Annotated in this window: 54 protein-coding genes (2 of these 54 cut by a window edge); 40 read left to right on the forward strand and 14 right to left on the reverse strand. The window is 61.4% G+C overall.

Annotated features, from left to right (window positions below):
* The 11 genes from bluB to BM70_RS0109685 form a co-directional block, all read left to right on the forward strand.
* Positions 1–112, forward strand: partial view of a 5,6-dimethylbenzimidazole synthase gene (bluB, locus tag BM70_RS0109630; protein ID WP_025855823.1) — the 3' end only. The gene continues 539 nt to the left of window position 1, outside the view; the window shows 112 of its 651 coding nt (coding positions 540–651); the start codon falls outside the window, past its left edge; the stop codon is at positions 110–112.
* The gene (gene cbiB, locus BM70_RS0109635) at positions 109–1,017 is read left to right on the forward strand and encodes an adenosylcobinamide-phosphate synthase CbiB (RefSeq protein WP_025855824.1); all 909 of its coding nucleotides are present in this window, start codon (positions 109–111) and stop codon (positions 1,015–1,017) included. The genes bluB and cbiB overlap by 4 nt, the downstream gene beginning before the upstream one ends.
* Positions 1,010–1,999: a threonine-phosphate decarboxylase CobD gene (gene cobD, locus BM70_RS0109640; protein WP_025855825.1), complete on the forward strand. Its 990-nt coding sequence runs from the start codon at positions 1,010–1,012 to the stop codon at positions 1,997–1,999. The genes cbiB and cobD overlap by 8 nt, the downstream gene beginning before the upstream one ends.
* Positions 1,996–3,447, forward strand: coding sequence for a cobyric acid synthase (locus tag BM70_RS0109645; RefSeq protein WP_025855826.1), 1,452 nt, complete (start codon positions 1,996–1,998; stop codon positions 3,445–3,447). Before cobD ends, BM70_RS0109645 begins: the two co-directional genes overlap by 4 nt.
* 481 nt (positions 3,448–3,928) lie before the next feature.
* Positions 3,929–4,450, forward strand: a complete 522-nt coding sequence (gene cobU / locus BM70_RS0109650) for a bifunctional adenosylcobinamide kinase/adenosylcobinamide-phosphate guanylyltransferase (protein WP_025855827.1) — start codon at positions 3,929–3,931, stop codon at positions 4,448–4,450.
* A complete protein-coding gene (gene cobT / locus BM70_RS0109655) occupies positions 4,447–5,502 on the forward strand; it encodes a nicotinate-nucleotide--dimethylbenzimidazole phosphoribosyltransferase (protein WP_025855828.1) in 1,056 nt (351 codons plus the stop codon). Before cobU ends, cobT begins: the two co-directional genes overlap by 4 nt.
* Complete coding sequence (gene cobC / locus BM70_RS0109660; RefSeq protein WP_025855829.1) at positions 5,499–6,074, forward strand: alpha-ribazole phosphatase family protein; 576 nt, start codon at positions 5,499–5,501, stop codon at positions 6,072–6,074. Before cobT ends, cobC begins: the two co-directional genes overlap by 4 nt.
* Positions 6,075–6,076: 2 nt before the next feature.
* Entirely contained in the window at positions 6,077–6,805 is a 729-nt protein-coding gene (locus BM70_RS0109665; protein WP_025855830.1) for an adenosylcobinamide-GDP ribazoletransferase, read from the forward strand.
* A 42-nt stretch (positions 6,806–6,847) separates the two neighbouring features.
* Positions 6,848–7,252, forward strand: coding sequence for a MarR family winged helix-turn-helix transcriptional regulator (locus BM70_RS0109670; RefSeq protein ID WP_025855831.1), 405 nt, complete (start codon positions 6,848–6,850; stop codon positions 7,250–7,252).
* Between the two features lie 63 nt (positions 7,253–7,315).
* Positions 7,316–8,515 carry an MFS transporter gene (locus BM70_RS0109675; protein WP_177326545.1) on the forward strand — a complete coding sequence of 400 codons (1,200 nt, stop codon included), beginning with the start codon at positions 7,316–7,318 and terminating at the stop codon, positions 8,513–8,515.
* Between the two features lie 150 nt (positions 8,516–8,665).
* Positions 8,666–9,217 (forward strand): glutathione peroxidase, encoded by a 552-nt coding sequence (locus BM70_RS0109685; protein ID WP_025855833.1) that lies wholly within the window; start codon positions 8,666–8,668, stop codon positions 9,215–9,217.
* Positions 9,218–9,280: 63 nt separating this feature from the next.
* Here the strand turns inward: BM70_RS0109685 and BM70_RS0109690 are convergent, their stop codons facing one another.
* From BM70_RS0109690 to BM70_RS0109705, 4 genes are all read right to left on the reverse strand, one after another.
* Complete coding sequence (locus tag BM70_RS0109690; RefSeq protein WP_025855834.1) at positions 9,281–10,567, reverse strand: OmpP1/FadL family transporter; 1,287 nt, start codon at positions 10,565–10,567, stop codon at positions 9,281–9,283.
* Between the two features lie 146 nt (positions 10,568–10,713).
* Positions 10,714–11,196, reverse strand: coding sequence for a hypothetical protein (locus tag BM70_RS0109695; protein WP_025855835.1), 483 nt, complete (start codon positions 11,194–11,196; stop codon positions 10,714–10,716).
* Positions 11,197–11,475: 279 nt separating this feature from the next.
* Positions 11,476–11,700 carry a hypothetical protein gene (locus BM70_RS0109700; RefSeq protein ID WP_005790139.1) on the reverse strand — a complete coding sequence of 75 codons (225 nt, stop codon included), beginning with the start codon at positions 11,698–11,700 and terminating at the stop codon, positions 11,476–11,478.
* Positions 11,701–12,145: 445 nt separating this feature from the next.
* Positions 12,146–12,451, reverse strand: a complete 306-nt coding sequence (locus BM70_RS0109705) for a hypothetical protein (protein WP_025855836.1) — start codon at positions 12,449–12,451, stop codon at positions 12,146–12,148.
* A 457-nt stretch (positions 12,452–12,908) separates the two neighbouring features.
* On the opposite strand from BM70_RS0109705, the gene BM70_RS0109710 reads away from it, so the two are divergent.
* Together BM70_RS0109710 and rmuC are read left to right on the forward strand one after the other, a co-directional pair.
* Entirely contained in the window at positions 12,909–13,232 is a 324-nt protein-coding gene (locus tag BM70_RS0109710; RefSeq protein ID WP_025855837.1) for a hypothetical protein, read from the forward strand.
* A 176-nt stretch (positions 13,233–13,408) separates the two neighbouring features.
* Positions 13,409–14,773: a DNA recombination protein RmuC gene (gene rmuC, locus BM70_RS0109715; RefSeq protein ID WP_177326546.1), complete on the forward strand. Its 1,365-nt coding sequence runs from the start codon at positions 13,409–13,411 to the stop codon at positions 14,771–14,773.
* A gap of 101 nt (positions 14,774–14,874) precedes the next feature.
* Here rmuC and BM70_RS0109720 read toward each other — a convergent pair whose 3' ends face one another.
* The 3 genes from BM70_RS0109720 to BM70_RS0109730 form a co-directional block, all read right to left on the reverse strand.
* Positions 14,875–18,345: a PAS domain-containing hybrid sensor histidine kinase/response regulator gene (locus tag BM70_RS0109720; protein ID WP_025855839.1), complete on the reverse strand. Its 3,471-nt coding sequence runs from the start codon at positions 18,343–18,345 to the stop codon at positions 14,875–14,877.
* A 114-nt stretch (positions 18,346–18,459) separates the two neighbouring features.
* Positions 18,460–18,843: a YbaN family protein gene (locus BM70_RS0109725; RefSeq protein ID WP_025855840.1), complete on the reverse strand. Its 384-nt coding sequence runs from the start codon at positions 18,841–18,843 to the stop codon at positions 18,460–18,462.
* A gap of 20 nt (positions 18,844–18,863) precedes the next feature.
* Entirely contained in the window at positions 18,864–19,451 is a 588-nt protein-coding gene (locus BM70_RS0109730) for a YecA family protein (protein WP_015885221.1), read from the reverse strand.
* A 276-nt stretch (positions 19,452–19,727) separates the two neighbouring features.
* On the opposite strand from BM70_RS0109730, the gene recQ reads away from it, so the two are divergent.
* On the forward strand, positions 19,728–21,854 hold the full coding sequence (gene recQ, locus BM70_RS0109735) for a DNA helicase RecQ (RefSeq protein ID WP_025855841.1): 2,127 nt from the start codon (positions 19,728–19,730) through the stop codon (positions 21,852–21,854).
* Positions 21,855–21,975: 121 nt separating this feature from the next.
* On the forward strand, positions 21,976–22,410 hold the full coding sequence (locus BM70_RS0109740; protein WP_025855842.1) for a MarR family transcriptional regulator: 435 nt from the start codon (positions 21,976–21,978) through the stop codon (positions 22,408–22,410).
* A 133-nt stretch (positions 22,411–22,543) separates the two neighbouring features.
* Here the strand turns inward: BM70_RS0109740 and BM70_RS0109745 are convergent, their stop codons facing one another.
* Entirely contained in the window at positions 22,544–24,733 is a 2,190-nt protein-coding gene (locus BM70_RS0109745; protein ID WP_025855843.1) for a patatin-like phospholipase family protein, read from the reverse strand.
* Between the two features lie 84 nt (positions 24,734–24,817).
* Here BM70_RS0109745 and BM70_RS0109750 point away from each other — a divergent pair, with 84 nt between their 5' ends.
* Positions 24,818–25,105 (forward strand): SelT/SelW/SelH family protein, encoded by a 288-nt coding sequence (locus BM70_RS0109750; protein ID WP_025855844.1) that lies wholly within the window; start codon positions 24,818–24,820, stop codon positions 25,103–25,105.
* Positions 25,106–25,146: 41 nt separating this feature from the next.
* On the opposite strand, the gene BM70_RS0109755 is transcribed toward BM70_RS0109750, so the two are convergent.
* The 3 genes from BM70_RS0109755 to BM70_RS0109765 form a co-directional block, all read right to left on the reverse strand.
* Positions 25,147–25,428: a hypothetical protein gene (locus BM70_RS0109755; protein ID WP_025855845.1), complete on the reverse strand. Its 282-nt coding sequence runs from the start codon at positions 25,426–25,428 to the stop codon at positions 25,147–25,149.
* A 131-nt stretch (positions 25,429–25,559) separates the two neighbouring features.
* On the reverse strand, positions 25,560–26,444 hold the full coding sequence (locus BM70_RS0109760) for a DMT family transporter (RefSeq protein ID WP_025855846.1): 885 nt from the start codon (positions 26,442–26,444) through the stop codon (positions 25,560–25,562).
* A 96-nt stretch (positions 26,445–26,540) separates the two neighbouring features.
* The gene (locus tag BM70_RS0109765) at positions 26,541–27,293 is read right to left on the reverse strand and encodes a helix-turn-helix domain-containing protein (protein ID WP_025855847.1); all 753 of its coding nucleotides are present in this window, start codon (positions 27,291–27,293) and stop codon (positions 26,541–26,543) included.
* A 136-nt stretch (positions 27,294–27,429) separates the two neighbouring features.
* Here BM70_RS0109765 and BM70_RS0109770 point away from each other — a divergent pair, with 136 nt between their 5' ends.
* On the forward strand, positions 27,430–28,239 hold the full coding sequence (locus BM70_RS0109770; protein ID WP_025855848.1) for a UDP-2,3-diacylglucosamine diphosphatase: 810 nt from the start codon (positions 27,430–27,432) through the stop codon (positions 28,237–28,239).
* Positions 28,240–28,330: 91 nt separating this feature from the next.
* Here BM70_RS0109770 and BM70_RS0109775 read toward each other — a convergent pair whose 3' ends face one another.
* The 3 genes from BM70_RS0109775 to phhA all read right to left on the reverse strand — a co-directional run bounded on the left by BM70_RS0109775 (position 28,331) and on the right by phhA (position 30,772).
* Positions 28,331–29,527 carry an amino acid aminotransferase gene (locus BM70_RS0109775; protein WP_025855849.1) on the reverse strand — a complete coding sequence of 399 codons (1,197 nt, stop codon included), beginning with the start codon at positions 29,525–29,527 and terminating at the stop codon, positions 28,331–28,333.
* Positions 29,527–29,883 (reverse strand): 4a-hydroxytetrahydrobiopterin dehydratase, encoded by a 357-nt coding sequence (locus tag BM70_RS0109780; protein ID WP_016976549.1) that lies wholly within the window; start codon positions 29,881–29,883, stop codon positions 29,527–29,529. The genes BM70_RS0109775 and BM70_RS0109780 overlap by 1 nt, the downstream gene beginning before the upstream one ends.
* Before the next feature lie 97 nt (positions 29,884–29,980).
* A complete protein-coding gene (gene phhA, locus BM70_RS0109785) occupies positions 29,981–30,772 on the reverse strand; it encodes a phenylalanine 4-monooxygenase (protein ID WP_025855850.1) in 792 nt (263 codons plus the stop codon).
* A 257-nt stretch (positions 30,773–31,029) separates the two neighbouring features.
* Between phhA and BM70_RS0109790 the strand changes: the two genes are divergently transcribed.
* From BM70_RS0109790 to fliJ, 23 genes are all read left to right on the forward strand, one after another.
* Positions 31,030–32,592 carry a sigma-54-dependent phenylalanine hydroxylase transcriptional regulator PhhR gene (locus BM70_RS0109790; protein WP_025855851.1) on the forward strand — a complete coding sequence of 521 codons (1,563 nt, stop codon included), beginning with the start codon at positions 31,030–31,032 and terminating at the stop codon, positions 32,590–32,592.
* Between the two features lie 359 nt (positions 32,593–32,951).
* On the forward strand, positions 32,952–33,692 hold the full coding sequence (locus BM70_RS0109795) for a flagellar basal body rod protein FlgF (protein WP_025855852.1): 741 nt from the start codon (positions 32,952–32,954) through the stop codon (positions 33,690–33,692).
* A gap of 71 nt (positions 33,693–33,763) precedes the next feature.
* Complete coding sequence (flgG, locus tag BM70_RS0109800; protein ID WP_025855853.1) at positions 33,764–34,549, forward strand: flagellar basal-body rod protein FlgG; 786 nt, start codon at positions 33,764–33,766, stop codon at positions 34,547–34,549.
* A gap of 53 nt (positions 34,550–34,602) precedes the next feature.
* Positions 34,603–35,298, forward strand: coding sequence for a flagellar basal body L-ring protein FlgH (flgH, locus tag BM70_RS0109805; protein WP_025855854.1), 696 nt, complete (start codon positions 34,603–34,605; stop codon positions 35,296–35,298).
* Between the two features lie 27 nt (positions 35,299–35,325).
* Positions 35,326–36,414 carry a flagellar basal body P-ring protein FlgI gene (locus tag BM70_RS0109810; RefSeq protein WP_033901075.1) on the forward strand — a complete coding sequence of 363 codons (1,089 nt, stop codon included), beginning with the start codon at positions 35,326–35,328 and terminating at the stop codon, positions 36,412–36,414.
* A 4-nt stretch (positions 36,415–36,418) separates the two neighbouring features.
* Positions 36,419–37,690 (forward strand): flagellar assembly peptidoglycan hydrolase FlgJ, encoded by a 1,272-nt coding sequence (gene flgJ, locus BM70_RS0109815; RefSeq protein WP_025855855.1) that lies wholly within the window; start codon positions 36,419–36,421, stop codon positions 37,688–37,690.
* 10 nt (positions 37,691–37,700) lie between these two features.
* On the forward strand, positions 37,701–39,746 hold the full coding sequence (gene flgK / locus BM70_RS0109820; RefSeq protein ID WP_025855856.1) for a flagellar hook-associated protein FlgK: 2,046 nt from the start codon (positions 37,701–37,703) through the stop codon (positions 39,744–39,746).
* 14 nt (positions 39,747–39,760) lie between these two features.
* On the forward strand, positions 39,761–41,365 hold the full coding sequence (locus BM70_RS0109825) for a flagellar hook-associated protein 3 (RefSeq protein ID WP_025855857.1): 1,605 nt from the start codon (positions 39,761–39,763) through the stop codon (positions 41,363–41,365).
* A 275-nt stretch (positions 41,366–41,640) separates the two neighbouring features.
* Entirely contained in the window at positions 41,641–42,570 is a 930-nt protein-coding gene (locus BM70_RS0109830) for a ketoacyl-ACP synthase III (RefSeq protein ID WP_010208730.1), read from the forward strand.
* Between the two features lie 275 nt (positions 42,571–42,845).
* Complete coding sequence (locus tag BM70_RS0109835; RefSeq protein WP_025855858.1) at positions 42,846–44,270, forward strand: flagellin; 1,425 nt, start codon at positions 42,846–42,848, stop codon at positions 44,268–44,270.
* 75 nt (positions 44,271–44,345) lie between these two features.
* The gene (locus BM70_RS0109840) at positions 44,346–44,696 is read left to right on the forward strand and encodes a flagellar protein FlaG (protein WP_025855859.1); all 351 of its coding nucleotides are present in this window, start codon (positions 44,346–44,348) and stop codon (positions 44,694–44,696) included.
* An 81-nt stretch (positions 44,697–44,777) separates the two neighbouring features.
* Positions 44,778–46,172, forward strand: coding sequence for a flagellar filament capping protein FliD (fliD, locus tag BM70_RS0109845; protein ID WP_025855860.1), 1,395 nt, complete (start codon positions 44,778–44,780; stop codon positions 46,170–46,172).
* A gap of 140 nt (positions 46,173–46,312) precedes the next feature.
* On the forward strand, positions 46,313–46,717 hold the full coding sequence (fliS, locus tag BM70_RS0109850) for a flagellar export chaperone FliS (RefSeq protein WP_025855861.1): 405 nt from the start codon (positions 46,313–46,315) through the stop codon (positions 46,715–46,717).
* A 25-nt stretch (positions 46,718–46,742) separates the two neighbouring features.
* Entirely contained in the window at positions 46,743–47,039 is a 297-nt protein-coding gene (locus tag BM70_RS0109855) for a hypothetical protein (RefSeq protein ID WP_025855862.1), read from the forward strand.
* Positions 47,040–47,209: 170 nt separating this feature from the next.
* The gene (locus tag BM70_RS0109860; RefSeq protein ID WP_015885197.1) at positions 47,210–48,685 is read left to right on the forward strand and encodes a sigma-54 dependent transcriptional regulator; all 1,476 of its coding nucleotides are present in this window, start codon (positions 47,210–47,212) and stop codon (positions 48,683–48,685) included.
* A 110-nt stretch (positions 48,686–48,795) separates the two neighbouring features.
* Entirely contained in the window at positions 48,796–50,007 is a 1,212-nt protein-coding gene (locus BM70_RS0109865; protein ID WP_025855863.1) for an ATP-binding protein, read from the forward strand.
* 7 nt (positions 50,008–50,014) lie between these two features.
* A complete protein-coding gene (locus BM70_RS0109870) occupies positions 50,015–51,391 on the forward strand; it encodes a sigma-54 dependent transcriptional regulator (RefSeq protein WP_025855864.1) in 1,377 nt (458 codons plus the stop codon).
* A 147-nt stretch (positions 51,392–51,538) separates the two neighbouring features.
* Positions 51,539–51,868 carry a flagellar hook-basal body complex protein FliE gene (fliE, locus tag BM70_RS0109875; RefSeq protein ID WP_015885194.1) on the forward strand — a complete coding sequence of 110 codons (330 nt, stop codon included), beginning with the start codon at positions 51,539–51,541 and terminating at the stop codon, positions 51,866–51,868.
* Between the two features lie 16 nt (positions 51,869–51,884).
* Positions 51,885–53,666: a flagellar basal-body MS-ring/collar protein FliF gene (gene fliF / locus BM70_RS0109880; protein WP_025855866.1), complete on the forward strand. Its 1,782-nt coding sequence runs from the start codon at positions 51,885–51,887 to the stop codon at positions 53,664–53,666.
* Entirely contained in the window at positions 53,659–54,678 is a 1,020-nt protein-coding gene (gene fliG, locus BM70_RS0109885; protein WP_010208743.1) for a flagellar motor switch protein FliG, read from the forward strand. Before fliF ends, fliG begins: the two co-directional genes overlap by 8 nt.
* A 10-nt stretch (positions 54,679–54,688) precedes the next feature.
* Positions 54,689–55,453, forward strand: a complete 765-nt coding sequence (fliH, locus tag BM70_RS0109890) for a flagellar assembly protein FliH (RefSeq protein ID WP_025855867.1) — start codon at positions 54,689–54,691, stop codon at positions 55,451–55,453.
* On the forward strand, positions 55,443–56,801 hold the full coding sequence (gene fliI, locus BM70_RS0109895) for a flagellar protein export ATPase FliI (RefSeq protein WP_025855868.1): 1,359 nt from the start codon (positions 55,443–55,445) through the stop codon (positions 56,799–56,801). The genes fliH and fliI overlap by 11 nt, the downstream gene beginning before the upstream one ends.
* 3 nt (positions 56,802–56,804) lie before the next feature.
* A protein-coding gene (fliJ, locus tag BM70_RS0109900; protein WP_025855869.1) for a flagellar export protein FliJ crosses the window boundary here: on the forward strand, positions 56,805–56,903 show its 5' end (the start). It continues 351 nt past the right edge of the window; only the first 99 of its 450 coding nucleotides appear in the window; its start codon is at positions 56,805–56,807; its stop codon lies beyond the right edge, outside the window.

A 56,903-nucleotide genomic window follows, 5' to 3' on the forward strand; every position in this document is an offset into this window, starting at 1 on the left:
GGGGCCGGTGACCGAGTTCTACCCGGCACCGATGTTGCAACTCGAAGGCTGGACCGAACCTCGGCCGTTGAGTGACATGGTGTATGAGAATGTGTGGGGAGTGAGTCAATGAGTGTGGCCTTGCTGTGTGTCGCTGCCGTGGCGCTGGATGCGCTGCTGGGCGAACCGAGGCGCTGGCATCCGCTGGTGGCGTTCGGCAATTTCGCCGGGCGCATCGAGCAACGTTTCAACTCCGGTGGTCGTGGCTGGCGCAGCCATGGCGTGACGGCGTGGTTCATCGCCGTGGTGCCGCTGACCCTGCTGGCCACGGCGTTGTCGTGGGCACCGTATATCGGTTGGGTCCTGGAAATCCTCGCGTTGTACTGCGCCCTCGGCATGCGCAGCCTCGGCGAGCATGTGATGCCGGTGGCCCAGGCCCTGCGCAGCGATGACCTGGAGCAAGCGCGCACGCGCGTGAGCTACCTGGTCAGCCGTCAGACCAGTGAACTGGACCGCACCGAAGTCGCCCGTGCTGCCACCGAGTCGGTGCTGGAAAACGGCAGCGACGCGGTGTTCGCCGCGATTTTCTGGTTTGTGGTCGCCGGCGTGCCGGGCGTGGTGCTTTACCGACTGAGCAACACCCTCGACGCCATGTGGGGCTACCGCAACGAACGCTTCGAACGTTTCGGCTGGGCCTCGGCAAAAATCGACGATGTGCTGAACTACATTCCTGCACGTCTTGTTGCATTGACCTACGCGATCCTGGGCAAGACGCGCCTAGCGCTAAAATGCTGGCGCACCCAGGGCCCGACCTGGGACAGCCCCAACGCCGGCCCGGTAATGGCCGCCGGTGCGGGCGCCCTGGGCGTGGAGTTGGGCGGTGCGGCGATCTATCACGGTGAGGTGCACCAGCGCCCGCCGTTGGGCGAAGGCCCGGCAGCGGATGCCGACTCCATCGATCGGGGCTGGCAACTGGTGCAGCGCGGCGTATGGTTGTGGCTGCTGATCCTATGTGCAGGGGCGCAATTCTATGCTTGAACACGGTGGCCGGCTGCGCAAGGCAGCGATTCAGTACGGGATAGCCGAAGCCGACTGGCTTGACCTCTCCAGTGGTCTTGCGCCCTGGCCCTGGCCGATCCCCGAGATACCCCTGCGCGCCTGGGCACGCCTGCCGGAAACCGACGACGGCCTGGAGCAGGCCGCCAGCGAGTATTACGGCGCTGCGCACCTGTTGCCGGTGCCGGGCTCCCAGGCGGCCATCCAGTTACTGCCGCGCCTGCGCCGCGCCGGTAAGGTCGGCGTGCTGTCGCCGTGCTACGCCGAACACGCCGAAGCCTGGCGCCGTGCCGGTTACGTGGTGCGCGAAGTGCAGGAGCAGGAAGTCGACTTCTTTCTCGATGGCCTCGACGTGCTGGTGGTGGTCAACCCCAATAATCCCACCGGCCTGAGCCTCACCCCGCAACGCTTGCTGGACTGGCACTCACGGCTGGCCCAGCGCGGCGGCTGGCTGGTGGTCGACGAAGCGTTCATGGACGTGACGCCCCAACTGAGCCTGGCGGGGCAGGCGCATCAGGTTGGCCTGATTGTGTTGCGCTCCTTCGGTAAATTCTTCGGCCTGGCCGGCGTGCGACTGGGCTTCGTGTTGGCCGAACGCAAGCTGCTCAAGTTGCTCGCCGAGCAGGTCGGGCCCTGGGCCGTCAGCGGGCCGACGCGGGTACTGGGTCAAGTGTGCCTGCGCGACACCGCTGGCCAGGCACAGCAACGCGTGCGTTGCGTCGAGGCGGGCCAGCGCCTGTTCGCCTTGCTGGAGCGCCACGGCTTTCAACCCCAGGGCGGCTGTGCCTTGTTCCAATGGCTGATCACGCCCCACGCCGAACGCATGCACGAATTCATGGCCCAGCGCGGCATCCTGCTGCGCCTGTTTGTCCACGACAGCAGCCTGCGTTTTGGCCTGCCCGATACCGAGGCCGACTGGCTGCGTCTCGACGAAGCCCTGGCCGCATACAAGGAAGCGACATGAGTACGCTGATGGTGCAAGGCACCACCTCCGACGCCGGCAAGAGTACGTTGGTGACGGCGCTGTGCCGCTGGCTGGTGCGTCAGGGCGTAGCGGTGGCGCCATTCAAGCCGCAGAACATGGCGCTCAACAGCGCCGTGACCGCCGAAGGTGGCGAGATAGGTCGCGCCCAGGCGGTGCAGGCCCAGGCCGCCAAGCTGGCGCCGCACACCGATATGAACCCGGTGCTGCTCAAGCCCAACAGTGACACCGGTTCCCAAGTGATCATCCATGGCCGCGCCGTGACCAGCATGAACGCGGTGGCCTATCACGACTACAAAGCCATCGCGATGCAGGCGGTGCTGGCCTCCCACGCACGGCTGAGTCAGGCCTACCCGGTGGTGATGGTGGAAGGCGCAGGCTCCCCGGCGGAGATCAACCTGCGCGCCAATGATATTGCCAACATGGGCTTCGCCGAGGCGGTGGATTGCCCGGTGTTATTGATTGCCGACATCAATCGCGGCGGCGTATTTGCCCACTTGGTCGGCACCCTGGAGTTGCTGTCGCCCACGGAGCAGGCGCGGGTCAAAGGCTTCATCATTAACCGTTTTCGCGGTGACATCGCGCTGTTGCAGCCGGGCCTGGACTGGCTGGAAGCGCGCACCGGCAAACCGGTGGTGGGCGTTTTGCCCTATGTGATGGACCTGCACCTGGAGGCTGAGGACGGTATCGACCGGCGCCAGATCGACAAAGCGGTGCAGGTGCTCAAGGTGGTGGTGCCGGTGTTGCCGCGCATCAGCAACCACACGGATTTCGATCCATTGCGCCTGCATCCCCAAGTGGATCTGCAGTTTATCGGCCCAGGCCAGACGGTCCCGGTCGCCGACCTGATCATCCTCCCCGGCTCGAAAAGCGTGCGCAGCGACCTCGCGTATCTGCGCGCCAACGGCTGGGAAACCGCCGTGGCGCGCCACTTGCGTTATGGCGGCAAGGTGCTCGGTATTTGTGGCGGCTTGCAGATGCTCGGCGAGCAGGTGCATGACCCGCTGGGCCTGGAAGGGCCTGCCGGCTCCAGCGACGGCCTGGGGTTGCTGGCGTTCGGCACCACGCTGGAAGAAGAGAAGCAACTGCGCAATGTGCGCGGGCGCCTGTTGCTGGAGGATGCCGACGTCAGCGGTTATGAGATCCATGCAGGCGTGACGACGGGCGATGCCTTGTCGAACGCCGCTGTGCTGCTGGATGACGGTCGCAGCGACGGTGCCCGGAGTGCAGATGGGCAGATCCTCGGCACCTACCTGCACGGCTTGTTCGAAACGCCGGCGGCATGCAGCGCCTTGCTGCGCTGGGCCGGGTTGCAGGATGTGCAGGAGGTTGACTACCACGCCTTGCGCGAGCGCGATATCGAGCGCTTGGCTGACCTGGTGGAGAATCATTTGGATACTGAGTTGTTGCGCAAACTATGTGGGATTTAAGGGTGCGCACGCGTCCCTCCTGTGAGGACTGGCTTGCCTGCGATTTAACTGACGCACCACGTTCAAAATGTGGGAGCGGGCTCGCCCGCGATGGCGTCGCGTCGGTGTGCACATCCATTGCTGCGGTAACGGCCGCTAATGGTTCCGCTCTTACAGCGGGTCACTTTTGGAAAGACCCAAAAGTAACCAAAAAGTCTTCGCCCCACCACTCGGTGCCTCGCCTAGGCTCGGCATGCCCTCACTCCGGCTTGAGTCCGTGGGCCGCCGCAATGGGCCATCCCTGGCCCAGTGCGGCTAACCCGGCGTCCTGCCGGGTTGCCCACGGATTCAAGCCTGCGTTCGGCCAGCGTGGTTTTACGGGGCGCCTGAGATCAAAATCAACAGCCAGATCAAACGCTGATCTGCTTTTCTGTGGGAGCGGGCTTGCCCGCGAAGGCGGCCTGACGGTCAACCCATTTCAGCCCACCCGAGGTGCCATCCCATGCTTCAGCTGATCCTCGGCGGCGCCCGCTCCGGCAAAAGCCGCCTCGCCGAAAAGCTCGCCAGCGACAGTGCCTTGCCCGTCACTTACATCGCCACCAGCCAACCGCAGGATGGCGAGATGAACGAGCGTGTCGCCCTGCATCGCCAGCGTCGCCCCGACCACTGGGGCCTGATCGAAGAACCGATTGAGCTGGCGCGTGTGCTGCGGGAAAACGCGGCCGCCGGGCAATGCCTGCTGGTGGACTGCCTGACCCTGTGGCTGACTAATCTGCTGATGCTCGAGGAGACCGGGCGCCTGGCGTTCGAGCGTGATCAACTGCTGGAAACCCTGGCCTCGCTGCCGGGTGAAATCATTTTTGTCAGCAACGAGACCGGTCTGGGTGTCGTGCCGCTGGGCGAATTGACTCGCCGCTATGTGGATGAAGCCGGTTGGCTGCATCAAGCCTTGGCCGAGCGTTGTCAGCGTGTTGTCCTGACCGTTGCCGGCCTGCCCCTGACTTTGAAAGGTACTGCGTTATGACTGACATCTGGTGGCTCAACCCTTGTAAGGCGATCGACGCTCAAGCGTACGAACAAGCCCTGGCGCGCCAGCAGCAATTGACCAAGCCGGCCGGCTCACTCGGCCAGCTGGAAGCGCTGGCGGTGCAATTGGCTGGCTTGCAGGGGGAGGTCAAACCCGCGGTGGATTCGCTGTGGATCGCCATCTTCGCCGGTGACCATGGCGTGGTCGCGGAAGGCGTGTCGGCGTTTCCCCAGGAAGTCACCGGGCAAATGCTGCATAACTTTGTCAGCGGTGGCGCGGCGATCAGCGTATTGGCTCGACAGTTGGATGCGCGGTTGGAAGTGGTTGACCTGGGAACGGTGACACCATCCCTGGACTTGCCCGGTGTGCGTCACCTGAACATCGGCGCGGGCACCGCCAACTTTGTCAACGGCCCGGCGATGACCGAGTCCCAGGGGCAACTCGCGCTGCAAGCCGGTCGCGACAGTGCCCGGCGTGCGTTGGCAAACGGTGCGCAACTGTTTATCGGCGGCGAGATGGGCATCGGCAACACCACCGCCGCCAGTGCACTGGCGTGTGCCTTGCTCGATTGTCAGGTCAGCGACCTCACTGGGCCGGGCACCGGGTTGAATGCCCAGGGTGTCAGCCACAAGGTGGCCGTGATCGAGCGCGCACTGGCGTTGCATGCCGGCCAGCGCGGTGATGCGTTGCAGACCTTGTTCAATCTTGGCGGCTTTGAGATTGCCGCCTTGGTGGGGGCATATCTGGCCTGTGCCCAGGAAGGCATCGTGGTGCTGGTGGATGGGTTCATCTGCACTGTCGCGGCGCTGGTTGCCACGCGCTTGAACCCGGCGTGCCGCGAGTGGCTGGTGTTCGGCCATCGCGGCGCCGAACCCGGCCATCGCCATGTGCTGCAGAGTCTCGACGCGCAGCCGTTGCTGGAGCTGGGCTTGCGCCTGGGGGAAGGCAGCGGTGCTGCGCTGGCGGTGCCGTTGTTGCGCCTGGCCTGTGCGTTGCACGGGCAGATGGCGACCTTCGCCGAAGCCGCCGTGGCAGACCGTCCGGCATGACCTTGCACCTGGACCTGCTGCGCCACGGCGAAACCGAACTGGGCGGCGGCTTGCGCGGCAGCCTGGACGACGCCCTCACCGCCAAGGGGTGGGCGCAGATGCGTGCGGCGGTGATAGCGCAGGGGCCGTGGGACCGCTTGGTCAGTTCGCCACTGCAACGTTGTGCGCGGTTTGCCGATGACTTGGGCGCTCAGCTCAACCTGCCAGTGACGCTGGAGAAGGACCTGCAAGAGCTGCACTTCGGCGCCTGGGAAGGGCAGAGTGCAGTGGCCTTGATGGAGACGGACGCCGAAGGCCTGGGGCTGTTCTGGGCAGATCCCTACAGCTTTACGCCACCGGAGGGTGAACCCGTCAGCGCCTTTTCCGACCGGGTTTTAGGTGCAGTCTCACGCTTACAGCAGGCCTATTCCGGTGAGCGTGTGTTGCTGATCAGTCATGGCGGCGTGATGCGTCTGCTGCTGGCGCAGGCGCGTGGCCTGCCCAGGGAGCGGCTTTTAAATGTCGAAGTCGGTCACGGTGAGTTATTCAACCTGCACGTGGGCGCTGACGGCGTGCTGAAGGAAGTGAGTTAGACATGCTGCCGTTCTGGATCGCCCTGCAATTTCTCAGCAGCCTGCCGATTCGCCTGCCTGGCATGCCGCAGCCTCAGGAACTGGGGCGCTCGTTGCTGTTTTATCCGCTCGTGGGCGTGTTGTTCGGCTTGCTGTTATGGGCCCTGAACACGCTCTTGATGGGGGCGCCGCTGTTGCTGCATGCGGCGCTGTTGCTGACAGCCTGGGTGTTGCTCAGTGGTGGCCTGCATCTGGATGGCCTGGCGGACAGCGCCGATGCCTGGCTGGGGGGCTTCGGCGACCGCGAGCGTACGCTCACGATCATGAAGGACCCGCGCAGCGGGCCGATCGCCGTGGTCACCCTTGGGTTGGTGTTGCTGCTCAAATTCACCGCGTTGGTGGCCTTGATCGAGCAACATAACGGCGCGGCATTGATCCTGGCACCGCTGATCGGCCGCGCATCGATGCTGGCGCTGTTTCTCACCACGCGCTATGTGCGTGCCGGTGGACTGGGCCAGGCGTTGTCAGATCATTTACCGAGAATTGTCGGCCAACAGGTGCTGATCCTCAGCGGTCTTGCGTGCATCCTGATCGGCGGCTTCAGCGGCGGGATTGCGGTGTTGCTCGCAGCTGTCTGCTTTGTGGGGCTGCGCCAACTGATGGTCAATCGCCTGGGCGGCACCACGGGCGACACGGCGGGGGCCCTGTTGGAGCTACTGGAAGTCGCGGTATTGGTCGGCCTGGCGCTGTAACACTTTCTTGCATTTCCTTAATCGCGGGTATATACACGTTCCATGCTTGCCTCCCAATGTTTGTGTACCAACCTGCGACGTGCCGCCCGTGGCGTCAGCAGGCATTACGACGGCGCCCTTGACGGCTTCGGGATCAACGTCGCCCAGTATTCTTTGCTGTGCAATCTGCAGCGACTCGACCAGCCGAGCATTTCCAGCCTGGCGGAAGCCATGGGCCTGGATCGCAGCACCTTGGGGCGTAACCTGCGGGTGCTGGAAGGCGAGGGCCTGGTGCAATTGGTTGAAGGTGACGACCTGCGTAACCGCCTGGTGAAGTTGACCGAGGTCGGTGAAGCCCGACTCGCCGCCGCATTACCCGCCTGGGAGGCCGCGCAACAGAAATTGATCGATCAACTCGGCGCACAAAAACGCGAAACCTTGTTGGCCTTGCTGGACGAACTCGCCTGAGCGCGGGTTTGTTCGACTATAAGCGGGTATATACCCGCGAGCGGAGAATAAGAAATGACCTCGATGTGGCGCACCAGTGGCTGGATTCTTGTGGGGAGTGCGCTGATCCTGGCGCTGTCGTTGGGTGTGCGGCACGGTTTCGGCCTGTTCCTGGCGCCGATGAGCAGCGAGTTCGGCTGGGGCCGTGAGACCTTCGCCTTTGCCATCGCCTTGCAGAACCTGATCTGGGGCCTGGCGCAGCCGTTTACCGGCGCCCTGGCCGATCGCTTCGGTGCTACCAAAGCCGTGTTTGTCGGCGGCGTGCTGTACGCCGCAGGCCTGGTGTTGATGGGCATGTCCGATTCGGCGTGGTCGTTGTCCCTCAGTGCTGGCTTGCTGATTGGTATCGGTCTGTCTGGCACGTCATTCTCGGTGATTCTCGGTGTGGTCGGCCGCGCCGTGGCGCCGGAAAAACGCAGCATGGCGATGGGCATTGCGAGCGCGGCCGGTTCGTTCGGCCAGTTTGCGATGGTGCCGGGCACCCTGGGGCTGATCAGTTGGTTGGGTTGGTCTGCAGCACTGCTGGCGCTGGGCCTGATGGTGGCGTTGATTCTGCCGCTGGTTGCGATGCTCAAGGATAAGCCGCTGCCGGTGCTGGCCGGTCAGCAAACCTTGCGTGAGGCGTTGAAGGAAGCCTGCTCCCATTCCGGCTTCTGGCTATTGGCGTTCGGTTTTTTTGTCTGCGGTTTCCAGGTGGTGTTCATCGGTGTGCACCTGCCGGCCTACCTGGTGGACCAGCACCTGCCGGCCACCGTCGGCACCACGGTGTTGGCGCTGATTGGGCTGTTCAATATCTTCGGCACCTACACGGCCGGCTGGCTTGGCGGGCGCATGTCCAAGCCGCGCTTGCTGACAGGCCTGTACCTGCTGCGTGCGGTGGTGATCGTGTTGTTTCTGTGGGTGCCGGTCACCGAAGTCACGGCCTACCTGTTTGGCATGGCGATGGGCTTCCTGTGGCTGTCCACCGTACCGCTGACCAACGGTACCGTCGCGACGCTGTTTGGTGTGCGAAACCTCTCCATGCTCGGTGGGATCGTGTTCCTGTTCCATCAACTCGGCTCGTTCCTGGGCGGCTGGTTGGGCGGGGTGGTCTATGATCGAACCGGCAACTACGATTTGATCTGGCAGGTGGCAATTCTGTTGAGCCTGCTTGCCGCGGCGCTGAACTGGCCGGTGCGCGAGCGGCCGGTGGCGCGATTGCAGGCGCAGATGGAGGCGGCATGAGCATAGCGGTACGCGGTGTGATACTCGCTGTAGGAGGGGGCCTGATGCTGCTGGCCTGGTGGGGCTGGCAACACGGCGGGCTGGCGTTGATGCAACTGGGTATGTCGATCTGTTAAGTTCGTTGTCTGAATATCTTCAAGGACACACGACATGCACATGCGCTGGCTCGCTGTACCCGTCCTGATGGCAATCGGCAGTGCCGCCCTGGCCGCCAGTTGCCCGCCGCTGCTGGAAGGCCAATTGCCCAAGTTGCGCGCCAAGGAATCCATCGACCTGTGCCAGCGCTTTGCCGGTAAACCGCTGGTGATCGTCAATACCGCAAGCTTCTGCGGGTTCGCCCCGCAATTCAAAGGCCTCGAAGCCCTGTATCAGCGCTACAAGGGCGACGGGCTGGAAGTGATTGGCGTGCCGTCCGATGACTTCAAGCAGGAAGCCAAGACTGGTGAAGAGACCGCCAAGGTCTGCTACGTGAATTATGGCGTGACGTTCACCATGACCGAGCCGCAGAAGGTCAAGGGGCCGGATGCGGTGCATTTGTTCAAGGTGTTGGCGCAGCAGACCGAGGCGCCGCCGAAGTGGAATTTCTACAAGTATGTGGTGGACCGCCAGGGAAAGGTGATCGCCAATTTTTCCAGTTTGACCAAGCCGGATAATCCGGACCTGATCAAGGCGGTGGAGGAGGCGATAGCGTCCAAGCCGTGAGGGTCAGCCATTAAAAAGCCCCGCTTCCTTTGCAGGAGAGCGGGGCTTTTTTATTGCGTCGGATCAGAACTTGTACGTTACACCCAGGCCGAAGCCGTTGGCGCTGTTTTCGTATTTGGAGCTGTAGGAGCCCAGCTGGTTGGATTTGTTGACTTTGACGGGTTCTTCCTTGAGGTAGGAGTAAGCCAGGTCGACGGTCATGTTATCCATCACGGCGTAACCCAGGCCAACACTGAAGATGGTCCGGTCACCGGTAGGAATACGCGGCGAGCGATCGGTGTTGTTGGTCGGCGACTGGTCGAAGGTCAGGCCGGTACGCAGTACCACTTGCTTGGTGACCTGGTAAGAGGTACCCAGGGCGTAGGCCCAAGTGTCATGCCAGTTCTGCGGCTCGGTGATCGTGCCAACGAGGGTAGGTGCAAGTGCGCCACCGCCGGTAGCTGTCACACCTTCGTTGTTGATGGTGATGTCTTTCAAGCGACTCCAGCGAGTCCAGGTCGCACCGGCATACAGTTTCCAGGCGTCACTGAGGTCTTGAGTCACCGACAGGTCCCAGGATTCTGGGGTATCAACTTTCAACGAGGCATCGTAGCGGTTGTTGGCCAACACGGCCGATGGAACCGTCGCCGCCTTGGTGACTTCGGTGTGGCCTTCGAGCTTGTACTTCACTTTCGAGTGGTAGGTCAGGCCGACGCGAGTGGTATCGGTGGCTTGAACCAGGATCCCGGCATTGAAGCCCAGAGCGGTATCATCGCCCTTGACCTTGACTCGGTTGTCGCCCGGGAAGCCCAGGCCAGCCAGGTTTGGCTGTGACTCCAGAGTGCCGTCAATGCGGTTGATGGTCGGACCAAAACCAATCGAGACCCGATCATTAAAGGCGTAGCTGACAGTTGGCTGGAAGGTGATGACCGACACTTCGCTCTTGTTGCCAAAGCCACGGCCCTGGAAACCACTTTCGTAGTCAGTCTTCAAGCCGAATGGGGCATACACACCAAAGCCGATGGCCCACTGATCATTGAGTTTGTTGGTGTAGAAACCAAAGGGAACCCCGGTGAAAGGCACCATGTCGCCTTTGTTGCTACCGGAAGAGCGACCGCCTGCATCTTTGATATCGGTGGAGGCGTCGATGACTGCAACACCACCCGTAATCTGCTGGCCTTCCAGGCGAGCCATACCGGCAGGGTTACCATAAACGGTGCTTGCGTTATCGGCAGAAGAAGAGCGACCGGCGAAACCCGTACCCATTCCGGCGACGTCTTGTTCGTTAAGGGCAAAGCCACTTGCAAAGACGTGGGAAGAGGCCATGGCAACGGCGAGGCTAAGTGTGGTCTTGAGCATTACTTTTTTCATTATTAGAACTCCGTGGTGATCACCGCTGCGGAAAGTAACAATAAATTTAGGATCGCGCTATAGGCTGTAATGTAGGAGATAGAGCGGTTTTGTAGGACAATCCGACCAAAATTCAGAGTTTTTGGCGAATCTTGCAAATTGCCCGGTCAGCAAACCACGTGATTCATGGGTGAAACACAGGTTTGCCAGGCTTGAGTGAAATCGCGCAGCCGTCCTTGTGGATGAAAAATTTCTTTCCAGATACGTGCCATCGCCAGTACATCACCGGGCGGTGGCAGTGCGGGCGTGTGTTGTTCGACGAGAAGCCAGGCGATGGCCGTGGCGTAGCGCAGGTTTACCGTCAGTTCCAGTTGTGGCGCGCTGAGGAAGGCATGCTGGCTGGCCAGCCCGCGTACCAGGCTGGCACGTTCGGGGTCGAGTGCCAGGTAGTCATCCCACAAGGCGCGGTGGCGCGGTTCGGTGATGCTGTACAGGCCGTGCCCGCGGCGGTCGTGCAACGCGGAACCGAGTTCCGACTGGCTGGCGGCGATGCCCAGCAGCAGGGACTCGGCGGTCGGGTTATGGCGGCCGAGGTACAACAAGGTCGGCCGGATCACATAACGACACAATTCACTGGCAGCGATACCCATACAAGCCTCAATCCGTGAAAATGGTCGACGAGGCCTGAGAAGGGGGGCTTGGCAGCAGTGGATCGGATCTCAGGCTCGCCGGAAGCGGATCATGCCGCTTGAGTTGAAGTGTAGTGTCATATTTGCGATGTAAAGGACTGTTTTTAAAACATCTTCTTCATTTAGTTATAACGGTTATATCTATTTGAACTTAATGCGACGGCACATACTACGAATCGCAGGCAATAAAAAACCCTGCTTTTTAAACAGGGTTTTTTGTGTTTCAGCGACTCGGGTCGATCAGGCAGTGAGTGCCTGACGGGTACGCTCGATCACGGCCTGCAGCGGTTCTGCGCTGGAGTATTGATCGGGGTACAGGCGTTCGCTGTGACGAGCGATGCCGTGTTCGTTGACCAGGGTGAAGCTGAAGCAGCCTTTGCGAGCGGCCATGATCAGGCAATTCATTGGAGCAAAAGCGTTGGTGAGGGTGCGAATGGCATCCTGAGTGTGGATTTGAGCGTTCATATTATTGGTGTTCCTACAAATGACACGGATTAAGAACCGTGCAACGTTAAAACGTTCCAGTAACGTTGATCACCATTGATCAAACGAAGAACCCGACTGGAACAAAGCAGCCAGTTTGAAGCGCTGATAAGTTAGGCGCGCTTGGGCTGGCAGGTAGGTACTTAGGAGGGCAGGCAACACAACAGGGGCAAAGGTTCTGGGCCCAGGGTGAAGATCCTGATCAATTTGCAGGTTGGTTCGGTCAGAGTATTGAGACTTCGCGGCACCCTTTGATTGTTCAAAGGCAGTGTCGTCGCAAGTGATACCTGGAAACCATCGAGGTGGTCGATCCCGTGTTGTTCAGGGGAGTTGTTCGACCAGAATTGACTTTCAGCTTGGTACTAACGCCGCGGATAGTAACGGATTGAAACAGGTAATGGAAGTGTGATAGCCAAAAAAACTTTTATCAGCCGCCCAGCAGGCCCCGATAGACCAGCACCGTGATCGCCGCTGCCAGCGAGCAGCCCAGCCCGTAGGCGGCGAGGGTCAGGCGCAGGGACTGGCCGGTCTCGACCACCTTCATCACATCACCCATGTCATTGATCCGGCCTTCGCCCAGCTCAATGCACAGGCTGACGGCTGTGAACGCCGCCGACAGCAGGATGGCGATGGCGAACAGTGCGCCGTCCGGCGATGGCAGCGCCACGTTGATCCCCAGTGAAATAGCGCAGATAGCCAGTAACAATACGGCGAATAACAGAATTCCTTTCATCGATCCTCCCACTGTTGCTCTGCTGGTCCGGGAGTGTGGCGAGCCGGGAAAGATTTGAAAAGTCCCCGGTTTACCCCGGCGGTAACATTTTTGCAGCGAGTTGCTTCAAAAAAAGCCGGCGATATAACCATCGGATGGGTACTTGTGCACATTAGTTGCGAGGTGTGTAACCGTGCTGTCAACTGCGCTTGCGGGCCCCGGTTAGCCTGCAATGGAAATTTAAGTCAATGAAAAATCTGGCTTTTTTTTATTGGTGAAAAAATCGTCAGTTTGACTGCGGCCCCCATTCCATGGGGCTTTGCGCGAGTTAAAGGGGGGTTGTCCACTGAGTTATCCACAGCTTCTGTGGATTGTCCCGAGCGCTTGCTCTAGAACGGGCGTGCAGAGTTTTTTCAGCTTTACCTGTACGAAAAAAAGAGTAGAGTGGCGCGCCTTCCGTTCTGTCCCACAGTGCTTTATGAAGTTTCGCTCAGTATCACCTTCTGTTACCGATACCCCTCAGACTGTTACCGCCCCCAAGCGCTTTTCCTTGAAAGTTGCTTTGTGGTTGCTCGATAGCCCTCGCCTGGGTCACAACACCAACGTCAAACATTTCGCCGGGCGCTTGCTCAAGCAGCCAGCCCGTGAAGGCGTGGTCGCTGCCCAAAGCCGCCTGGGCCAACTGATGTGCCGGGAGTGCGGGAACGCCCGTGACCGCCGTATCGGTCACGACCTGCTGCGCCTCGCGGCCCGCGCCGGCGACCGCCGCGCCCAGCGTGAACTGGGCCAGGTCGAAGACTGAGCTGTCCTCAGGCCCTGCGCTCCGCTAACCTTGTTTTTTTTCGGTAATTGGCAGACATGTCTATGGCTTTTGACTGGACCAGTATTGCCCTGGGCCTCGCGGGTGCTGCCGTGCCTTTATTGGCCGTGTGCTGGCAGCTTCAGCGCCGCCTGACCGCGCGCATGACCGGCTGGGAACTGCTCGAAGAGCGCCTGGCCACCGCGCAACTGGCCCAGGAAGGCCTCGCCGCGCAGTTGGATGCCAGCCGCGATGAAATCAGCGACCTGAGCCAGGCCAATGCTGCCAAGCAGGCTGACCTGGCTGCCGTGCGCCGTGAAGTCGAACTGCTGCAGATCGACCGCGACAATGCCCGCGATGCCGCCCACGCCTGGAACCTCGATCGCAGCGCCAAAGAGACCGAGCTTCGCCGCCTTGATGCGTTGGCAGCGGCCTTGCGCGCCGAGCTGCGTGAGCAGCAGGACAGTCATCAGCAGCGCCTCACCGACCTGCAAGGCTCGCGGGATGAATTGCGTGCGCAGTTCGCCGAGTTGGCCGGCAAGATTTTCGACGAGCGTGAACAGCGTTTCGCCGAAACCAGCCAGGAACGCCTTGGCCAGTTGCTCGACCCGTTGAAGGAACGCATCCAGTCGTTCGAAAAACGCGTGGAAGAAAGTTACCAGAACGAGGCGCGCGAGCGGTTTTCCCTGGCCAAGGAGCTGGAGCGCCTGCAGCAACTGAACCTGCGTCTGTCAGACGAGGCTACCAACCTTACGCGAGCCCTCAAGGGCCAGAAAACCCAAGGCAACTGGGGTGAACTGATCCTCGAGCGGGTGCTGGAGCATGCGGGCCTGGAGAAGGGCCGCGAGTACCAGACTCAGGTCAGCCTCAAGGGCCCCGACGGCGAGCGGTTCCAGCCGGATGTACTGATCATGTTGCCCGGCGACAAGCAGGTGGTGGTGGATTCCAAGGTCAGCCTCACCGCTTATCAACAATACGTGGCCGCCGATGACGACGTAATCGGCCAGGCGGCGTTGAAGCAACATGTAGTGTCGCTGCGCAATCACGTCAAAGGCCTGGCCGGCAAGGATTACAAACGCCTGGAAGGCCTGCACAGCCTGGATTTCGTGTTGTTGTTCGTGCCTATCGAGGCCGCGTTTTCCGCCGCACTGCAGGCCGAGCCGAACTTGTTCCAGGAAGCCTTCGACCGCCATATCGTGATCGTCAGCCCAACCACCTTGCTCGCCACACTGCGGGTGATCGACAGCCTGTGGAAGCAGGAACGCCAGAGCCAGAACGCACGGGAAATCGCCGAGCGTGCGGGTTGGCTGTACGACAAGTTCGTGCTGTTTATCCAGGATCTGGATGAAGTGGGCAACCGTCTTCAGCAGTTGGATAAGGCTTACAGCGCAGCGCGTAACAAGCTGACAGATGGGCGCGGGAATCTGGTCAGTCGCACCGAGCAATTGAGGTTGCTTGGGGCGCGGGCCAGTAAAAGCCTGCCGGCTGATCTACTGGAGCGGGCGATGACCGACTCCGATGGCGTGGCCCACCTTCCCGAATAATGGTAGGAGCCGGCTTGCCGGCGATGGCGTCCGTAAAGTCGGCGTCACTCTCAAGGCCCTCATCGCCGGCAAGCCCGCTCAGAGGACCAGGTCGAGCCGGCCTATAGCGGCAGGTGCCGGCTCAACAACGCCCGCAACGCTGCCGGCTTCACCGGCTTGGCCAGGTAATCCAACCCCGCCGCATGCACCTCGGCCACCATCTCCGGGCGACCGTCGGCGCTGATCACCACGCCGGGAATCGGCTCGGCCAATTGCGCACGCAGCCACCCCATCAGCTCAGTACCGGTTTCGCCATGATCGAGGTGGTAGTCCACCAGTGCCAGCTGCGGGCGCACGCCATCGGCCAGCAACGCTGCGCAGTGTGCCTGGTCGGTGGCGGTCCACACTTCGCAACCCCAGCGCGTCAACAAACTGCGCATGCCGATCAGGATGCTCTCTTCGTTATCCACGCACAGCACTTGCGCGCCACTCAACGGCAGTCCGGTTTCCTGCGGCGTCTTGATCTGTACGCTCGCCTGGTTGCGCGCCAACGGCACGCGCACACTGAACACGCTGCCTTTGCCCGGCCAAGAGCGCACGCTCAAGCGGTGACCGAGCACGCGGCACAGGCCGTCGGCGATCGCCAGGCCAAGCCCAAGGCCTTTCTCTGCCCGGGTCTGGTGGCTATCCAGGCGCTTGAACTCTTCGAAGATCACCTTCTGTTTATCCTGCGGTATCCCCGGACCACGGTCCCACACTTCCAGGCACAGCTCGCCTTTGCGTCGGCGTACGCCCAGCAGCACTGGGCCGTCGGCATAACGGAAGGCGTTGGTGAGAAAATTCTGCAAGATGCGCCGTAGCAACTTGATGTCGCTGTCCACGCGCAGCCGACTGCCGCGCAGGCGGAAGCGCAGACCTTGCTCCTGGGCGAGTGCCTTGAACTCCGCGCCCAGGGTGTCGAACAGCTCGTTGAGTACAAAAGGCTGGCGCTGTGGATTGATCTTGCCGTTTTCCAGGCGCGAAATATCCAGCAGGTCGCTGATCAGGTCTTCGGCGGAGCGCAGCGAGCTGTCCAGGTGTTGCACCAATTGCCGGGCTTCGCTGGACAGGCCGTCGTTCTGATGGGAGAGGGCGGCGGAGAACAGGCGTGCGGCGTTCAACGGTTGCATGAGGTCATGGCTGACGGCTGCCAGGAAGCGCGTCTTCGACTGGCTGGCGGACTCCGCCACGCCCTTGGCGTCGGTGAGCGCCACGTTGAGTTGGGACAGTTCGTGGGTGCGCTCGGTCACCCGTTGCTCCAGGCCTTCGTTGGCCTCGGTGAGTGCCTGTTCGGCTTCGCGGAACGCCGTAATGTCAGTGAAGCTCATGACAAAACCGCCGCCGGGCATCGGGTTGCCGATCAGCTCGATCACCCGACCATTGGGGAATAAACGTTCGGAGGTGTGCGCACGGCCCTGACGCATCCAGTGCAGGCGGCGCGCCACGTGAACTTCGGCCTCGCCCGGTCCGCACAGCCCGCGTTCGGCGTTGTAGCGGATGATGTCGGCAATCGGCCGGCCCACGCTGATCAGCCCGTCCGGGTAATTGAACAGCTCCAGGTAGCGCCGGTTCCAGGCCACCAGCTTGAGCGACTGGTCGACCACGCTGATGCCTTGGGTGATGTTCTCGATGGCGCCTTGCAAGAGTGCGCGGTTGAACTGCAGCACTTCCGACGCTTCGTCGGCGATGCGTACGACGTCTTCCAGCTGCATTTCCCGCCCTTCAATGGCGGCTTTCACCACCGCACGGGTGGATGATGCGCCCAGTACCCCAGCGAGCAATCGCTCGGTGTGGGCGATCCAGTCATTGTCGGCATTCTGGTTGGGGTTGAAGCCTTTGCCCTGGCGATAGGCGAAGCGGATAAAACTTTGCTGGGCCCGTTCCTCACCGACAAAGCGCGCCGCCAGGCTGAGCAAATCGCTGATCTGCACCGACAGCATCGAGCGGGCGCTGGCGCGCTGGCTGATTTCCTGGCCGATAAAACGCCCGGCTTGCCAGTGCTCGGAAACCCGCGTGCGCGAGAGCATCGACACCCACACAAACAGCGTGAAGTTGCCCGCCAGTGAGAACACGGTACCCAGGGTCAACGACGTGACGGATAGCCCCAGCGGGTGGGAATGCATCCACGTCAGCCCAGGGAAAAGGCTGAGGGACCAACCCAGGCTTTTCGCCGTCACCGGTAGGACCAAGGTGTAGAACCACAGGAAGGTGCCCGCCGCCAGCCCGGCAAATACGCCGCGCCGGTTGGCCTGCTTCCAATACAGCGCGCCGAGCATCGCCGGCGCCAACTGGGTCACGGCGGCAAACGCGATTTGGCCAATGGTCGCCAGGCTTGCGGACGAACCCAGCAGGCGGTAACTGACGTAGGCCAGCAGCAGGATGATCACGATACTGACCCGGCGTACCGACAGCATCCAATGGCGGAATACTTCGAACGGCCGCTCGGCGCTGGAGCGACGCAACAACCACGGCAGCAGCATGTCGTTGGAAACCATGGTCGACAGCGCGATGCTCGCCACGATCACCATGCCGGTGGCCGCCGAAGCGCCGCCGATAAACGCCAGTACCGCGAGGGCTGGATGGGCTTCCGCCATGGGCAGGCTGATCACGTAGGAGTCTGGCAGCACCGAGCCAGGCAGCATCATCTTGCCGCCGAGGGCGATGGGTACGACAAACAGTGCGGCAAGAATCAAGTAGGCGGGGAACACCCATTTGGCCAGGCGCAGGTCCTGCGGGTCGATGTTCTCCACCACCGTGACATGAAACTGCCGAGGCAAGCAGATGATCGCCATCATGGCCACGCCGGTCTGCACCACCATCGACGGCCAGTTGATGGTCTCCTTCCAGTATTCCTCCAGGCGTGGCGCCAGCATGGCCTGGCTGAACAGGTCGCCGAAACCGTCGTACAGGCCGAAGGTCACAAACGCGCCGACTGCCAGAAACGCGAACAGCTTGACCAGGGATTCAAACGCAATCGCCAGCACCATGCCACGGTGGTGCTCCGTGGCATCGAGGTTGCGCGTACCGAAGACAATGGTGAACAGCGCCAGCACCAGCGACACGATCAGTGCGGTGTCCTGGGCGCGGGTGCCGGTGGTGTCGGCGCCCGCGCCGATCAGCAGGTTGACCCCCAGCACGATGCCTTTGAGTTGCAGCGCAATGTAGGGCAGTACGCCCACCAGGCAGATCAGCGCGACCACCACGGCCAGGGACTGGGACTTACCGTAGCGCGCGGCAATGAAGTCGGCGATGGAGGTGATGTTTTCCTGCTTGCTGATCAGAATCATCTTCTGCAGCACCCAGGGTGCCAACACCAGCAGCAGTACCGGTCCGAGGTAGATCGGTAAAAATGCCCATAGCTGTTCTGCGGCCTGGCCTACGGCACCGAAGAAGGTCCAACTGGTGCAATAAACAGCCAGTGACAGGCTATACACCCAGGCACGCACGCGCGGCGGCAATGGCGCACGGCGACGGTCACCATAGAAGGCGATGGCAAACATAATGGCCATATAGGCCAGGGCAACGGCGGCGATCAGCCCGCTGGACAGCGTCATGGTAACTCCGGACAGAAGAACACCCAGGCATTCCAGGCCGGGTTGGACAGTCTCGCATGATGCCCGGGGTTAGTCAGTGTCGACCAAGGTCTGAGCGCGACTTGATGTCGCGGCCTAACGGGGTGGCAGCGTCTTTTGGCGCAGGATATAGATCGTCACCAGCACGGCGCTGGTCAGCATGAAGCCACGTGCCCAAGGAAGTGGCACCCAATAGCAGGACACGCTGATGCTCAGCCACATCAAGCCGATGGCGTAGACCTTGCCTTTGAGGGGGATGCCGTTGCCGTCCAGATAATCACGGATCCATGGGCCCAGGCGTGGGTGTTGCACCAGCCAGTGGTAGAAACGCGGGGAGCTTCGCGCGAAGCAGGCGGCGGCCAGCAGCAGGAAGGGCGTGGTTGGCAATACCGGCAGGAAAATGCCGATCACCCCCAACGCTACGCTCAACCAGCCGATGGCCAGCAGCACGTAGCGCAGGAGCAGTGAACGCTTGCCCATGGGTGTCACGGGCAAGCGACTCAGTGGTGACGTGGCTTGAGGATCGCCGGTTTTTCGTCAGGGGCGTTGCACAGCAGGTACAGGGCGGTGAGGGCTTCCGGGATCTGCACGATCATGTCGTCCATCAGGTTGGCGTCGGCGGCGATGTCGGAGAACTCCGGCTGGTCGTCGAACAGACCCGAACCCACCATGATCGGCAACAGCATTTCGCTGACTTCTTCCTCGGCGGTTTCGAACCACGCGGCTTCGCGCAGGAACACGCCTTCCATGAAGCCAATGCACCAGCCGCGCAGGTCGGAGTCATCCGGCTCTTCGCCCAGGTCCAGCTCGCATGGCAGCTCGAATTCCTCGTCGGAGGCCAGTTGGCGACCGATATGGGCCTTGAGGGCCAGCAGGGTGGATTCGATTTCTTCGCGTTGAGCGGCGTCGGCGTAGTGTGGCTCTTCGGCGAACAGTGCGTCGATCCATTCACGGTCGGGCACGACCTCGGAGCAGATCGACAGGGCGGTCAGGTAGCCGTGGGCGGCCACGTAGTCCAGCGCCTCGTCATGCAGCTCATCGGCGTCGAGGAAGGCTTGCAGGCGGGTTAGTTGCTCAGCGAAGGACATTGAAGGACTACCTTGGGAATAAACGATGCTGAATTCTAGGCCTTCTTGAGCGCCCAGGCCAGCCACACTGCATATTTGCCAGGTTTTAGATAGCGCTCGCTGTTCGTCAGTGGCGCCCTTTGCCGGGTATCGCTCGGGTATACTGCCTCGTTTTGTGATGCCCTTGCAGGCCAGGCGCCAGTCCGAGAAAACTTCGCTTACGGATTATTTCCCGTGAACGCGCATTTTTTCGGCCAGCCTGTACAGAGGGATTTCGGCACTATTTTGGAGTTATACATGCTCGATCAGGCTCAACGCGTCCTCAAGGACATCTTCGGCTACGACAGTTTTCGTGGCCGCCAGGGTGCGATCATTGAGCGCGTGGCCAGTGGCGGTGACGCACTGGTACTGATGCCTACCGGCGGTGGCAAGTCGTTGTGCTTCCAGGTGCCGGCGCTGTTGCGCAACGGCCTGGCCGTGGTGGTGTCACCGCTGATCGCGTTGATGGACGATCAGGTTGCCACCCTCGAGGAGCTGGGCGTTGCCGCGGCGTCCCTGAACTCCACCCTCAGCGCCGAGCAGCAGCGCGACCTGGCCGCGCGGATCAAGCGCGGTGAAGTGAAGATGCTCTACCTGGCGCCCGAACGCCTGGTGCAGCCGCGCATGCTGGCCTTTTTGCAGAGCCTGGAAATCGCCCTGTTCGCCATCGACGAAGCCCACTGCGTCTCGCAATGGGGCCATGACTTCCGCCGCGAATACCTGCAGCTCGGCCAGTTGGCTGAACTGTTTCCCGATGTGCCGCGCATTGCACTGACGGCGACGGCCGACAAGCGCACCCGTGAGGAAATCGTCGAGCGCCTGCATCTGCAGAACGCCGAACGCTTCCTCTCGAGTTTCGACCGGCCGAACATTTTCTATCGCATCGTGCCCAAGGAGCAGCCGCGCAAGCAGTTGCTGGCGTTCCTCTCCGAGCGGCGCAGCGATGCGGGTATCGTCTATTGCCTGTCGCGCAAGAAGGTCGATGAAGTCGCTGCGTTCCTCTGTGAGCAAGGCTACCCGGCGCTGCCGTACCACGCCGGCCTGCCGAATGATCTGCGTGCCTATCACCAGAAGCGCTTCCTCAACGAGGAGGGCTTGATCATGGTGGCCACCATCGCGTTCGGCATGGGCATCGACAAATCCAACGTGCGCTTCGTCGCACACATGGACCTGCCCAAGTCCCTCGAGGCGTATTACCAAGAGACCGGGCGTGCCGGCCGTGATGGCCTGCCGGCGGATGCCTGGATGGTCTACGGCCTGCAGGACGTGGTGATGCTCAAGCAGATGCTGCAGAACTCCGAAGGCGACGAGCGTCACAAGCGCCTGGAGCAACACAAGCTCGATGCCATGCTCTCGCTGTGCGAGGAGACCCGTTGCCGCCGCCAGACGTTGCTGGCGTATTTCGACGAAGACATGCCTGAGCCTTGTGGCCATTGCGACAACTGCGTCGACGGCGTGCAGACCTGGGACGCTACCGAGCCGGCACGCCAGGGCTTGTCCGCGATCTACCGCACCGGCCAGCGTTATGGCGTGGGCCATCTGGTGGACGTGTTGCTGGGCAAGGACAACGAGAAAGTCCGCAGCTTCGGCCACGAGAAACTGTCGGTCTACGGCGTCGGCAAGGCTCGCGCCGAAGGCGAATGGCGCTCGTTGTTCCGGCAGATGGTCGCGCGTGGGCTGGTAGATATCGATATCGAAGGCTTTGGTGGCCTGCGCCTGAATGACAGTTGCCGGTCGTTGCTCAAGGGTGAAGTCAGCCTGGAACTGCGCCGTGACCTCAAGCCGCAAACCACCGCCAAGAGCAGCACCAGCCAGGCCAGCCAGCTGGTGCGTGGCGAAGAGCGCGAACAGTGGGAAGCCTTGCGCACCCTGCGGCGCAAACTGGCGCAGGAGCACAGTGTGCCGCCGTACGTTATTTTCCCCGACTCCACCCTGCTGGAAATGCTGCGTGAGCAACCCACCAGCATGGCCGAGATGGCACGGGTCAGCGGCGTCGGTGCGCGCAAGCTGGAGCGTTACGGCCAGGCCTTCCTCGAAGTGCTCGGCGGGCAGGCCGAAGCGCCAAAGGAAGTCGCCGATATCCGCCACGAATTGATCAGCCTGGCACGTGCCGGCATGACCCCGATCCAGATCGCCGGTCAGTTGCAATGCTCGGAGAAGAACGTCTACACCTTGCTTGCCGAAGCCATTGGCAAGCAGCAGTTGTCGTTGGAGCAGGCCCTTGATTTGCCAGAGGATCTGCTCGGCGAAATCCAGGATGCCTTCCTGGATGGAGAGGGCGAATTGCCACCGGTGGCGGAGATTGCGCCGCTGTTTACCGGGCGCGTTCCTGAGGGTGTTTTGTACTGCGTAAGGGCGGCTTTGCAGTCGGAATTCGAAATTTAGTGCGTCAATTATGACAATGTAACGAATCAGTACATAGCAACTCTTGCCTACTGGCAAAGCTCATGCTTAGCTGACTAATAATTAGCCACACTTTATTTTCAGTCTAAAACATGAGTTTTTTATGTCGTTAACCGATCAACACCGATTTGGCATGCAGCTGGCGCAAATGTCCCGAGGTTGGCGTGCTGAACTGGACCGTCGCCTGGCCGGGCTAGGCCTGTCCCAGGCGCGCTGGCTGGTGCTGTTGCACCTGGCTCGTTTTGAAGAAGCACCCACCCAGCGTGAGCTGGCCCAAAGCGTCGGCGTCGAAGGGCCAACCCTGGCCCGCCTGCTGGACAGCCTTGAAGGCCAGGGCCTGGTGCAACGTCAAGCCGTGGTGGAAGACCGCCGTGCCAAGCGCATCCTGTTGTGCGATACCGCCCGGCCGCTGATCGAACAAATCGAAACCATCGCCACCGCCCTGCGCCATGAGCTGTTTGTAGGCGTGGACGAAGCCGACTTGAGCGTGTGCATGCGCGTGCATGGGCACATCCTGGCGAACTTGGAAAAATCCTGACCTCGCATACGCGGCAGGTCAAAAATGTGGGAGCTGGCTTGCCTGCGATAGCATCACCTCGGATCAACTGAAAAATCGAGGTGCCTGCATCGCAGGCAAGCCAGCTCCCACATTAGTTTTGCGAACGACCTTTTTAGAACGTCTGCCCCAGGTTCAGATACACCGCCTTCTGATTGTCATCGTTGAACCCGTAGCTGAAATTCAGCGGCCCCAATGGTGTGTCGAAACCCAGGAATATGCTTGCCGCATTGATGTAGCCACTGTCGAATTCATTGTCGTTGTTCCACGCCCGGCCGCGTTCCAGTGACGCACCCAGGTACAGTGGAAAATCCAGCGGCAGGTACGAGCGTGGCGTGAGCCGGCGGTAGTACACGGCCCGCATCAGGCTGATGTTCTGGCCCGAGATTGCATCCTGGCGGAAGCCCGACAGTTGCCGCGCACCGCCCAGCAGGAAGCTGGAAATCACCACGTCCGAATCATCCAGGGTGCGCCCATAGCGTCCACCCAGCACCAGCGTGTCCGGGCCGTGGCTCATGGCCTTGTCCAGCTTGAACTCCCATTGGCGGTAGCGTTGGTCCGAACCCAGCCCCGGTTCGAATTCGCGGTAGGCCAGGCCGATGTCTTCGCCGGTATGGGGGAAGTACACGTTGTCCAGGGAGTCGAAGGAGTACTTCAGCTCATAGAAGCCTTCGCTGAAACTCACGCTGGGCAGGTCGCGGTCGCCAATGCGCACGTCTGCCTTGCCCCAGGCTTCACCGACACCGAAGCGGATCTCGCCGCTGTTGCCAATCTGCCGGCCGACGTTCAAGCCGAAGCCGTAGCGTTCCAGGCGGTATTCGGAGATGGGGTCGTTGTCCAGGATCAGCTCGACGTTCTGGGCCTCGGCCCTGATATAAGGCGCGACAAAGTAACGCGAGCCGGTGTCCATCGGCTGGTAGAACTCGCTGTACAGCTCCTGGCGATCGCCGATCTGCACGCGTGTCAGCCACTCGGCGCCGAGGCGGTTGATGCCATTGACGCGATAACTCGCGCCAAGGTTGAAGGCGCTGTCGCCGCGCATGTCATCCGAGAGGTTCAGGCCCAGGCGCAGGTAATCGGTGCCGCTGCGTTTGCCGCGTGCGCTGATCACCAGGGTGTTGTCCTGGCCTTTCTTGACCACGCGATACTGCACCTGCTCGAAGTAATCCAGGCCGTACAGCGTGCCCATGTCGGACTGCAGACGCCCCAGGTTCAACGGCTCGCCCAATGGTTGGCGAATGTAGTAGCGGATCACGTCGTCGCTGACTTTCGAATCGTTTTCCACGTCGATGGCGGTGATCACCGGCGTGCGTTCGCCGGGGGTTCGGGCGGCCACCAGTTGCGGGTCGATCGGTTCGGCGGGGCGCAGGTGGGCCAGGCGTGCATCGAGGGCGCGGGTTGCGCGGTAGCCAGCGTCGATCATGTCCTTGGCGCGGCCGAAGTCCGTCACGCCATAGGCGGCGAGCGGCGGCTGGATCAGCACGTCCTTGGGGTGCAGGTCCTTGAGTTGTTCTTCGGAGTTGCGCCGGGTCATCAGGGTGATGGACTGGTTAAGCACATCCACCACCGTGGCCAGTTGCTTGCGCGAGCGCAGCGGGGTGCCGATGTCGACGACAATGGCGATGTCCACGCCCATTTCCCGCGCCACATCCAGCGGGATGTTGTCGGTCATGCCGCCGTCCACCAACAGCCGGCCGTCCAGTTCCACCGGGGCGAACACCGCCGGGATCGACATGCTGGCGCGAATCACCTGGGGCAGGTGGCCCTTGCGGAACACCACCTTCTCGCCGGTGGTGATATCGGTGGCCACTGCCCTGAAGGGGATGGGCAGTTTGTCGAAGTTACGCGTGTTGCTGCTGTGGGCGAACATGCTTTCCAGCAGCAGCGCCAGGTTCTGGCCCTGGATCACGCCGAGGGGCAGGCCCAGGCTGCCGTCGTCGCGGAAGCTGAGTTTCTGTTTGACCAGGAAGTCCCGGTCATCCTGCTTGCGCCGGAACGGCACGTCTTCCCGCGGTGGTGCGTCGGACAGCGCCTGTTGCCAGTCGATGCTCAGCGCCAGCTTTTCCAGCTCGTCGATCTTGTAGCCCGAGGCGTACAGCCCACCGATCACCGCGCCCATGCTGGTGCCGGCAATCGCATCGATCTGGATGCCTTGCTCTTCCAGGGCCTTGAGCACGCCGATATGCGCCAGCCCACGGGCGGCACCGCCGGACAGTACCAGGCCGATTTTCGGGCGTGGCGGTTCGACGGCGTCGGCAACAAGAGGAAGTAGGCACAGAAACAGGCAGGACAGCAGGCGGCGCATCATGAATCTCGAGGCTGGGCGATAAAGGCCGGTATTATAGCCACTCGATCCGCCGAGCCCGTTACGCCAGGAGCCTCTCAAATTATGTCATCGATCAAACCCGAGATCGTTATCACCTATTGCACCCAGTGTCAGTGGTTGCTGCGCGCGGCGTGGCTGGCGCAGGAATTGTTGAGCACCTTCGCCGATGACCTGGGCAAGGTGTCGCTGGTGCCGGCTACCGGTGGTGCGTTCAGCATTACCTGCGATGGCGTGCAGATCTGGGAGCGCAAGGCCGATGGTGGTTTCCCCGAAGCCAAGGTGCTCAAGCAGCGTGTGCGTGACCAGATCGACCCGCAACGTGACCTGGGGCACAACGACCGGACGCAGTGAACAGCCACCGCCGTAGGCAGGCGGTGACTGTGCAGGGGGCGTTATTTGGCGGCCATTTTTTGCTTGATGAAGCCAACCACCCAAGTCAGCACCAGCCCGCCGACGCCACCGCCGACAATGTTGCTGCCGACTGCCGCCACATCCAGCGCTTCGCTGCCGGAGGTGCCCGTCAGTGCCGCGACGACCTGGCCCAGCACCAGTCCGCCGACACCGCCGATCACGGTATTGAGCCAGGTTCCAAGACTTTGCCTGGTCATCCCGGCAATGTTGCCGCCGACGGCGCCGCTGATGATCTGCACCAACAGATTGATGAGCATTTCCATGGTAAAGCTCCCGCATTACGTTGAGGTTTTGACCACTCGCATGCAGCAACTTCAAGAATACCCAGGCTGTCGTCGAGGTGTCGGTTATCCGTTGAACGACTTCAGGCTGTTGCGGACGTTTAAAGTATAGATCAGGCCGTTGCAGTGGGTTGTTTGGCCTGGCTGGCGCCGCCCATCAAGCCGGACAGCACAATGGCGACAATGATCAGCGCGCCGCCCAGCAGCATGCGCAGCGTGGGGGTTTCGGCAAACAGCAGCCAGGCCACGGTGATGCCGTAGACCGGCTCCATGGCAAACACCACCGAGGCGGTGCGCGCCTTGATCACTGCGAGGCTGGCGACAAACAGGCTGTGGGCCAGGCCGGTGCAGAAGATGCCCAGCAAGCCGATCCACAGCCAGTCGATCGTCCTGACTTGCGACAGCCCTGGTGCCGCCACGGGCAACAGGCACAACGCGACCACCACGTTCTGGCACAGCGCCGCCTGCACCGCCGGGATGCGTCCGGAGCTGGCGCGATTGTTCAGCGACAACAGGGAAAACAGCAGCCCCGAGGCGATGCCCCAGAGCAACCCGCCGGTGGCTTCGCTAGCGAGGTTGAAGTCTGGGGTGACCAGCACCAGGCCGACGCTGACCAGCGCCACCAGCAGCACTTCGTTGGCGCGGATGCGCTCGCGGAAAATCAGCCCTTCGAGGATCACGGTAAAGGCCGGGAATGCGGTGAAGCCCAAGGTCGCGACGGCCACGCCGGCGACTTTCACGGCAATAAAGAAGGTCACCCAATGCGCTGCCAGCAACACGCCGCTGACCAGCAGCCGGCGCCAGTCGCGCAGCTCGAGTTTTTTCCAGGCGGTGTTGCTGGCAAACCGGGCAAACACCGCCAGGGCCATCACGGCAAACACGGCTCGACCAAACACAATGATGGCCGGCGACGCGGCCGCCAGTTTGCCGAAAACACCAGTAAGGCCAAACATCAATGCGCCGATATGCAGGGCGCCGAGGGCTGAGCGGGGAGTCATTGCGGTCCTTGAGTCAGGCGGGCGACAGAAGCGCAGTCTAGTGGGGCAGCCGTGCAGGCGTCTGTCGTCTGGCTCGCGATTTTTGTCGCCAGGCTCTTACTGTGCGTTACGCCGCAATGCGCCCGGCGAGGCGCCAAACTCACGCAGCATCGCGGCGGCGAAGGCACTTTGCGAGGTATAGCCGACGCGATCGGCGATTTCACCAATGGGCAGCGGCGTTTTGCGCAGCAACTCCAGGGCCATTTGCAGGCGGCGACTGCGGATGTAGTCCATCGGCGTTTGCCCGCATTCCGCCATGAAGCGTGCATGCAGGCGCGCTACCGACAGGTCGGCGATACGTGCCAGGTCTGCCACTTGCAACGGATGTGCGACGTGGCGCTCGATATGCGCATTGAATGCCGCATACGGCAGGCGTCGGCCCGGCAGCGGTTGGGCCATTGGATGATTGAGGCTGGCCAGCAACAGCACTGCGCCTTGCTGGGCGATCAGCGGGTCACCTATCGGGCTGTGCGCCAGCCATTGCACCAGCTGGCTTTGCCGCACGTCCAGGGTCAGCCGCGCGGGTTGGTCGAGCAGGCGGCGACTGGCGTCGGCGTGCTCGCCCAACGATTGCAGCACCCAGTGCTCGGTGGGCACATCCAGCACCAGGCAGCGGCTGCCATCGCGACTGCCGCACGCGTGGTGGGCAGAGAAGGGCAGCACCATCACGCTGCTTTCGCGCACTTGGCTGCCGCGCCCATCGACTTCCAGGTCCAGGTGCCCGGACAGGCCGAACACCAACTGCGCATGGTCATGGCTGTGGGCGAGCGGCGCTTCGATGTAGTGGCGTAGCGTGAGAGTGGGGCTCATCGCGGTCTCCTGGGTTGCTGGCGCCAGTCTACAACGCTTCGTGGCGGGCGGGCGCTGTCATCAGACTGACGCACAGTTGTCATGGGCTATTAATCGCGCTGGCGCAAGCTCGCGAAAACACCGTCGAGGGACGCCCATGACCAGTGCCGAGTTCACCAAGCCCAGCCGCAAACAACGGGTTCGTACCCTGTGGATTTCCGATGTGCACCTGGGCACCCGGGATTGCCAGGCCGAACATTTGTCGCAATTCCTCAAGGGCTACCACGCCGATAAGGTCTACCTGGTCGGCGACATCATCGACGGTTGGAAATTGCGTGGTGGCATGTATTGGCCCCAGGCCCACACCAACGTGATCCGCCGCCTGCTGACCATGGCCAAGCGCGGCACGGAGGTGATCTACGTCACCGGCAACCACGACGAATTCCTGCGCCGCTATTCCAAGCTGATCCTAGGCAATATCCAACTGGTGGACGAGGCCGTGCATGTGACCGCCGATGGCCGGCACCTGTTGGTGATCCACGGCGATCAGTTCGACGTGATCACCCGCTATCACCGCTGGCTGGCGTTCCTTGGCGACTCGGCCTACGAGTTCACCCTCACGCTGAACCGCTGGCTGAACCATTGGCGTGCGCGCTATGGCTATGGTTATTGGTCGCTGTCGGCGTACCTCAAACACAAGGTCAAGACGGCAGTGAACTTCATCAGTGATTTCGAAGAAGCCATCGCCCATGAAGTGACCAAGCGCGAGCTGCACGGTGTGGTCTGCGGGCATATCCACCACGCGGAGATTCGCAAGGTGGGCGAGGTGGATTACCTCAACTGCGGGGATTGGGTGGAGTCGTGCACGGCGTTGATCGAGCACTGGGATGGGAGCATCGAGTTGTATCGGTTGGCGGATGCGCAGGCAAAAGAGGCGCAGCTGAAAGCTGAGATGGTCGCAGGCTGAAGTACAACCTCCCTGTAGGAGCCCGGCTTGCCGGCGATGGCGTGCTCGAGACCGCCATCGCCGGCAAGCCGGGCTCCTACAAGGTGAGGTGTCAGTCGCGGCAAACGTCGGCGATGGCTTCAGCAAGCAATGTCAGCCGTGTCGCATCGATGCCGGCCACGTTAGCCCGCCCGGAGCTCACCATATAAACGCTGTGCTTCTCGCGCAGTTGCTTCACCTGTTCGGCACTCAAGCCCGTATAGGAAAACATCCCACGCTGCGCCCCAATGTGCGCAAACCGCTCCGACAAACCATGGGGCGCCAACGCCTCCACCAGCCCGGAACGCAGGTGTGCAATGCGCGAGCGCATGGCTTCGACCTCGTCGCTCCAGCGTTTTTTCAGCTCGGCATCACCCAGGATCGTCGCCACCACCGCCGCACCGTGATCCGGCGGCGTCGACCACAGGTTGCGCGCTGTGTTAGCCAACTGGCTGCGCACATCCGTGAGCTTCTCGGCATCCGCCGCGCACACGATCAATGCGCCGACACGGTCGCTGTACAGGCCGAAGTTCTTCGAGCAGGAGCTGGTCACCAGCACTTCCGGCAGCTCGGCCGCAAACAGCCGCACCGCCCAGGCGTCCTGCTCCAGGCCGTCGCCAAAACCCTGGTAAGCGAAGTCGATCAGCGGCAGAAGCTGGCGCTCGCGCACGATCTGCAGCACCTGGCGCCAGTCATCCTGGGACAGGTCGAAACCGGTCGGGTTGTGGCAGCAGGCGTGCAGCAGCACGACATCGCCCTTGGGCACGCTGGACAGGGTGGTGAGCATCGCCGCCACGTCCAGACGATTGTCAGCGCCCACGTACGGGTAATGGCTGACCGGGATCCCGGCCTTGGCGAAGATGGTTTCGTGGATCGGCCAGGTCGGGTTGCTCAGCCAGACGCCACGGCCCGGCAGGTTGTGCGCGATGAAATCGGCGCTCAGGCGCAGGGCGCCGGTGCCGCCTGGGGTCTGGGTGGCGCCGGCACGGCGTTCGCGGATCAGCGCGGAGTCCGCGCCGAGTACCAGCTCGCTGATCAGTTGGCCGAACGCGGCGTTGCCGTGGCCGCCGATGTAGGTCTTGGTGGTTTGCGTGTCCACCAGGCGTTGCTCGGCCAGCTTCACCGAGTGTGGAATCGGCGTCAGGCCCTGGTCATCCTTGTAGACGCCCACGCCCAAGTCGAATTTGTTCGGGTTGGCGTCCTGGGCATACAGGTCCATCAGCCCGAGGATCGGGTCGCCGGGCACGCGGCCAATGGCATCGAAATGCATTACTTGCGGCCCTCGGCGTCCTTGGCCACTTCGTCGGTGCGCGCGGCCATGATGAAGTCGTTGCGGTGCAGGCCCTTGATGGAGTGACTCCACCAGGTCACGGTGACCTTGCCCCACTCGGTCAGCAGGCCAGGGTGATGGCCCTCGGCTTCGGAGATGTCACCCATGGCGTTGGTGAAGGCCAGGGCGAATTTGAAGTTCTTGAACAGGAAAACCTTTTCCAGCTGCATCACGCCGTCGCGGACTTCGATGTTCCAGTCGGGGATTTGCTTGAGCAGCACCGGCAATTCTTCATCGCTGACTTGCGGGGCATCGGCGCGGCAGGCTTCGCAGTGGGCTTGGTTCAAGGTGGTCATGGGGGTGTCCTGAATTCGAATGTTTGAAGGTCAGTAGCGTCACCCTAAAGCAACGCGTGGCCAGGGAACAGACTCACCTGGCCTCAAGATGTAAGGTTCAAGCCGCTTTAGGCTTGGGCGGAAACTTTGGAGCATGAAGACCCAACTGCATACCGCGCTCGACCATGCCCATGATGTCTTCCTGCGCCACTTCGAACAGGCGCTTCAGGTTGGGCAGCACGAAGTACAGCGGTTGCAGGATGTCGATGCGATACGGTGTACGCATCGCCTCCAGCGGGTCGAACACCTGGTGCTCGGGCTCGGACGACAGGCTGTACACCGTCTCCTTGGGCGACGACAGGATGCCGCCACCATAGATGCGTCGACCTTCGGGGGTGTCCACCAGGCCGAACTCGATGGTCATCCAGTACAGGCGCGCCAGGTATACCCGTTGCTCCTTGGTGGCCGCCAGGCCGAGCTTGCCGTAGGTATGAGTGAATTCGGCGAACCAGGGGTTGGTCAGCAGCGGGCAGTGACCGAAGAGCTCGTGGAAAATATCCGGCTCTTGCAGGTAGTCCAGTTCTTCGCGGGTACGGATAAACGTCGCTACCGGGAACTGCTTGTTGGCGAGCAATTCGAAAAAAGTCTGGAAGGGGATCAGCGCCGGCACGCGGGCGACTTGCCATCCCGTGGTTTCGGCCAGCACTTTATTGATTTCGCCCAGTTGCGGAATCCGGTCCATGGGCAGGCCGAGCTTGTCGATGCCGTCCAGGTATTCCTGGCAGGCGCGACCCTCGATCACTTTCAACTGGCGAGTGATCAGGGTGTTCCACACCGCGTGTTCTTCCGGCGGGTAGTGGATAAAACCTTGCGCGTCGGGCTCGCGGGCCACGTACTGCGTCTGCTTCATACGGCTCTCCTGCTAGGCATTCATTCTTGTTATGTCCTGCGATGAGCCTATTGATAACCCGCGCGCAGCCGGATTCCATCGGTTTAAACCGCCTTCAAGTAGGAAAAGTTACCGCTTTTCGTAAAATATTCGTTACGCTTGTGGGCGTGACCGCTGCATTGGGCTGGGAAAGTCGCCTTGGCTGTCACATAATCTTGACGACTATCTGCGCCCAGTAGCAAAAATACGCGGCGCCTACCCACTTTTCGGGCCTTTTCATGCGTATCAAAGTGCACTGCCAGAACCGCATCGGCATCCTGCGGGACATCCTCAACCTGCTGGTGGAGTACGGCGTCAACGTCGCCAAGGGCGAGGTGGGCGGTGAGCATGGCAACGCCATTTATCTGTACTGCCCCAATCTGGTGAACATGCAGTTCCAGGCGCTGCGCCCGCAATTCGAGGCGATTGCCGGGGTGTTCGGGGTCAAAAGGGTAGGGCTGATGCCCAGCGAACGGCGGCACATGGAGCTCAATGCGCTGCTCGGTGCCCTGGAGTTTCCGGTGTTGTCGATCGACATGGGCGGTTCCATCGTCGCCGCCAACCGTGCGGCGGCGCAGTTGCTCGGGGTGCGGGTGGACGAGGTGCCGGGGATTCCGTTGTCGCGCTACGCCGAGGACTTCGACTTGCCGGAGCTGGTGCGTGCGAGCAAATCGCGGATCAATGGCCTGCGGGTCAAGGTCAAGGGTGACGTGTTCCTGGCGGACATCGCGCCGCTGCAATCGTCCGAACATGATGACAGCGAGGCCATGGCCGGCGCCGTGTTGACCCTGCACCGTGCGGACCGTGTCGGCGAACGTATCTACAACGTGCGCAAGCAGGAACTGCGCGGCTTTGACAGCATTTTCCAAAGCTCCAGAGTCATGGCCGCTGTGGTGCGCGAGGCCCGGCGCATGGCGCCGCTGGACGCGCCTCTATTAATAGAAGGCGAAACCGGCACCGGCAAGGAGCTGCTGGCCCGCGCCTGTCACCTGGCCAGCCCGCGTGGGCAGTCGCCGCTGATGGCGCTCAACTGCGCCGGCCTGCCCGAGTCGATGGCCGAGACTGAACTGTTCGGCTACGGGCCCGGTGCCTTCGAAGGTGCACGGGCCGAAGGCAAACTGGGGCTGCTGGAACTGACGGCGGGCGGTACGTTGTTTCTCGATGGGGTCGGGGAGATGAGCGCGCGCTTGCAGGTGAAACTTCTGCGCTTCCTGCAGGACGGCTGCTTTCGCCGCGTCGGCAGTGATGAAGAGGTGTACCTGGATGTGCGCGTGATCTGCGCCACCCAGGTGGACTTGTCCGAGCTGTGCGCCCGTGGCGAGTTCCGCCAGGACCTCTACCACCGTCTCAACGTGCTGTCCCTGCATATCCCGCCGCTGCGCGAATGCCTTGACGGCCTGGCGCCACTGGTCGAGCACTTTCTTGACCAGGCCAGCCGGCAGATCGGCTGCCCGCTGCCCAAGCTGGCCCCTGCCGCAATGGATCGCCTGAGCCACTATCACTGGCCGGGCAACGTGCGGCAGTTGGAAAACGTGCTGTTCCAGGCGGTGTCGTTGTGCGACGGCGGCACGGTCAAGGCCGAGCATATTCGCTTGCCTGATTATGGCGTGCGTCAGCCGCTTGGCGATTTTTCCCTGGACGGTGGGCTGGAAGACATCGTCGGGCGGTTCGAGAAGGCGGTGTTGGAAGCCTTGTACGCTGAGCATTCCAGCAGCCGGCAGTTGGGTAAGCGACTGGGGGTATCCCACACCACTATCGCCAATAAATTGCGCGATTACGAGATCCTGAAGACCGGCAAGTAACCTACCGGGTTCAACGGGGTTAACACTGTGGGCGGGCTCGCTGTGGTGAGTGGGGTCCCCCGACGGGTTCGCGGCTGAGCTATGAGGGCTGCTTCGCAGCCCAGCGCAGGGCAAGCCTGCTCACCACAGCAAGCCCGCGCCCACATTGGATCTTCGTCGTTTTCCAGACATGTGTTTGCCGCAGGCGGCAGTAGTCCGCCGTTTTTTCGACTCGCGCTCAACCCTGAAATCTTCACCCCACGCCGCAAACCCCCGCCCCGCCTGCACTTCTCGCACTTTTCAAAAGTTGGTTCGCAAATTGCTTAAGCCTCATCAGTACAGCGGTGGGCGGCAAGCGTCCGTCAGAAAGAGGAAAGAGCGTGGACAAGTACCTTTATGTGGCAATGACCGGCGCCAGCCAGAATGCTCTGGCGCAGAAGGCCCATGCCAACAACCTGGCGAACATCTCCACCAACGGTTTCCAACGTGACCTGGAGCAGGCACGTTCGATGCCGGTGTTCGGTGACAGCTTTCCGGCGCGGGCGTTTGCCATGACCGAACGCCCAGCCACCGACTTCAGCCCTGGCGCCATGATCGAGACCGGTCGTGACCTGGACGTGGCTATCAACGGCAATGGCTGGATGGCCGTGCAGACCCCGGACGGCAGCGAAGCCTACGTGCGCAGCGCCAGCATGAATGTCGATGCATTGGGCGTGCTGCGGGCCGGCAACGGCATGCCGATCATGGGCAACGGTGGCCCGATTGCCGTGCCGCCGCAGCAGAAAATCGAAGTCGGTTCCGACGGCACCATCAGCATCCGCGCCATGGGCGAAGGCCCGCGGGTGATGGCTGAAGTGGACCGCATCAAGCTGGTCCAGCCAGACCTGAAGAACATGAACAAAGGTTTGGACGGCACCATCCACACCAAGGATGGCCAGCCGGCCCAGGCCGACGCGAACGTGACGCTGACCTCGGGTTTCCTGCAGGCGAGCAACGTCAATGCCGTGGAAGAAATGACCGCGGTGCTGGCGCTTTCCAAGCAATTCGAGCTGCACATCAAGATGATGAACAGCGCCAAGGAAGACGACCAGGCCATGACGCGCGTCATGCAGATGAGCTGATCGCCGCGTCACTGACCCACTACTAATTTTGCAGCGCAGCGCCAACAAACAGGCGCACGAAGGAGAACAGCATGCTTCCGGCTCTATGGGTTGCCAAAACAGGTCTGTCCGCCCAGGACACCAACCTGACGACCATTTCCAACAACTTGGCCAACGTGTCGACCACGGGCTTCAAACGTGACCGTGCCGAGTTCCAGGACTTGCTCTATCAGATCAAGAAGCAGCCAGGCGCCCAGTCGACCCAGGACAGCGAACTGCCGTCGGGCCTGCAATTGGGTACCGGTGTGCAGATCGTCGGCACCCAGAAGAACTTCAGCGCCGGTAACCTGCAGCAGACCGGCCAGCCACTGGACATGGCCATCAACGGCCGTGGGTTCTTCCAGATACTGCAACCGGACGGCACCACTTCGTACACCCGTGACGGTACTTTCCACCTGGATTCCAACGGCCAGATCGTGACCGCCAACGGTTTTGCCCTGGAGCCGGCCGTGATCGTTCCAGCCGACGCCAAGACCTTCACCGTCGGGAACGACGGCACCGTGTCCATCACCGTCGCCGGCAACCCGGCGTCGCAAGTGATCGGCAACCTGCAAACCGCCGACTTCATCAACCCGGCCGGCCTGCAGGCCATGGGTAACAACCTGTTCCTGGAAACCGCCTCCAGCGGCGCGCCGCAAATCGGCACCCCTGGCCTGAACGGCTTCGGCACCACGCTGCAAAGCACCCTGGAAACCTCCAACGTGAGCACCGTTGAGGAGATGGTCAACATGATCACTACCCAGCGCGCCTACGAGATGAACTCCAAGGTGATTTCCACCGCCGACCAGATGCTTTCGTTCGTAACGCAGAATCTGTAATCAAGTCTATGGGGCGCTCTTGAGGGCGCCTGCAACACCGTGAGGTAAGGGTCATGAATCGCTATGTTTCCGTTCTGGCATTGAGTGGGATTGCCGTGCTCGCGGGCTGTGTCGCCCCGACGCCAAAACCCAATGACCCGTACTACGCGCCGGTGTTGCCACGCACGCCGCTGCCAGCGGCTGCCAACAATGGCTCGATCTACCAGGCCGGTTTCGAACAGAACCTGTACAGCGACCGCAAGGCGTTCCGGGTCGGTGACATCATCACCATCACCCTGAACGAGAAGACCCAGGCCAGCAAGAACGCCAACTCGCAGATCGGCAAGACCAGCAAGGCCAGCATCGGCCTGACCTCGTTGTTTGGCGCCGTACCGAACACCAATAATCCGCTGGGCAGTGGCGACCTGAGCCTGGACGCCGGCTACAGCGGCGACCGTGCCACCAACGGCAAGAGCGCGGCGGGGCAGGGCAACAGCCTGACCGGTTCGATCACCGTGACCGTGGCCGATGTATTGCCCAACGGCATCATCGCCGTACGCGGTGAAAAGTGGATGACGCTCAACACTGGCGACGAACTGGTGCGCATTGCCGGCATGGTCCGCGCCGATGACATCTCCACCGACAACACCGTGCCGTCGACGCGAATTGCCGATGCGCGCATTACCTACTCGGGTACGGGTTCGTTTGCTGATGCGAGTCAGCCGGGCTGGTTCGACCGTTTCTTCCTTAGCCCGCTGTTCCCTTTCTAGGTGGCCACTTTGAACTTCAAACAGCTGATGGCGGCCGCACTCCTGCTTTCCTTGAGCGCTGTCGCCCAGGCCGAACGCCTGAAGGACATCGCCAGCATTTCCGGCGTGCGTTCCAACCAGTTGATCGGCTACGGCCTGGTGGTGGGGCTCAATGGTACGGGTGACCAGACGACCCAGACCCCATTCACCCTGCAGACCTTCAACAACATGCTCTCGCAGTTCGGCATCAAGGTGCCGGCGGGTTCGGGCAATGTGCAGCTCAAAAACGTCGCGGCCGTGTCCATCAGTGCCGACTTGCCGGCGTTCTCCAAGCCGGGCCAGGTGGTGGACATCACCGTGTCGTCCATCGGTAACTCGAAAAGCCTGCGCGGCGGCACCTTGCTGATGACGCCTTTGAAGGGTATCGACGGTAACGTCTACGCCATCGCCCAGGGCAACCTGGTGGTGGGCGGGTTCGATGCCGAAGGTCGCGACGGTTCGAAGATCACCGTCAACGTGCCGTCGGCCGGACGTATCCCGGGTGGCGCCACGGTTGAACGCACCGTGCCGAGCGGCTTCAACCAGGGCAACAGCCTGACCCTGAACCTCAACCGCTCCGACTTCACCACTGCCAAGCGCGTGGTCGACAAGATCAACGACATGCTCGGCCCTGGCGTGGCGCAGGCCATCGACGGCGGCTCGATCCGTGTGACCGCGCCGCTGGACCCCAGCCAGCGTGTGGATTACTTGTCAATCCTGGAAAACCTTGAGGTCGACCCGGGCCAGGCCGTCGCCAAGGTCATCATCAACTCGCGTACCGGTACCATCGTGATCGGCCAGAACGTCAAGGTGTCGCCAGCGGCCGTGACCCACGGCAGCCTGACCGTGACCATCACCGAAGACCCGATCGTCAGCCAGCCTGGGCCTTTGTCCAACGGCCAGACGGCGGTGGTGCCGCGTTCGCGTGTCAATGCCCAGCAAGAAGCCAAGCCGATGTTCAAGTTCGGCCCCGGCACCACCCTGGATGAGATTGTCCGTGCGGTGAACCAGGTGGGCGCAGCGCCCGGCGACTTGATGGCGATTCTCGAAGCTCTGAAACAGGCCGGCGCCTTGCAAGCCGACCTGATCGTGATCTGAGGCCATGGCCATGGATATGCGCAAGAGCGGCATAAGCAGCACGGCGGACTCGGGGTCCTACTCCGACTTGAACCGGCTTAACCAGCTCAAGGTCGGCGACGACAAGAACAGCGAAGGCAACATGCGCAAGGTGGCGCAGGAGTTCGAGTCGCTGTTTTTGAGCGAGATGCTCAAGTCCATGCGGTCGGCCACCGAGGCGTTGGGTAAAGACAACCCACTGAACACGCCGGCGGCCAAGCAGTACCAGGAAATGTACGACCAGCAACTGGCGGTCTCGATGTCCCGCGAGGGCGGTGGTATCGGCCTGGCCGACGTGCTGATGCGCCAGATGCAGAAGAACAAACCGGTGGAGGCCCAGGCCGCCACCCTGCAGGGCCCGGCGGCAGCCGCGCCGGCGAAGAAGGTCGATGTGCCGACGGAAATCGCCGCGGGCACCCAGGCGGAGGGGCCGTTGGGTCGCTCCAATGGCCAGCGCCCGCTGTGGGCTTACCGCGTGGCTGAGCCTCAGGCCGGCGCCGCGGCGTCCCATAGCAATGACATGGAGCTGATGAACCAGCGCCGTATCGCCTTGCCGAGCAAGCTGACCGATCGCCTGCTCGCCGGCATCGTGCCGAGTACCGATGCAACCACCGTCGCCAAGGCCGCACCGCTGCGTAACAGCGCTGCGGATGACAACGTGATCAACAGCACTGCACGCACCTTCGCCGTGCCGAGCGGGCGCATGCAGGTCTACGGCCGCGCCGTGGCCCAGCCACCCCTGGCGCCGGCGAAGAAAGCCTTCAGTTCGCAGGATGAATTTGTCGCCACCATGTTGCCGATGGCCAAGGCGGCCGCCGCGCGCATCGGTGTCGATCCGAAGTACCTGGTGGCCCAGGCCGCCCTGGAAACCGGTTGGGGCAAATCGGTGATGCGCGCCGAAGATGGCAGCAGCAGCCACAACCTGTTCGGCATCAAGGCCGGCCAGAGTTGGCAGGGCGGCCAGGCGCGCGCGATCACCAGCGAGTTCCGTGATGGCGCGATGGTCAAGGAAACGGCGCAGTTCCGCTCCTACAACTCTTACCAGGACAGCTTCCATGACTTGGTGACATTGCTGCAAAGCAATGATCGCTATAAAGAAGTGGTGAAATCGGCCGACAACCCGGAACAGTTTGTGCGCGAGTTGCAAAAAGCCGGGTACGCAACCGATCCGGACTACGCCAGCAAGATTTCGCAGATCGCAAAAACGATGAACAGTTACCAGAACTACGCTGCCGCGGGCGCAACCACACATTTATAAGGTCTGAACCATGAGTTTGCTCAGTATCGGGATGTCAGGGCTCAACGCCTCTCAAGGATCGTTGTCGGTCTTGAGTAACAACATTGCCAACGCCAATACCTCGGGATACTCGCGCCAGCAGACCACCCAGAATGCGAGTGCGTCGAACCCCTATGGCGGCGTGTTCATCGGCAGCGGTACGACCCTGGCGGACGTGCGCCGGGTGTACAACGAGTTCCTCGATGCGGCCTACCAGAACAGCACCGCGCTCAATAACGATGCCAAGGCGTATGCCGACCAGGCGAACGCTATCGACAAGACTCTGTCGGACAAGACCACCGGCATGTCCTCGGTGCTCAGTGCGTTCTTTGCCGCCGTGCAGACCTCTGCGGCCAACCCCAGCGATGTGTCCGCGCGGCAGGTGTTGCTGACCAGCGCCCAGACCCTGAGCAACCGCTTCAACTCGATTTCGACCCAGCTGAACCAGCAGAAAGAGTCGATCAATGGCCAGTTGAAGACCATGAGCGATCAGGTCAACCAGTTGACCTCCTCGATTGCCTCGCTCAACAAGCAGATCACCCAGGCGCAGGGCTCCAGCAACAGTGCTCCGGCCAACCTGCTGGATGCACGTAACGAAGCAGTGCGTTCGCTGAACGAATTGGTCGGCGTCACGGCTGTCGAGAAGAACGGTGTGTTCAGCGTCAGTACCGGCACCGGTCAGTCCCTGGTGCTGGGCGATCAATCCAACAGCATTTCGGCAGTGCCGAGCTCAAGCGACCCTAGCCAGTACACCATCCAGCTCAATGCGGGCGGCGGCACCTCGGTGGACCTGGGTAACGTGCTCAGCGGCGGCAGCATCGGTGGCTTGTTGCGTTATCGCAGCGATGCCTTGATGCCGGCCATCAACGATCTGGGGCGTATCGCAATCGTCACTGCGGACACGGTCAACAGCCAGTTGGGCCAAGGCTTGGACCTGAACGGCGACTTTGGATCGTCGTTGTTCAAGGACATCAACAGCGCCGCTGCCATTGCGCAGCGCAGCGTGGGCTCGGCGAGCAACAGCACCGGCTCTGGCAACTTGAATGTGACCATCAGCGACACCAGCAAGCTGACGACCTACGACTATAAAGTCACCTTCACCAGTGGCAACAACTACACGGTGGTGCGTTCCGACGGCAAATCCATGGGCGCGTTCGACACCACGACCACGCCGCCGCCGGTGATTGACGGCTTCACCCTGGCCCTGGACGGCAAAGGGCCGATGGCCGCGGGTGACAGCTTCAAAGTCAGCCCGACCGACAACGGCGCGACCAACATTGGCACTGATTTGAAGGACGCCAATAAGATCGCGTTCGCCGGGCCGTTGCTGGGTGAGGGCAGCAAGACCAACGAGGGCACTGGTACCTTTACACCGCCGACGTTGACCTTGCCTATCGATATTCACGGCGGCGCCGACACCGCTCAATTGCGCACCGGGATTGAACACTCGATGCCGGTGAAGATGGTGTTTGGCAAACCTGCGGCCGACGGCACCCAGACCTATACGGTCAACGACGCCCAGGGCAACCCGATCGGCACCGGCAGCATCATTCCGGGCCAAACCAACAAGATCACCATTGATGTGCCGATGCGTGACGCCAACGGTGCGCTGGTCGTACCGGCCAAGAGCTTCAAGTTCGACACCACTGTCGGTGGTTCACCCGCGAATGGCGACAGCACGACCTTTTCCTTCAACGCTTCGGGCAAGTCGGATAACCGTAATGCCCAGGCCTTGCTCGACCTGCAGACCAAGGCCACCGTCGGCCTGGCGGATGGCAGCGGTGGTGGCGTAAGCCTGGTGGCTGCCAACAGTCGACTGGTGTCGACCGTCGGTGCCAAGGCGGCCTCGGCCAACACTGACACCACCGCCACGGGCGCACTGCTCAAGGCCAACCAGGACGCACGCAACTCGGTATCCCAGGTCAACCTGGATGAAGAGGCGGGCGACATGATCAAGTTCCAGCAGTACTACACCGCGTCGTCGCAGATCATCAAGGCTGCGCAAGAAACCTTCAGTACGCTGATCAATAGTCTTTAAGGGAGTCTGGGACGATGCGCATTTCCACAGCACAATACTTCGAAACCACTTCCGCCAAGTATTCGGATAACTATTCAAGCGTCGTGAAGGCCCAGAACCAGGCCAGCACCGGTGTGCGTGTGGAAACCGCCTCCGATGACCCGGTCGCGGCGGCACGCCTGTTGATGCTGCAACAGCAGAAAGACATGCTGGCTCAGTTCAACGGCAACATCACCAGCTTGAAGAACTCGCTGACCAACGAAGAAAGCGTGCTCGGTTCGATCAACGATGCGCTGCAAGCTGCCAGTACCCTGGCCCTCCAGGCGGGCGGCTCGCTCAGTGACGCCGACCGCAAGTCTATTGCAGGTCAGGTCGCGGCCCTGGAAGACCAGGTGCTGGGCTTGCTCAACAGCAAGGACTCGTCGGGTAACTACCTGTTTTCCGGTTCCAAAACGTCGACGCCGCCTTACAGCCGTAACAGTGACGGGACTTACACCTATCAGGGTGATGAAACCCCGCTGAGCCTGCAGGTTTCCGACACGTTGAAGGTCAGTGCCGGCGATACCGGCAAGAGCATCATGGGCGGGGCGGTCAACTCGGGCCGTACCCAGTCGACCTGGATCGCACCGCCGATCGTGCCGCCGGCAACGGCGCCGGTGCCCAATGACAACAAGGTATCGTTGTCGGCCGGCCTGGTGACGTCGGGCACCGACTACACCAGAAAGTTTGCGGACGGCCAGCCATACAAGCTGACCTTTACCAGCAGCACCCAATACACGGTGTCCGATAAAGACGGTAACGACATCACCTCGGAAATTCCGGGTAACGGCACGTTCGACTCCACCAAGGAAGGCGCTTCCACGGTGAGCCTGCGCGGCGTCAACTTCGACATCAATCTCGACCTCAAGGGCGTTGCCCCGGGGCCGGATTCCGACGCATTGGTCAAGGATCGTTCGTTCAGCCTGGCCGCCAAGCCCGATACCTTCAGTGTCTCGCGTACGCCGAGTAACACGTCCACCGCGCAATTGACCAATGCCACCGTGAGCAACCAGGCGGCCTATTCCAGTACATTCCCGGCCAACAGCGGTGCGGTCATCAAGTTCACCTCCGGTACTGCGTATGAGGTATATGCCCAGCCGTACACCGCTGACAGCAAGGCCATTGCCACGGGTGACACCGGTGGCGGTACTACGGTGACTGCCGCAGGCGTGACCTTCGATATCAGTGGCACGCCACAAAACGGCGATCAGTTTTCCGTGGCTGCCAGCACGCAGAAGACTCAGAACGCGCTGGATACCTTGAGCCAGTTGCGCCAGGCCCTGGAACAGCCAGCCGATGGAAATCCGGCGGCGATGCTCAAGTTGAAGGATGTCCTGAGCTCGTCCGTGGCCAATCTGGGCAATTCTCGTGCTCAGGTCGATAACGTGCGCGGTTCCATCGGTGCGCGCGGCGCGGCACTGGACATCCAGGCCAGTGAAAACACCAGCATCGGCCTGGCCAATACCAGCACCATGAGTGACTTGGGCAATATCGACACGGCCCAGGCCGCGATCAACCTGACCTTGCAGCAGACCATGCTGCAGGCCTCGCAGTTGGCTTTCGTGAAAATCTCGCAGTTGAGCCTCTTCAACAAGATGTAAGCGGCGTTACAGCCAACGGCCCGCCCTGGAAACAGGGCGGGCCGTTGTCGTTTCTGCGACTTAATTGTTTGAAGGTTTTGCACAAAGCACACAAAATTGAGTGACCTGTGAGTCATAAAGCGCATCTTCACTGTATCGTGTGAAAAGGATAAGTCGTCACAGGGTCCTTGCAGGGCGGCTTTCAGCGAGATTTTTATGGGGTTATCCCCTTTATTGTCAGCGCTCCGGGCGTGGCCCAGGGGTGTTCTCCAGCTATTTAGTATTGGGAAGCCACAATGATTGGCATAAAAAGCATCGCCAGTTACGTGCCGGCAGACGGGATCGATAACTACGCCCAGGGTGCCAAATTCGCCAAGGATGAAGAGTTCATCATTGGCAAGATCGGTTCGGCGTTCCTGCCGCGCAAGGAAGCGGCGCAGGAAACCTCCGATCTGTGTGTCGAGGCGGTCAACGCTTTGTTTGCCAACAACCCGGATTTGAAGCGCGAGTCGATCGACGCGTTGATTGTCGTCACCCAGAACGGTGATGAAGAAGGCCTGCCGCACACGGCCGCCATCGTCCAGGACAAGCTCGGCCTGCCGACCCACGTCGCGGCCTTCGATATTTCCCTGGGCTGCTCCGGCTACGTCTACGGCATCTACGCAATGAAGGGCTTCATGGAAGCCGCCGGCCTGAAAAACGGCCTGCTGATCACCGCCGACCCGTATTCGAAGATCGTCGACCCGGAAGACCGTAACACCACCATGCTGTTCGGCGACGCCGCTACCGCCACCTGGATGGGCGAAGACGCGCCGTGGTTGCTGGGCAAATCCAAGTTCGGCACCGACGGTTCCGGCGCGCCGCACCTGAAGGTCAGCGATGGCGTGTTCTTCATGAATGGCCGCCAGGTCTTCAACTTTGCCTTGCTCAAGGTGCCGGCGCACTTGCACGAGCTGCTCAATGAGTCGGACCTCAAGGCTGACGAGATTGACGCCTTCTGCATTCACCAGGGCAGTGCGGCGATTGTCGATGCCGTGGCGCGTCGTTTTGAAGATGCCCCGGTGGACAAGTTCATCAAGGACATGGTCGAGACCGGCAACACCGTGTCGTCGAGCATTCCATTGCTGCTGGAAAAGCACGTGATGGACGCTACCTGGAAGCGCGTGGCCATCAGCGGTTTTGGCGTGGGCCTGTCGTGGGGCTCGGCGATTCTCTATCGTCCGTGACGCTTTAATAGCCTGCAGCGCGTCCCAAAAGAAGACGCCGATGATCGAAAGATCATCGGCGTTTTTTATTTGGCGCCAGAAAAACCAATGAAATCGGGGGGTTGAGCCCGTGTAAACCCTTGAATTGCAAGGGGTGGCACGGCGCCAGTAAAAAAATCAAAAAAAATCCTCAAGCAACCGGCTACCACGACGATAACTATTACGTAGGTTCTCAGGCCACACCCGGCGGTTGCCAGGGCCGGAAGCCGCAGTATCCATCCAACGAGGATTTCGTCATGGCTTTAACAGTAAACACCAACATTGCTTCCATCACTACCCAGAACGGCCTTGGCAAAGCTGCCAGCTCGCTGCAAACCTCCATGCAGCGTCTGTCCACTGGTCTGAGCATCAACAGCGCTAAAGACAACGCCGCCGGCCTGCAGATCTCCAACCGTCTGACCAGCCAAATCAACGGCCTGGGCCAGGCTGTCAAGAACGCCAACGATGGTATCTCCATCGCGCAAACCGCTGAAGGCGCAATGCAGGCTTCGACCGACATTCTGCAAAAAATGCGTACCCTGGCTCTGTCCTCGGCTACCGGCTCCCTGAGCGACGCTGACCGTACTTCCAACCAGGAAGAATACCAGGCTCTGACTTCGGAACTGACCCGTATCTCCCAGACCACCACCTTCGGTGGCCAGAAGCTGCTGGACGGTTCGTACGGTACCAAGTCGATCCAAGTCGGCGCCAACGCCAACGAAACCATCAACCTGTCCCTGGACAACGTTGCTGCCAACAACATCGGTTCCCAGCAGATCAAGAGCGTTGCAGTTGCTCCTAGCACCACTGGTGTAGGCGCAGGCGATATCGGCGTGACCGGCAACGGCCAGAGCAAAACTGTTGCAGTAGCTGCCGGCGACTCGGCCAAAACCATTGCCAGCAACCTGAACGGCGCAGTGGGTGGCCTGAGCGCTACCGCCAGCACTGAAGCTCAGTTCGTGGTTGGCGCTGCTGCCAAGACTGCTCCTGCTACCTTCACCATGACCGTTGGTGGCCAAGCCACTACTTTCACTGGTGTAACCGATACCGCCAGCCTGGCTGACCAACTGAAGTCCAACGCTGCCAAACTGGGCATCAGCGTTAACTACGATGAATCCAAAGGTGCTCTGTCGGTCAAGTCTGATTCCGGCGAAAACCTAGTGTTCAGCGCTTCGACCGATGCTGGCTCGATCACTGTCAACACCCGTGACGGCAGCGGCAACTTCGCAGCAGCTGGCGTTGCCATCGCTGACGGCCTGATCGCCACCGGCGCTGTAAACCTGGACTCGTCCAAAGGCTACGCTCTGAACGGCGCTGGCGTAACTGGCCTGTTCGCAGCTACCGGTACTGCCGCTGCTTCGACCAAGACCTCTGTTGCTCAAACCGACGTGACCAGTGCTTTCAACGCACAGTCCGCCATCGCTGTAATCGACAAAGCCATCGGCGGCATCGACAGCGTACGTTCGGGCCTGGGTGCTGTTCAGAACCGTCTGACCACTACCGTAGACAACCTGACCAACATTCAGAAGAACTCCACCGCTGCACGTTCGACTGTACAAGACACCGACTTCGCTGCTGAAACAGCTGAGCTGACCAAGCAACAAACTCTGCAGTCGGCTGCTACCGCGATCCTGTCGCAAGCCAACCAACTGCCATCCGCTGTACTGAAGCTGCTTCAGTAATAACGGCGCTTGGTAACTGACGGAAGGGCGCGTTTACGTGCCCTTTCGTCTTTTCGGTTCTAGAGGAGATTGGACATGGACATGAGTGTAAAGCTGGCCTCGTCTTATCCACCGGTTGCACCTCAAAGCGCACCCGTGCCTGCAGTTGCGGACAAAGACAAAACCAAGGTCGAGGCGATTGCGCCGACCGCGGGTGAGCCTGAGCGGGCTGATCTTGAAAAAGCAGTCACCGATATTCGAGAATTCGTACAAGCGGCCCAGCGCAAACTGGATTTTTCCATTGATGATTCCACCCATCGGGTCGTGGTCAAGGTCATCGCCACTGAAAGTGGTGAGGTGATCCGCCAGATCCCATCGGAAACGGCCTTGAAACTGGCCCAGAGCCTGGCTACGGCCAGTCACGTGCTGTTCGACGAAAAGGTCTGAGCTGGCACGAAACTTGTTGCGATGATTTCTTGAAGTGTTGTTCGTCAAGAAAGCGGCAACAACCGCATTAGGAGAGAGGCGATGGCGAGTACAACTGTTAACGGTGTTGGTTCTGGCATCGACATCCAGGGCATCGTGAAGTCCCTGGTGGACGCCGACCGGGCGCCGAAGCAGACCCAGATCAACACCCAGTCACAGAAAGCGACCACCCAGCTGTCGTCGATCGGCAAGATCCAGGCGGCATTGGACGCCTTCCGTGGCGGCATCAAGAGCATGACTGACGACAACAGTTTCAGCGGCTTGACCGGTACGTCGTCGAATGAAAAGGTCGCTACCATGACCACCGCCACCGGGGCCGCCAACGGCAGTTTCAACCTGGTGGTCAATCAGTTGGCCCAGCCTTCCAAACTCTCGACGGCGACGCTGTCGGGCGGTGCGTCGACGGTCGTCAACAAAGGCACCACCGCCACCACGTTGACCATCTCCCAGTCGGGCAAGAATTTCGACCTGAGTGTTCCGCCTGGCGCGACCCTGCAGCAAGTGCGTGACTCGATCAACACGCAGTTCGGTACCGCCGGTCTGAGTGCCAACATCGTGACGGACTCCACCGGTTCGCGCATGGTGCTGACCTCCACCACGGGCGGCGTGGGCTCGGACCTGACGATGTCGGGTAACTCGGGTGTCGATACCGGCTACAAGGTCATCGACACGCCACAGAACGCCGAGTACACCATCGACGGCGTGCCTTATACGTCCAAGACCAACACCATCACCGAGGCTGTGAGTGGTGTAAACATCAAGCTCTTGTCCGTGTCGCCGCCGGCAGATGCCACGGTTCCAGGGGGGGCGAAGGCGATTACCACGATTTCGGTATCGACCAGTACCACCGCGCTCAAATCGGGCGTGAAAGGCTTCGTCGACAGCTACAACGCCTTGCTCAAGGCCATAAACGCCGAAACTAAGGTGACCAAGGATGCTGCGGGTAACTCGGTGTCGGCGACCCTGACCGGTGATGCGAACATGCGTACGCTGCAAACTGCATTGCGTAACGAGTTCAATGCCCTGTCCGGCAACGGTGCGTTGAAATCCCTGGCACAGTTCGGTGTGAGTACCGACTCCAGCACCGGTCTGCTGACCCTGGATGACAAAACCTTCGACAAGGCTGTGCTGACCAATGCCGCCGATATCAACAGCATGTTCACCGGCAAGACCGGGCTGCTGGCGCGCATGACCGCGGCGACCGACGATTACGCCAAGCCCACCACAGGGATCTTCGCGACCCGTTCGACCGCGTTGTCCGACAGCCTCAAGAAGCTGACCAACGATCAGTCGGACCTCGACGCCCACGTCCAGGACCTGACCGATAGCCTGACCCGCAAATACGCGGCGATGGACTCCCTGGTTGCCCAGCTGCGTCAGCAGAGTAACAACATCATGGGCACCCTCAACGCGCTGAACAACCAGAAAAACACTTGATCGCGCGCCCATGAAAAAGCCCAGGTCCATTGACCTGGGCTTTGTTCTTCAAAAGACCATCGGGTTAAAGTTTTTTGCGACTCAGTCGACACAATGGTTACTGAAATCCTTTTCGCTGTTACCTGTCACGAGGTAGAACCATGAATCCCATGAGAGCCCTTCGCCAATACCAGAAGGTCAATTCCCATGCCCAGATCTCCGAAGCCAGCCCACATCGCCTGGTGCAAATGCTGATGGAGGGCGGGCTTGACCGCATGGCGCAGGCCAAAGGCGCACTGGCTCGTGGGGACATTGCACAGAAGGGCCTGATGCTCGGCAAGGCAGTCGACATCATCATCGGTCTGCGTGATGGCCTGGATGCCGAGAAGAGCGAAGACCCGGCTTACGTCCAGCAATTGGAAAGTCTGTACGCGTACATGACCAACCGTTTGATGGAAGCCAATCTGCACAACGATGCCAGCATGATCGACGAAGTCGCTCGGTTGCTGATTACCGTGAAAGAAGGCTGGGATGCCATCGCAACACCACAAGGTGCCGCACAATAAGGCCATTGGCCTTGAGGAACACATCATGAGCCACGCACTGCAACGCATCGACGAAACCCGCGAAGCCCTGATTGGCGCGCTGGCGGAACGGAACTGGGACGCCATCGGCGAACTCGACCTGGGCTGCCGCAACGTGATCGAGGAAGTGCTGAGCGAAGCGCCAGTGAACGAGGACGTGTTGCGAGAGAAGCTGGAAAGCCTGCTGGCGGTGTATCAGCAGTTGCTTGAGGTGACGACCGGCGAGCGCCAGGCGATTTTTGAAGAGATGTCGCTGATCAACCGAGCGAAAAACGCGTCAAAGGTTTACCATCTGTTCGGCTGAATGGGCTCGGTTAGTCCGAACGGTGCGTCATATATTTGACTGTGCCAGCGTTTTTGACTTAACTAGTGCTGTTTTCAGATTTCAGACGTCTAGTAAGGTACAAAGTCTTACAGGCGTCTCGATTGCCCTCGCTCTGGGGCACGAAGTTTTACTAGGGAAGTTGCTATTGCATGTGGCGTGAAACCAAAATTCTGCTGATTGATGACGATAGCGTCCGCCGCCGCGATTTAGCGGTGATTTTGAATTTTCTTGGCGAAGAAAATCTGCCCTGCGGAAGCCATGATTGGCAGCAGGTGGTCAGCTCGTTGTCATCGAGCCGTGAAGTCATTTGTGTGCTGATCGGGACGGTCAACGCTCCTGGCGCTGTTTTGGGCTTGTTAAAGACACTGTCTACATGGGATGAGTTCCTTCCAGTGTTGCTAATGGGCGATATTTCTTCCGTCGAGCTGCCGGAAGACCAGCGCCGCCGAGTGCTTTCCACCCTGGAAATGCCTCCCAGCTACAGCAAATTGCTCGATTCCCTGCACCGTGCCCAGGTCTATCGCGAGATGTACGACCAGGCCCGTGAGCGCGGTCGCCACCGCGAACCCAACCTGTTCCGCAGCCTGGTCGGCACCAGCCGTGCCATCCAGCATGTGCGCCAGATGATGCAGCAAGTGGCCGATACCGACGCCAGCGTGCTGATCCTCGGCGAGTCCGGCACCGGCAAGGAAGTGGTCGCCCGCAACCTGCACTATCACTCCAAGCGCCGCGACGGGCCTTTCGTGCCGGTCAACTGCGGAGCGATCCCGGCGGAGCTGCTCGAAAGCGAATTGTTCGGCCATGAGAAGGGCGCCTTTACCGGGGCGATCACCAGCCGTGCCGGGCGTTTCGAACTGGCCAACGGCGGCACCCTGTTCCTCGACGAAATCGGCGACATGCCGCTGCCGATGCAGGTCAAGCTGCTGCGCGTGCTGCAGGAGCGCACTTTCGAGCGCGTGGGCAGCAACAAGACCCAGAGCGTCGATGTGCGCATCATCGCGGCCACCCACAAGAACCTCGAAAGCATGATCGAGGTCGGCAGTTTCCGCGAAGACCTGTACTACCGCCTCAACGTCTTCCCCATCGAGATGGCTCCGCTGCGTGAGCGCGTGGAAGACATCCCGCTGCTGATGAACGAACTGATCTCGCGCATGGAGCACGAAAAGCGCGGCTCGATCCGCTTCAACTCCGCCGCGATCATGTCCCTGTGCCGCCACGGCTGGCCGGGCAACGTGCGCGAGTTGGCCAACCTGGTGGAGCGCATGGCGATCATGCACCCCTACGGTGTGATCGGCGTGGTCGAGTTGCCGAAGAAATTCCGCTACGTCGACGACGAAGACGAGCAATTGGTCGACAGCCTGCGCAGCGACATGGAAGAACGCGTGGCCATCAACGGCCATACCCCGGATTTCGGTTCCACCGCCATGCTGCCGCCCGAAGGCCTGGACTTGAAGGACTACCTCGGCAACCTCGAGCAGGGTCTGATTCAACAGGCGTTGGACGATGCCAACGGCATCGTCGCCCGTGCCGCCGAGCGCCTGCGCATCCGTCGAACCACGCTGGTGGAGAAGATGCGCAAGTACGGTATGAGCCGCAAAGAAGGAGATGAACAGGCGGATGATTGACGCCTGTTTTTCAAGCCGCTGATTTATCAGCGGTTTTTTTTCGGCACAAGTATTGCTACAGCCCTCGCAACGTTCCGTTTAACTGACGGTCAGCCAAGCGAGAGAGCATGATGCCCCACGCCGCCCAACACTCTTCCAGCCCTGCCATCCCAGGGCTCGTTCCGTCTGTAGAACAGCAAAGCCGCCAGGGCCTGGAACAGGCCTTTTCGCTGTTCAACCAGATGTCCAGCCAACTGACGGATTCCTACAGCCTGCTCGAAGCCCGGGTGTCCGAGCTTAAAGGCGAGCTCGCCGTGGTCAGTGCCCAGCGCATGGAAGAGTTGGCCGAGAAAGAGCGCCTGGCCAACCGTCTGCAAAACCTGCTGTCGTTGCTGCCCGGTGGCGTGATCGTCATCGATGAAGAAGGCCGCGTGCGCGAAGCCAACCCGGCCGCCTGCGACATGCTCGGCCTGCCGCTGGAAGGTGAGTTGTGGCGCCATGTCATCACCCGCTGCTTCGCGCCGCGTGAAGACGACGGCCACGAAATCTCCCTCAAGGACGGCCGGCGTTTGTCCATCGCCACCCGTTCCCTGGACGCGGAGCCGGGCCAGTTGGTGCTGCTCAACGACCTGACTGAAACCCGTCACCTGCAAGACCAGTTGGCGCGCCACGAGCGTTTGTCGTCGCTGGGGCGCATGGTCGCTTCTCTGGCGCATCAGATCCGCACACCGCTGTCGGCGGCGCTGATCTACGCCAGTCATTTGACTGACGAACAATTGCCCGCGGCGACCCACCAACGTTTTGCCGGGCGCCTCAAGGAGCGCCTGCATGAGTTGGAGCACCAGGTGCGTGACATGCTGGTGTTTGCCCGTGGCGAATTGCCGCTGACCGACCGCATCACGCCGGCCGAGTTGATGCAGGCCCTGCAAGCGGCGGCCGCTACCCATATTCAAGACGTGCACGTGCGTTGGCAGTGCGACAGCCACCTCGGTGAGTTGCTGTGCAACCGCGACACTCTGGTTGGATCACTGCTCAACCTGATCGAAAACGCCACCCAGGCCAGTGGCCCCGGTGCGCGGCTCAAGGTGCACCTGTACAAACGCGAGCAAAACCTGCGCCTGTGCATCAGCGACAGTGGCAGCGGTATCGAGCCGGCCGTGCTGCAGCGCCTGGGCGAACCTTTTTTCACCACCAAGACCAACGGTACCGGCCTGGGCCTGACCGTGGTCAAGGCCGTGGCGCGTGCCCATCAGGGAGAATTGCAGTTGCACTCCCGTGTGGGGCGTGGCACCTGTGCATTGATGACCTTGCCGCTGTTTTCATGCGCGGCAAGCGCGGAGTAGAAGGGATATGGCTATCAAGGTTCTGTTGGTGGAAGACGATCGCGCCCTGCGTGAAGCATTGGCTGACACGCTGCTATTGGCGGGCCATGACTACCGGGCGGTCGGTTCTGCCGAAGACGCCTTGGAGGCGGTGGAGCAGGAGTCCTTCAGCCTGGTGGTCAGCGACGTGAACATGCCCGGCATGGACGGTCACCAGTTGCTCGGCCTGCTGCGCGCGCGTCAGCCGCAGTTGCCGGTGTTGCTGATGACCGCCCATGGCGCCGTTGAGCGTGCCGTCGATGCCATGCGCCAGGGCGCGGCGGATTATCTGGTCAAACCCTTCGAACCCAAAGCCTTGATCGAGCTGGTCGCGCGGCATGCCCTGGGCGTGATCCCGGCCAGTGACGGCGAGGGGCCGATTGCCTTTGAGCCGGCCAGTGCGCAATTGCTGGAGCTGGCGGCCCGTGTGGCGCGCAGCGATTCCACCGTGTTGATTTCCGGTGAGTCCGGCACCGGCAAGGAAGTGCTGGCGCGTTATATCCACCAGCAATCGACCCGCGCCAAGCAACCGTTTATCGCCATCAACTGCGCGGCGATCCCCGACAACATGCTCGAAGCCACGTTGTTTGGCCACGAAAAAGGCTCGTTCACCGGCGCCATCGCGGCCCAGGCAGGCAAGTTCGAACAGGCTGACGGCGGCACCATCCTGCTCGATGAAATTTCGGAAATGCCCCTGGGCCTGCAAGCCAAGTTGCTGCGGGTGCTGCAGGAGCGTGAAGTGGAGCGTGTCGGCGCACGCAAGCCGATCCAGCTGGACATTCGTGTGGTTGCCACGACTAACCGTGACCTGGCGGGCGAAGTGGCGGCGGGGCGCTTTCGCGAAGATCTGTTCTACCGACTCTCTGTATTTCCCCTGGCCTGGCGCCCGTTGCGCGAACGCCCGGCGGATATCATTCCGCTGGCCGAGCGCCTGCTGAACAACCACGTCAAAAAAATGAAGCACGCCCAGGCGCGGCTGTCGGCCGAGGCCCAGGCCTGCCTGATCGGCTACCCGTGGCCCGGTAACGTGCGGGAGCTCGACAACGCCATCCAGCGTGCGCTGATCCTGCAACAGGGCGGCCTGATCCAGCCGCAGGATTTCTGCCTGGCCATGGGCAGTGGTGTGGCGCCGCTGCCGACCCTGGCGCCCGCGCCCGTGGTTGCCGAAACCGAAACCGCCGGTGCGCTGGGCGACGACCTGCGTCGCCGCGAATTCCAGATGATCATCGACACCCTGCGCGCCGAGCGCGGCCGCCGCAAAGAGGCTGCCGAGCGACTGGGGATAAGCCCGCGGACCTTGCGCTACAAGCTGGCGCAGATGCGCGACGCCGGCATGGATGTGGAAGCGTATCTGTTCGCTACCTGATGGTTATCCAGGCGGTCGGTATCGAGACCGACAAGGTTTGTCGCCTTTTCTTACGAGTTGAACCAGAGCTGGCACCCTTGTTGCTACCTCCCCTAGTAATTGCGGCGTAGCGTCAAAAAAAATGCGGGTTGTCGGAGAGAGAAGTTCATGAGCCAGGGTATTGAGTTCAATCGGTTGATGTTGGATATGCGCTCCATGCAAATGGATGCCATGGCTCAACCGAAATCCGTCGCGCCAGCGCCGGAATTGGGCCAAAGCAGCTTCGCCGACATGCTCGGCCAGGCCATCAACAAAGTCAGTGACACCCAGCAAGCTTCCAGCCAGTTGGCCAACGCGTTCGAGATCGGCAAAAGCGGCGTGGACCTCACCGATGTGATGGTCGCCTCGCAAAAGGCCAGCGTTTCGTTCCAGGCGTTGACCCAGGTGCGTAACAAGCTGGTTCAGGCTTACCAAGACATCATGCAGATGCCGGTTTAAGGACGAGATTTAAGTCATGGCAGAAGCAGTCGTGGACAACGTACCCGCCAAGGCAGACGGCAAGCCGCCGCTGTTTGGCCTGTCGTTCCTGGAAAATCTCTCCGAAATGACCATGTTGCGTCAGGTAGGCCTGATGGTCGGCCTGGCTGCCAGCGTGGCGATTGGTTTTGCCGTGGTGTTGTGGTCGCAGCAACCCGATTACCGGCCGCTGTACGGCAGCCTGGCAGGCATGGATTCCAAGCAGATCATGGAAACCCTGGCCGCCGCCGACATCGCCTACACCGTGGAGCCCAACTCCGGGGCGCTGCTGGTCAAGGCCGACGACGTAGCCCGTGCGCGCATGAAACTCGCCGCCGCTGGCGTGACCCCGTCCGACAGCAATATCGGTTTTGAGATCCTCGACAAGGACCAGGGCCTGGGTACCAGCCAGTTCATGGAAGCCACTCGCTACCGTCGTGGCCTGGAAGGTGAACTGGCGCGCACCATCTCCAGCCTGAACAACGTCAAGGGTGCCCGTGTGCACCTGGCCATTCCGAAAAGCTCGGTGTTTGTGCGCGATGAGCGCAAGCCAAGCGCCTCGGTACTGGTGGAACTGTTCGCTGGCCGCTCCCTGGAGCCTGGCCAGGTACTGGCCATCGTCAACTTGGTGGCCACCAGCGTTCCTGAACTGAGCAAATCGCAGATCACCGTGGTGGACCAGAAGGGCAACCTGCTGTCCGACCAGGCGGAAAACTCCGCGCTGACCCAGGCCGGCAAACAGTTCGACTACAGCCGTCGCGTCGAAAGCATGCTCACCCAACGTGTGCACAACATCCTGCAGCCGGTGCTGGGCAACGACCGCTACAAGGCGGAAGTGTCTGCCGACGTGGACTTCAGTGCCGTCGAGTCGACCTCCGAGCAGTTCAACCCGGACCAGCCGGCACTGCGCAGCGAGCAGTCCACCAGCGAACAACGCACCGCCGCCAATGGCCCGCCGCAAGGCGTGCCGGGAGCCCTGAGCAACCAGCCACCGGCCCCGGCCTCGGCCCCGCAAACCACTGGCGGCACAGCTGCCGGCGCAGGCGCGGTGCAACCTGGCCAGCCACTGTTGGACGCCAATGGTCAGCAGATCATGGACCCGGCCACCGGCCAGCCGATGCTCGCACCTTACCCGGCGGACAAGCGTAACCAGTCCACCAAGAACTTCGAACTCGACCGTTCCATCAGCCACACCAAGCAGCAACAAGGCCGCGTCAATCGCCTGTCGGTGTCGGTGGTGGTGGATGATCAGGTCAAGGTCAACGCCGCGGATGGCGCGGTTACCCGCGCCCCATGGAGCGCCGACGAACTGGCGCGCTTCACTCGCCTGGTGCAGGACGCCGTCGGTTTCGACGCCAGCCGGGGTGACAGTGTCAGCGTGATCAACATGCCGTTCTCCGCCGAGCGTGGCGAAGTGATCGCCGAGCCGGCGTTCTACTCGCAGCCGTGGTTCTGGGACATCGTCAAGCAAGTGCTGGGAGTGTTGTTCATCCTGGTGCTGGTGTTCGGCGTGTTGCGGCCGGTGCTCAACAACATCACCGGCAACGGCAAGAAGCAACTGGCCGCCTTCGGTGGCAGCGATGTCGAGTTGGGTGGCATGGGCGGCCTGGACGGCGAACTGGCCAACGACCGCGTGAGCCTCGGTGGCCCGCAAAGCATCCTGTTGCCAAGCCCGAGCGAGGGTTATGACGCTCAGCTGAATGCAATCAAGAGTCTGGTGGCAGAAGACCCGGGTCGTGTGGCCCAGGTCGTGAAAGAGTGGATCAACGCAGATGAGTGATAATCGAGCCGCTGTTGCCAAGCTCACCAAGGTCGACAAAGCCGCCGTGCTGCTGCTGTCCCTCGGTGAAACCGACGCCGCCCAAGTGCTGCGCCACATGGGCCCTAAAGAGGTGCAGCGGGTGGGCGTGGCCATGGCGCAGATGCGCAATGTGCACCGCGAGCAAGTCGAGCAGGTGATGAGCGAGTTCGTCGAGATCGTCGGCGACCAGACCAGCCTGGGCGTCGGCTCCGACAGCTACATCCGCAAGATGCTCACCTCGGCCTTGGGCGAAGACAAGGCCAACGGCCTGATCGACCGCATCCTGCTCGGTGGCAACACCAGCGGCCTCGACAGCCTGAAATGGATGGAACCGCGCGCCGTCGCCGATGTGATCCGCTACGAGCACCCGCAGATCCAGGCGATCGTGGTGGCCTACCTCGACCCGGACCAGGCCGGTGAAGTGCTGGGTCACTTCGACCATAAAGTGCGCCTGGACATCATTCTGCGCGTGTCGTCGCTGAACACCGTGCAACCGGCGGCCCTGAAAGAACTCAACACGATTCTGGAGAAGCAGTTCTCCGGCAATTCGAATGCCTCGCGCACCACCCTGGGTGGTATCAAGCGTGCGGCCGATATCATGAACTTCCTCGACAGCTCGGTCGAAGGCCAGTTGATGGACTCGATCCGCGAGATCGACGACACCCTGTCCGGCCAGATCGAAGACCTCATGTTCGTGTTCAACAACCTCTCCGATGTCGACGACCGTGGCATCCAGGCGTTGCTGCGTGAAGTGTCTTCGGACGTGCTTGTGCTGGCCCTCAAGGGTTCGGACGAGAACGTCAAAGAGAAGATCTTCAAGAACATGTCCAAGCGTGCCTCGGAACTGTTGCGCGACGACCTGGAAGCCAAAGGTCCGGTGCGCGTCAGCGACGTCGAAACCGCGCAGAAAGAAATCCTCACCATTGCCCGCCGTATGGCCGAAGCCGGAGAAATCGTTCTCGGCGGGAAGGGCGGCGAAGAAATGATCTAAGGCGCCTCTCATGTCGAACAAAGATGAGGCGCCCAGCGATCTGATTCGCGCACGGGACGTCGGTGGGTTCGACATCTGGTCGTTGCCCAGCTTCGATCCGCATGTGCCGGAGCCTGAGCCGGAACCGGTTGAAGAGCCTCCGGCGGAAATGGAAGAAGTGCCGCTGGAGGAAGTCCAGCCACTGACCCTGGAAGAGTTGGAAGCGATCCGCCAGGAAGCCTACAACGAGGGCTTCGCCGCCGGTGAAAAAGACGGCTTCCGCAGCACCACGCTCAAGGTTCGCCAGGAGGCCGAGGAGGCGCTGAGCGTCAAGCTGGCTAGCCTGGAACGCTTGATGGGCAGCCTGTTCGACCCCATCGCCGAGCAGGATTCGCAGATCGAAAAAGCCATGGTCGACCTGGTGCAGCACATCACCCGCCAGGTGATCCAGCGCGAGCTGGCGCTGGACTCCAGCCATATCGAAAGCGTGATGCGCGAAGCCCTCAAGCTGCTGCCCCTGGGCGTCGGCAATGTGCGGCTGTACATCAACCCGCAGGATTTCGAACAGGTCAAAGCCCTTCGCGAGCGCCATGAAGAAACCTGGCGCATTGTCGAGGACGCCGCGTTGCAGCCCGGTGGTTGCCGCGTCGAAACCGAACACAGCCGCATCGATGCCACGGTGGAAACCCGCATCAGCCAGATCATGGCCAAGCTCTTTGACCAACTCCATGAGCAGGCCCTGCACCCGGCAGAGCCCGACCTGAGTGTGGACCTGGACGCCCCCGATGCGCCTTGATCGCACCAGCTTCGCCAAGCGCTTGAGCGGATACGCGCAAGCGACTGAATTGCCCGGCCAGCCGATCCTCGAAGGGCGCCTGTTGCGCATGGTCGGCCTGACCCTCGAAGCCGAAGGCCTGCGCGCCGCCATGGGCAGCCGCTGCATGGTGATCAACGACGACAGCTACCACCCGGTGCAGGTCGAAGCCGAAGTAATGGGCTTTTCCGGCAGCAAGATTTTCCTGATGCCCGTGGGCAGCCTGGCGGGCATCGCCCCCGGTGCGCGCGTGGTGCCCTTGGCCGACACCGGCCGCCTGCCGATGGGCATGAGCATGCTCGGCCGCGTACTCGACGGCGCCGGTCGCGCGCTGGACGGCAAGGGCGGCATGAAGGCTGAAGACTGGGTGCCGATGGACGGCCCCACCATCAACCCGCTCAACCGTAATCCGATCAGCGTGCCGCTGGACGTTGGTATTCGCAGTATCAACGGATTGTTGACGGTTGGCCGCGGCCAGCGTCTGGGCCTGTTCGCCGGTACCGGTGTGGGTAAGTCGGTGTTGCTGGGCATGATGACCCGCTTTACCGAGGCCGACATCATCGTGGTGGGACTGATCGGCGAACGGGGTCGCGAGGTGAAGGAATTCATCGAGCACAGCCTCGGTGAAGAAGGCCTCAAGCGCTCGGTGGTGGTCGCATCACCCGCCGACGATGCGCCGCTGATGCGTTTGCGTGCGGCCATGTACTGCACGCGCATCGCTGAATATTTTCGCGACAAGGGCAAGAACGTCCTGTTGCTGATGGATTCGCTCACGCGTTTCGCCCAGGCCCAGCGGGAAATCGCCCTGGCCATCGGCGAGCCGCCGGCCACCAAGGGTTACCCGCCGTCGGTGTTCGCCAAACTGCCCAAACTGGTGGAGCGTGCCGGTAATGCCGAGGCGGGCGGGGGCTCGATCACCGCGTTCTACACCGTGCTGTCCGAAGGTGATGACCAGCAGGATCCGATTGCCGACTCGGCGCGGGGCGTGCTCGATGGTCACATCGTGCTGTCGCGGCGTTTGGCTGAAGAAGGGCACTACCCGGCCATCGACATCGAAGCATCCATCAGCCGGGTGATGCCGGCGGTGGTCACCCCGGAGCACATGGCTCGTGCGCAACAGTTCAAGCAGCTGTGGTCGCGCTACCAGCAGAGCCGCGATCTGATCAGCGTCGGTGCTTACGTGGCCGGCGGTGATCGCGACACCGACCTGGCCATCGCCCTGCAACCGCAGCTGGTGACCTACCTGCGCCAGGGCCTCAACGACAAGATCAGCATGGGCGAAAGCGAAGCGCACCTGCAGTCGATCTTCGCCCCCGCGCCGGGCGGCTAAGCCATGGCCAACAGCCGCGCCGCGCGCCTGGCTCCGGTGGTGGACATGGCCGAAAAGGCCGAGAAAACCGCCGTTCAGCGCCTGGGTTACTTCCAGGGGCAG

This window comes from Pseudomonas sp. CHM02, from assembly GCF_000612585.1.
Classification (GTDB): domain Bacteria; phylum Pseudomonadota; class Gammaproteobacteria; order Pseudomonadales; family Pseudomonadaceae; genus Aquipseudomonas.

Coding starts and splice junctions, on each gene's coding strand:
- BM70_RS0109645 (WP_025855826.1), top strand. CDS start 1,996: ATGAGTACGCTGATGGTGCAAGGCACCACCTCCGACGCCGGCAAGAGT.
- BM70_RS0109810 (WP_033901075.1), top strand. CDS start 35,326: ATGGCGGCCGCACTCCTGCTTTCCTTGAGCGCTGTCGCCCAGGCCGAA.
- flgG (WP_025855853.1), top strand. CDS start 33,764: ATGCTTCCGGCTCTATGGGTTGCCAAAACAGGTCTGTCCGCCCAGGAC.
- BM70_RS0109840 (WP_025855859.1), top strand. CDS start 44,346: ATGGACATGAGTGTAAAGCTGGCCTCGTCTTATCCACCGGTTGCACCT.
- fliF (WP_025855866.1), top strand. CDS start 51,885: ATGGCAGAAGCAGTCGTGGACAACGTACCCGCCAAGGCAGACGGCAAG.
- recQ (WP_025855841.1), top strand. CDS start 19,728: ATGCTCGATCAGGCTCAACGCGTCCTCAAGGACATCTTCGGCTACGAC.
- cbiB (WP_025855824.1), top strand. CDS start 109: ATGAGTGTGGCCTTGCTGTGTGTCGCTGCCGTGGCGCTGGATGCGCTG.
- BM70_RS0109725 (WP_025855840.1), bottom strand. CDS start 18,843: ATGGGCAAGCGTTCACTGCTCCTGCGCTACGTGCTGCTGGCCATCGGC.
- BM70_RS0109700 (WP_005790139.1), bottom strand. CDS start 11,700: ATGAACGCTCAAATCCACACTCAGGATGCCATTCGCACCCTCACCAAC.
- BM70_RS0109720 (WP_025855839.1), bottom strand. CDS start 18,345: ATGACGCTGTCCAGCGGGCTGATCGCCGCCGTTGCCCTGGCCTATATG.
- BM70_RS0109835 (WP_025855858.1), top strand. CDS start 42,846: ATGGCTTTAACAGTAAACACCAACATTGCTTCCATCACTACCCAGAAC.
- BM70_RS0109695 (WP_025855835.1), bottom strand. CDS start 11,196: ATGGGTATCGCTGCCAGTGAATTGTGTCGTTATGTGATCCGGCCGACC.
- cobD (WP_025855825.1), top strand. CDS start 1,010: ATGCTTGAACACGGTGGCCGGCTGCGCAAGGCAGCGATTCAGTACGGG.
- flgK (WP_025855856.1), top strand. CDS start 37,701: ATGAGTTTGCTCAGTATCGGGATGTCAGGGCTCAACGCCTCTCAAGGA.
- BM70_RS0109765 (WP_025855847.1), bottom strand. CDS start 27,293: ATGAGCCCCACTCTCACGCTACGCCACTACATCGAAGCGCCGCTCGCC.
- BM70_RS0109690 (WP_025855834.1), bottom strand. CDS start 10,567: ATGAAAAAAGTAATGCTCAAGACCACACTTAGCCTCGCCGTTGCCATG.
- BM70_RS0109825 (WP_025855857.1), top strand. CDS start 39,761: ATGCGCATTTCCACAGCACAATACTTCGAAACCACTTCCGCCAAGTAT.
- BM70_RS0109860 (WP_015885197.1), top strand. CDS start 47,210: ATGTGGCGTGAAACCAAAATTCTGCTGATTGATGACGATAGCGTCCGC.
- BM70_RS0109855 (WP_025855862.1), top strand. CDS start 46,743: ATGAGCCACGCACTGCAACGCATCGACGAAACCCGCGAAGCCCTGATT.
- BM70_RS0109775 (WP_025855849.1), bottom strand. CDS start 29,527: ATGCATTTCGATGCCATTGGCCGCGTGCCCGGCGACCCGATCCTCGGG.
- flgH (WP_025855854.1), top strand. CDS start 34,603: ATGAATCGCTATGTTTCCGTTCTGGCATTGAGTGGGATTGCCGTGCTC.
- BM70_RS0109710 (WP_025855837.1), top strand. CDS start 12,909: ATGAAGTTTCGCTCAGTATCACCTTCTGTTACCGATACCCCTCAGACT.
- fliE (WP_015885194.1), top strand. CDS start 51,539: ATGAGCCAGGGTATTGAGTTCAATCGGTTGATGTTGGATATGCGCTCC.
- cobU (WP_025855827.1), top strand. CDS start 3,929: ATGCTTCAGCTGATCCTCGGCGGCGCCCGCTCCGGCAAAAGCCGCCTC.
- BM70_RS0109790 (WP_025855851.1), top strand. CDS start 31,030: ATGCGTATCAAAGTGCACTGCCAGAACCGCATCGGCATCCTGCGGGAC.
- fliI (WP_025855868.1), top strand. CDS start 55,443: ATGCGCCTTGATCGCACCAGCTTCGCCAAGCGCTTGAGCGGATACGCG.
- BM70_RS0109755 (WP_025855845.1), bottom strand. CDS start 25,428: ATGGAAATGCTCATCAATCTGTTGGTGCAGATCATCAGCGGCGCCGTC.
- flgJ (WP_025855855.1), top strand. CDS start 36,419: ATGGCCATGGATATGCGCAAGAGCGGCATAAGCAGCACGGCGGACTCG.
- BM70_RS0109740 (WP_025855842.1), top strand. CDS start 21,976: ATGTCGTTAACCGATCAACACCGATTTGGCATGCAGCTGGCGCAAATG.
- BM70_RS0109830 (WP_010208730.1), top strand. CDS start 41,641: ATGATTGGCATAAAAAGCATCGCCAGTTACGTGCCGGCAGACGGGATC.
- BM70_RS0109770 (WP_025855848.1), top strand. CDS start 27,430: ATGACCAGTGCCGAGTTCACCAAGCCCAGCCGCAAACAACGGGTTCGT.
- BM70_RS0109745 (WP_025855843.1), bottom strand. CDS start 24,733: ATGCGCCGCCTGCTGTCCTGCCTGTTTCTGTGCCTACTTCCTCTTGTT.
- cobT (WP_025855828.1), top strand. CDS start 4,447: ATGACTGACATCTGGTGGCTCAACCCTTGTAAGGCGATCGACGCTCAA.
- BM70_RS0109685 (WP_025855833.1), top strand. CDS start 8,666: ATGCACATGCGCTGGCTCGCTGTACCCGTCCTGATGGCAATCGGCAGT.
- BM70_RS0109780 (WP_016976549.1), bottom strand. CDS start 29,883: ATGACCACCTTGAACCAAGCCCACTGCGAAGCCTGCCGCGCCGATGCC.
- BM70_RS0109870 (WP_025855864.1), top strand. CDS start 50,015: ATGGCTATCAAGGTTCTGTTGGTGGAAGACGATCGCGCCCTGCGTGAA.
- phhA (WP_025855850.1), bottom strand. CDS start 30,772: ATGAAGCAGACGCAGTACGTGGCCCGCGAGCCCGACGCGCAAGGTTTT.
- fliS (WP_025855861.1), top strand. CDS start 46,313: ATGAATCCCATGAGAGCCCTTCGCCAATACCAGAAGGTCAATTCCCAT.
- cobC (WP_025855829.1), top strand. CDS start 5,499: ATGACCTTGCACCTGGACCTGCTGCGCCACGGCGAAACCGAACTGGGC.
- fliD (WP_025855860.1), top strand. CDS start 44,778: ATGGCGAGTACAACTGTTAACGGTGTTGGTTCTGGCATCGACATCCAG.
- BM70_RS0109750 (WP_025855844.1), top strand. CDS start 24,818: ATGTCATCGATCAAACCCGAGATCGTTATCACCTATTGCACCCAGTGT.
- BM70_RS0109730 (WP_015885221.1), bottom strand. CDS start 19,451: ATGTCCTTCGCTGAGCAACTAACCCGCCTGCAAGCCTTCCTCGACGCC.
- fliH (WP_025855867.1), top strand. CDS start 54,689: ATGTCGAACAAAGATGAGGCGCCCAGCGATCTGATTCGCGCACGGGAC.
- BM70_RS0109675 (WP_177326545.1), top strand. CDS start 7,316: ATGTGGCGCACCAGTGGCTGGATTCTTGTGGGGAGTGCGCTGATCCTG.
- BM70_RS0109760 (WP_025855846.1), bottom strand. CDS start 26,444: ATGACTCCCCGCTCAGCCCTCGGCGCCCTGCATATCGGCGCATTGATG.
- BM70_RS0109665 (WP_025855830.1), top strand. CDS start 6,077: ATGCTGCCGTTCTGGATCGCCCTGCAATTTCTCAGCAGCCTGCCGATT.
- BM70_RS0109865 (WP_025855863.1), top strand. CDS start 48,796: ATGCCCCACGCCGCCCAACACTCTTCCAGCCCTGCCATCCCAGGGCTC.
- BM70_RS0109705 (WP_025855836.1), bottom strand. CDS start 12,451: ATGAAAGGAATTCTGTTATTCGCCGTATTGTTACTGGCTATCTGCGCT.
- fliG (WP_010208743.1), top strand. CDS start 53,659: ATGAGTGATAATCGAGCCGCTGTTGCCAAGCTCACCAAGGTCGACAAA.
- BM70_RS0109670 (WP_025855831.1), top strand. CDS start 6,848: ATGCTTGCCTCCCAATGTTTGTGTACCAACCTGCGACGTGCCGCCCGT.